This window comes from Brachybacterium subflavum (assembly GCF_009299795.1).
Lineage (GTDB): Bacteria > Actinomycetota > Actinomycetes > Actinomycetales > Dermabacteraceae > Brachybacterium > Brachybacterium subflavum.
Map to the genome: position 1 here is coordinate 54,833 of NZ_VIGP01000004.1, position 50,137 is coordinate 104,969.

General features: G+C 67.8%; 86 protein-coding genes and 1 tRNA gene (2 of these 87 cut by a window edge). 71 read left to right on the forward strand and 16 right to left on the reverse strand.

Annotated features, from left to right (window positions below; all coding sequences use genetic code 11):
* The 3 genes in view from FHG10_RS10410 to FHG10_RS18245 are tightly spaced (at most 32 nt apart) and all read right to left on the reverse strand, a layout consistent with a single transcriptional unit that may run on beyond the window.
* A protein-coding gene (locus FHG10_RS10410; RefSeq protein WP_152353275.1) for a hypothetical protein crosses the window boundary here: on the reverse strand, nt 1–262 show its 5' portion. It extends 359 nt beyond the left edge of the window; 262 of the gene's 621 nt are visible here — the first part of the coding sequence; it begins with the start codon at nt 260–262; its stop codon lies beyond the left edge, outside the window.
* 32 nt (nt 263–294) lie between these two features.
* Nucleotides 295–558 (reverse strand): hypothetical protein, encoded by a 264-nt coding sequence (locus FHG10_RS10415; protein WP_152353276.1) that lies wholly within the window; start codon nt 556–558, stop codon nt 295–297.
* The gene (locus FHG10_RS18245) at nt 555–1,103 is read right to left on the reverse strand and encodes a helix-turn-helix transcriptional regulator (RefSeq protein WP_227488183.1); all 549 of its coding nucleotides are present in this window, start codon (nt 1,101–1,103) and stop codon (nt 555–557) included. The genes FHG10_RS10415 and FHG10_RS18245 overlap by 4 nt, the downstream gene beginning before the upstream one ends.
* A 179-nt stretch (nt 1,104–1,282) precedes the next feature.
* Between FHG10_RS18245 and FHG10_RS10425 the strand changes: the two genes are divergently transcribed.
* The 26 genes from FHG10_RS10425 to FHG10_RS10530 all read left to right on the forward strand — a co-directional run bounded on the left by FHG10_RS10425 (nt 1,283) and on the right by FHG10_RS10530 (nt 11,051).
* Nucleotides 1,283–1,510: a helix-turn-helix domain-containing protein gene (locus tag FHG10_RS10425; RefSeq protein WP_152353277.1), complete on the forward strand. Its 228-nt coding sequence runs from the start codon at nt 1,283–1,285 to the stop codon at nt 1,508–1,510.
* 85 nt (nt 1,511–1,595) lie between these two features.
* Nucleotides 1,596–1,793, forward strand: coding sequence for a hypothetical protein (locus FHG10_RS10430; protein ID WP_152353278.1), 198 nt, complete (start codon nt 1,596–1,598; stop codon nt 1,791–1,793).
* A gap of 160 nt (nt 1,794–1,953) precedes the next feature.
* Nucleotides 1,954–2,271: a hypothetical protein gene (locus FHG10_RS10435; protein ID WP_152353279.1), complete on the forward strand. Its 318-nt coding sequence runs from the start codon at nt 1,954–1,956 to the stop codon at nt 2,269–2,271.
* Entirely contained in the window at nt 2,268–2,453 is a 186-nt protein-coding gene (locus FHG10_RS17945) for a hypothetical protein (protein ID WP_193636266.1), read from the forward strand. Before FHG10_RS10435 ends, FHG10_RS17945 begins: the two co-directional genes overlap by 4 nt.
* Nucleotides 2,453–2,641: a helix-turn-helix domain-containing protein gene (locus tag FHG10_RS17950; RefSeq protein WP_193636267.1), complete on the forward strand. Its 189-nt coding sequence runs from the start codon at nt 2,453–2,455 to the stop codon at nt 2,639–2,641. The genes FHG10_RS17945 and FHG10_RS17950 overlap by 1 nt, the downstream gene beginning before the upstream one ends.
* A gap of 102 nt (nt 2,642–2,743) precedes the next feature.
* Entirely contained in the window at nt 2,744–2,929 is a 186-nt protein-coding gene (locus FHG10_RS10445) for a hypothetical protein (protein WP_152353281.1), read from the forward strand.
* Nucleotides 2,926–3,102 (forward strand): hypothetical protein, encoded by a 177-nt coding sequence (locus FHG10_RS17955; protein WP_193636268.1) that lies wholly within the window; start codon nt 2,926–2,928, stop codon nt 3,100–3,102. The genes FHG10_RS10445 and FHG10_RS17955 overlap by 4 nt, the downstream gene beginning before the upstream one ends.
* Nucleotides 3,099–3,272, forward strand: a complete 174-nt coding sequence (locus tag FHG10_RS17960) for a hypothetical protein (RefSeq protein ID WP_193636269.1) — start codon at nt 3,099–3,101, stop codon at nt 3,270–3,272. Before FHG10_RS17955 ends, FHG10_RS17960 begins: the two co-directional genes overlap by 4 nt.
* Entirely contained in the window at nt 3,269–4,051 is a 783-nt protein-coding gene (locus tag FHG10_RS10450; protein ID WP_152353282.1) for a hypothetical protein, read from the forward strand. The genes FHG10_RS17960 and FHG10_RS10450 overlap by 4 nt, the downstream gene beginning before the upstream one ends.
* Nucleotides 4,048–4,905 carry a recombinase RecT gene (locus FHG10_RS10455; protein WP_152353283.1) on the forward strand — a complete coding sequence of 286 codons (858 nt, stop codon included), beginning with the start codon at nt 4,048–4,050 and terminating at the stop codon, nt 4,903–4,905. Before FHG10_RS10450 ends, FHG10_RS10455 begins: the two co-directional genes overlap by 4 nt.
* A 1-nt stretch (nt 4,906) precedes the next feature.
* Nucleotides 4,907–5,395: a single-stranded DNA-binding protein gene (locus tag FHG10_RS10460; protein ID WP_152353284.1), complete on the forward strand. Its 489-nt coding sequence runs from the start codon at nt 4,907–4,909 to the stop codon at nt 5,393–5,395.
* Nucleotides 5,396–5,466: 71 nt separating this feature from the next.
* On the forward strand, nt 5,467–5,892 hold the full coding sequence (locus tag FHG10_RS10465; protein WP_152353285.1) for a hypothetical protein: 426 nt from the start codon (nt 5,467–5,469) through the stop codon (nt 5,890–5,892).
* Nucleotides 5,893–6,019: 127 nt separating this feature from the next.
* Nucleotides 6,020–6,418 (forward strand): hypothetical protein, encoded by a 399-nt coding sequence (locus FHG10_RS10470; protein WP_152353286.1) that lies wholly within the window; start codon nt 6,020–6,022, stop codon nt 6,416–6,418.
* Nucleotides 6,415–6,762 carry a hypothetical protein gene (locus FHG10_RS10475; RefSeq protein WP_152353287.1) on the forward strand — a complete coding sequence of 116 codons (348 nt, stop codon included), beginning with the start codon at nt 6,415–6,417 and terminating at the stop codon, nt 6,760–6,762. Before FHG10_RS10470 ends, FHG10_RS10475 begins: the two co-directional genes overlap by 4 nt.
* Nucleotides 6,759–6,941: a hypothetical protein gene (locus FHG10_RS10480; protein WP_152353288.1), complete on the forward strand. Its 183-nt coding sequence runs from the start codon at nt 6,759–6,761 to the stop codon at nt 6,939–6,941. Before FHG10_RS10475 ends, FHG10_RS10480 begins: the two co-directional genes overlap by 4 nt.
* The gene (locus tag FHG10_RS10485) at nt 6,935–7,396 is read left to right on the forward strand and encodes a hypothetical protein (protein ID WP_152353289.1); all 462 of its coding nucleotides are present in this window, start codon (nt 6,935–6,937) and stop codon (nt 7,394–7,396) included. The genes FHG10_RS10480 and FHG10_RS10485 overlap by 7 nt, the downstream gene beginning before the upstream one ends.
* Nucleotides 7,397–7,697: 301 nt before the next feature.
* Complete coding sequence (locus FHG10_RS10490) at nt 7,698–8,567, forward strand: THO complex subunit 7 family protein (RefSeq protein WP_152353290.1); 870 nt, start codon at nt 7,698–7,700, stop codon at nt 8,565–8,567.
* Nucleotides 8,564–8,737, forward strand: coding sequence for a hypothetical protein (locus tag FHG10_RS17965; protein WP_193636270.1), 174 nt, complete (start codon nt 8,564–8,566; stop codon nt 8,735–8,737). Before FHG10_RS10490 ends, FHG10_RS17965 begins: the two co-directional genes overlap by 4 nt.
* Nucleotides 8,734–8,925 (forward strand): hypothetical protein, encoded by a 192-nt coding sequence (locus tag FHG10_RS10495; protein ID WP_152353291.1) that lies wholly within the window; start codon nt 8,734–8,736, stop codon nt 8,923–8,925. Before FHG10_RS17965 ends, FHG10_RS10495 begins: the two co-directional genes overlap by 4 nt.
* Nucleotides 8,922–9,104 (forward strand): hypothetical protein, encoded by a 183-nt coding sequence (locus FHG10_RS10500; protein ID WP_152353292.1) that lies wholly within the window; start codon nt 8,922–8,924, stop codon nt 9,102–9,104. Before FHG10_RS10495 ends, FHG10_RS10500 begins: the two co-directional genes overlap by 4 nt.
* A gap of 35 nt (nt 9,105–9,139) precedes the next feature.
* Entirely contained in the window at nt 9,140–9,466 is a 327-nt protein-coding gene (locus FHG10_RS10505) for a hypothetical protein (protein WP_152353293.1), read from the forward strand.
* The gene (locus FHG10_RS10510) at nt 9,463–9,726 is read left to right on the forward strand and encodes a hypothetical protein (protein ID WP_152353294.1); all 264 of its coding nucleotides are present in this window, start codon (nt 9,463–9,465) and stop codon (nt 9,724–9,726) included. The genes FHG10_RS10505 and FHG10_RS10510 overlap by 4 nt, the downstream gene beginning before the upstream one ends.
* Entirely contained in the window at nt 9,723–9,959 is a 237-nt protein-coding gene (locus tag FHG10_RS10515) for a hypothetical protein (protein WP_152353295.1), read from the forward strand. The genes FHG10_RS10510 and FHG10_RS10515 overlap by 4 nt, the downstream gene beginning before the upstream one ends.
* Nucleotides 9,956–10,213, forward strand: a complete 258-nt coding sequence (locus tag FHG10_RS10520) for a hypothetical protein (RefSeq protein WP_152353296.1) — start codon at nt 9,956–9,958, stop codon at nt 10,211–10,213. Before FHG10_RS10515 ends, FHG10_RS10520 begins: the two co-directional genes overlap by 4 nt.
* Nucleotides 10,210–10,455 (forward strand): hypothetical protein, encoded by a 246-nt coding sequence (locus tag FHG10_RS10525; RefSeq protein ID WP_152353297.1) that lies wholly within the window; start codon nt 10,210–10,212, stop codon nt 10,453–10,455. The genes FHG10_RS10520 and FHG10_RS10525 overlap by 4 nt, the downstream gene beginning before the upstream one ends.
* 14 nt (nt 10,456–10,469) lie before the next feature.
* Nucleotides 10,470–11,051, forward strand: coding sequence for a hypothetical protein (locus FHG10_RS10530; protein WP_152353298.1), 582 nt, complete (start codon nt 10,470–10,472; stop codon nt 11,049–11,051).
* A 3-nt stretch (nt 11,052–11,054) separates the two neighbouring features.
* On the opposite strand, the gene FHG10_RS17970 is transcribed toward FHG10_RS10530, so the two are convergent.
* The gene (locus FHG10_RS17970) at nt 11,055–11,228 is read right to left on the reverse strand and encodes a hypothetical protein (protein WP_193636271.1); all 174 of its coding nucleotides are present in this window, start codon (nt 11,226–11,228) and stop codon (nt 11,055–11,057) included.
* A gap of 65 nt (nt 11,229–11,293) precedes the next feature.
* Between FHG10_RS17970 and FHG10_RS10535 the strand changes: the two genes are divergently transcribed.
* From FHG10_RS10535 to FHG10_RS10590, 13 genes are all read left to right on the forward strand, one after another.
* Nucleotides 11,294–11,671 (forward strand): hypothetical protein, encoded by a 378-nt coding sequence (locus tag FHG10_RS10535; protein ID WP_152353299.1) that lies wholly within the window; start codon nt 11,294–11,296, stop codon nt 11,669–11,671.
* Between the two features lie 11 nt (nt 11,672–11,682).
* Entirely contained in the window at nt 11,683–12,477 is a 795-nt protein-coding gene (locus tag FHG10_RS10540) for a hypothetical protein (protein WP_152353300.1), read from the forward strand.
* Complete coding sequence (locus tag FHG10_RS10545; protein WP_152353301.1) at nt 12,470–13,681, forward strand: AAA family ATPase; 1,212 nt, start codon at nt 12,470–12,472, stop codon at nt 13,679–13,681. Before FHG10_RS10540 ends, FHG10_RS10545 begins: the two co-directional genes overlap by 8 nt.
* Nucleotides 13,681–13,887 (forward strand): hypothetical protein, encoded by a 207-nt coding sequence (locus FHG10_RS10550; RefSeq protein ID WP_152353302.1) that lies wholly within the window; start codon nt 13,681–13,683, stop codon nt 13,885–13,887. The genes FHG10_RS10545 and FHG10_RS10550 overlap by 1 nt, the downstream gene beginning before the upstream one ends.
* 161 nt (nt 13,888–14,048) lie before the next feature.
* On the forward strand, nt 14,049–14,408 hold the full coding sequence (locus FHG10_RS10555; protein ID WP_152353303.1) for a hypothetical protein: 360 nt from the start codon (nt 14,049–14,051) through the stop codon (nt 14,406–14,408).
* The gene (locus tag FHG10_RS10560; RefSeq protein ID WP_152353304.1) at nt 14,405–14,674 is read left to right on the forward strand and encodes a hypothetical protein; all 270 of its coding nucleotides are present in this window, start codon (nt 14,405–14,407) and stop codon (nt 14,672–14,674) included. Before FHG10_RS10555 ends, FHG10_RS10560 begins: the two co-directional genes overlap by 4 nt.
* Complete coding sequence (locus FHG10_RS17975; protein WP_193636272.1) at nt 14,671–14,823, forward strand: hypothetical protein; 153 nt, start codon at nt 14,671–14,673, stop codon at nt 14,821–14,823. Before FHG10_RS10560 ends, FHG10_RS17975 begins: the two co-directional genes overlap by 4 nt.
* Nucleotides 14,823–15,053, forward strand: a complete 231-nt coding sequence (locus tag FHG10_RS10565; protein ID WP_152353305.1) for a hypothetical protein — start codon at nt 14,823–14,825, stop codon at nt 15,051–15,053. Before FHG10_RS17975 ends, FHG10_RS10565 begins: the two co-directional genes overlap by 1 nt.
* A complete protein-coding gene (locus FHG10_RS10570) occupies nt 15,050–15,466 on the forward strand; it encodes a hypothetical protein (RefSeq protein WP_152353306.1) in 417 nt (138 codons plus the stop codon). The genes FHG10_RS10565 and FHG10_RS10570 overlap by 4 nt, the downstream gene beginning before the upstream one ends.
* Complete coding sequence (locus FHG10_RS10575) at nt 15,463–15,909, forward strand: hypothetical protein (RefSeq protein ID WP_152353307.1); 447 nt, start codon at nt 15,463–15,465, stop codon at nt 15,907–15,909. Before FHG10_RS10570 ends, FHG10_RS10575 begins: the two co-directional genes overlap by 4 nt.
* The gene (locus FHG10_RS10580; protein ID WP_152353308.1) at nt 15,906–16,271 is read left to right on the forward strand and encodes a hypothetical protein; all 366 of its coding nucleotides are present in this window, start codon (nt 15,906–15,908) and stop codon (nt 16,269–16,271) included. Before FHG10_RS10575 ends, FHG10_RS10580 begins: the two co-directional genes overlap by 4 nt.
* Nucleotides 16,268–16,492, forward strand: coding sequence for a hypothetical protein (locus FHG10_RS10585; protein ID WP_152353309.1), 225 nt, complete (start codon nt 16,268–16,270; stop codon nt 16,490–16,492). Before FHG10_RS10580 ends, FHG10_RS10585 begins: the two co-directional genes overlap by 4 nt.
* Complete coding sequence (locus FHG10_RS10590; RefSeq protein WP_152353310.1) at nt 16,489–17,145, forward strand: helix-turn-helix domain-containing protein; 657 nt, start codon at nt 16,489–16,491, stop codon at nt 17,143–17,145. Before FHG10_RS10585 ends, FHG10_RS10590 begins: the two co-directional genes overlap by 4 nt.
* 237 nt (nt 17,146–17,382) lie before the next feature.
* On the opposite strand, the gene FHG10_RS17980 is transcribed toward FHG10_RS10590, so the two are convergent.
* Nucleotides 17,383–17,910 carry a hypothetical protein gene (locus FHG10_RS17980; protein WP_193636273.1) on the reverse strand — a complete coding sequence of 176 codons (528 nt, stop codon included), beginning with the start codon at nt 17,908–17,910 and terminating at the stop codon, nt 17,383–17,385.
* 15 nt (nt 17,911–17,925) lie between these two features.
* On the opposite strand from FHG10_RS17980, the gene FHG10_RS10595 reads away from it, so the two are divergent.
* Nucleotides 17,926–18,219, forward strand: coding sequence for an HNH endonuclease (locus FHG10_RS10595; protein ID WP_193636274.1), 294 nt, complete (start codon nt 17,926–17,928; stop codon nt 18,217–18,219).
* A gap of 158 nt (nt 18,220–18,377) precedes the next feature.
* Here FHG10_RS10595 and FHG10_RS17985 read toward each other — a convergent pair whose 3' ends face one another.
* Nucleotides 18,378–18,545, reverse strand: coding sequence for a hypothetical protein (locus FHG10_RS17985; protein ID WP_193636275.1), 168 nt, complete (start codon nt 18,543–18,545; stop codon nt 18,378–18,380).
* 210 nt (nt 18,546–18,755) lie between these two features.
* Between FHG10_RS17985 and FHG10_RS10600 the strand changes: the two genes are divergently transcribed.
* From FHG10_RS10600 to FHG10_RS17995, 30 genes are all read left to right on the forward strand, one after another.
* Nucleotides 18,756–19,475, forward strand: coding sequence for an adenine nucleotide alpha hydrolase family protein (locus FHG10_RS10600; protein ID WP_152353312.1), 720 nt, complete (start codon nt 18,756–18,758; stop codon nt 19,473–19,475).
* Nucleotides 19,465–19,818, forward strand: a complete 354-nt coding sequence (locus tag FHG10_RS10605) for a hypothetical protein (RefSeq protein ID WP_152353313.1) — start codon at nt 19,465–19,467, stop codon at nt 19,816–19,818. Before FHG10_RS10600 ends, FHG10_RS10605 begins: the two co-directional genes overlap by 11 nt.
* The gene (locus FHG10_RS10610) at nt 19,811–20,011 is read left to right on the forward strand and encodes a hypothetical protein (RefSeq protein WP_152353314.1); all 201 of its coding nucleotides are present in this window, start codon (nt 19,811–19,813) and stop codon (nt 20,009–20,011) included. The genes FHG10_RS10605 and FHG10_RS10610 overlap by 8 nt, the downstream gene beginning before the upstream one ends.
* Before the next feature lie 16 nt (nt 20,012–20,027).
* Entirely contained in the window at nt 20,028–20,480 is a 453-nt protein-coding gene (locus FHG10_RS10615) for a phage terminase small subunit (protein WP_152353315.1), read from the forward strand.
* Nucleotides 20,481–20,500: 20 nt separating this feature from the next.
* Nucleotides 20,501–22,165 carry a terminase gene (locus FHG10_RS10620; protein ID WP_152353316.1) on the forward strand — a complete coding sequence of 555 codons (1,665 nt, stop codon included), beginning with the start codon at nt 20,501–20,503 and terminating at the stop codon, nt 22,163–22,165.
* Nucleotides 22,162–23,661: a hypothetical protein gene (locus tag FHG10_RS10625; RefSeq protein WP_152353317.1), complete on the forward strand. Its 1,500-nt coding sequence runs from the start codon at nt 22,162–22,164 to the stop codon at nt 23,659–23,661. Before FHG10_RS10620 ends, FHG10_RS10625 begins: the two co-directional genes overlap by 4 nt.
* A complete protein-coding gene (locus FHG10_RS10630) occupies nt 23,658–24,578 on the forward strand; it encodes a VG15 protein (RefSeq protein WP_454614418.1) in 921 nt (306 codons plus the stop codon). Before FHG10_RS10625 ends, FHG10_RS10630 begins: the two co-directional genes overlap by 4 nt.
* A gap of 76 nt (nt 24,579–24,654) precedes the next feature.
* Nucleotides 24,655–25,221 (forward strand): capsid assembly scaffolding protein Gp46 family protein, encoded by a 567-nt coding sequence (locus tag FHG10_RS10635; protein ID WP_152353319.1) that lies wholly within the window; start codon nt 24,655–24,657, stop codon nt 25,219–25,221.
* 29 nt (nt 25,222–25,250) lie between these two features.
* A complete protein-coding gene (locus tag FHG10_RS10640) occupies nt 25,251–25,631 on the forward strand; it encodes a hypothetical protein (protein WP_152353320.1) in 381 nt (126 codons plus the stop codon).
* Nucleotide 25,632: 1 nt separating this feature from the next.
* Nucleotides 25,633–26,637: a major capsid protein gene (locus FHG10_RS10645; protein WP_152353321.1), complete on the forward strand. Its 1,005-nt coding sequence runs from the start codon at nt 25,633–25,635 to the stop codon at nt 26,635–26,637.
* Nucleotides 26,637–26,795 (forward strand): hypothetical protein, encoded by a 159-nt coding sequence (locus tag FHG10_RS17990; RefSeq protein ID WP_193636276.1) that lies wholly within the window; start codon nt 26,637–26,639, stop codon nt 26,793–26,795. Before FHG10_RS10645 ends, FHG10_RS17990 begins: the two co-directional genes overlap by 1 nt.
* A gap of 10 nt (nt 26,796–26,805) precedes the next feature.
* Nucleotides 26,806–27,204, forward strand: coding sequence for a hypothetical protein (locus FHG10_RS10650; protein ID WP_152353322.1), 399 nt, complete (start codon nt 26,806–26,808; stop codon nt 27,202–27,204).
* On the forward strand, nt 27,195–27,572 hold the full coding sequence (locus FHG10_RS10655) for a hypothetical protein (protein ID WP_152353323.1): 378 nt from the start codon (nt 27,195–27,197) through the stop codon (nt 27,570–27,572). The genes FHG10_RS10650 and FHG10_RS10655 overlap by 10 nt, the downstream gene beginning before the upstream one ends.
* The gene (locus FHG10_RS10660) at nt 27,565–27,813 is read left to right on the forward strand and encodes a hypothetical protein (RefSeq protein ID WP_152353324.1); all 249 of its coding nucleotides are present in this window, start codon (nt 27,565–27,567) and stop codon (nt 27,811–27,813) included. Before FHG10_RS10655 ends, FHG10_RS10660 begins: the two co-directional genes overlap by 8 nt.
* 3 nt (nt 27,814–27,816) lie before the next feature.
* Nucleotides 27,817–28,212, forward strand: coding sequence for a hypothetical protein (locus tag FHG10_RS10665; protein WP_152353325.1), 396 nt, complete (start codon nt 27,817–27,819; stop codon nt 28,210–28,212).
* Nucleotides 28,212–28,406 carry a DUF7210 family protein gene (locus FHG10_RS10670; protein WP_152353326.1) on the forward strand — a complete coding sequence of 65 codons (195 nt, stop codon included), beginning with the start codon at nt 28,212–28,214 and terminating at the stop codon, nt 28,404–28,406. The genes FHG10_RS10665 and FHG10_RS10670 overlap by 1 nt, the downstream gene beginning before the upstream one ends.
* Nucleotides 28,403–29,011: a hypothetical protein gene (locus tag FHG10_RS10675; protein WP_152353327.1), complete on the forward strand. Its 609-nt coding sequence runs from the start codon at nt 28,403–28,405 to the stop codon at nt 29,009–29,011. Before FHG10_RS10670 ends, FHG10_RS10675 begins: the two co-directional genes overlap by 4 nt.
* A 195-nt stretch (nt 29,012–29,206) precedes the next feature.
* Complete coding sequence (locus FHG10_RS10680) at nt 29,207–29,584, forward strand: hypothetical protein (RefSeq protein ID WP_152353328.1); 378 nt, start codon at nt 29,207–29,209, stop codon at nt 29,582–29,584.
* A gap of 206 nt (nt 29,585–29,790) precedes the next feature.
* Entirely contained in the window at nt 29,791–29,985 is a 195-nt protein-coding gene (locus FHG10_RS10685; protein WP_152353329.1) for a DUF5361 domain-containing protein, read from the forward strand.
* A 68-nt stretch (nt 29,986–30,053) separates the two neighbouring features.
* A complete protein-coding gene (locus FHG10_RS10690; protein WP_152353330.1) occupies nt 30,054–35,909 on the forward strand; it encodes a tape measure protein in 5,856 nt (1,951 codons plus the stop codon).
* 140 nt (nt 35,910–36,049) lie between these two features.
* On the forward strand, nt 36,050–37,426 hold the full coding sequence (locus FHG10_RS10695; RefSeq protein WP_193636277.1) for a phage distal tail protein: 1,377 nt from the start codon (nt 36,050–36,052) through the stop codon (nt 37,424–37,426).
* A 50-nt stretch (nt 37,427–37,476) separates the two neighbouring features.
* Entirely contained in the window at nt 37,477–38,532 is a 1,056-nt protein-coding gene (locus FHG10_RS10700) for a siphovirus ReqiPepy6 Gp37-like family protein (RefSeq protein WP_193636278.1), read from the forward strand.
* A complete protein-coding gene (locus FHG10_RS10705) occupies nt 38,529–39,512 on the forward strand; it encodes a hypothetical protein (protein ID WP_152353333.1) in 984 nt (327 codons plus the stop codon). The genes FHG10_RS10700 and FHG10_RS10705 overlap by 4 nt, the downstream gene beginning before the upstream one ends.
* An 11-nt stretch (nt 39,513–39,523) precedes the next feature.
* Nucleotides 39,524–39,904, forward strand: coding sequence for a hypothetical protein (locus tag FHG10_RS10710; RefSeq protein ID WP_152353334.1), 381 nt, complete (start codon nt 39,524–39,526; stop codon nt 39,902–39,904).
* Nucleotides 39,880–40,200 carry a hypothetical protein gene (locus FHG10_RS10715; protein WP_152353335.1) on the forward strand — a complete coding sequence of 107 codons (321 nt, stop codon included), beginning with the start codon at nt 39,880–39,882 and terminating at the stop codon, nt 40,198–40,200. The genes FHG10_RS10710 and FHG10_RS10715 overlap by 25 nt, the downstream gene beginning before the upstream one ends.
* A 67-nt stretch (nt 40,201–40,267) precedes the next feature.
* On the forward strand, nt 40,268–41,974 hold the full coding sequence (locus FHG10_RS10720; RefSeq protein ID WP_193636279.1) for a peptidoglycan-binding protein: 1,707 nt from the start codon (nt 40,268–40,270) through the stop codon (nt 41,972–41,974).
* A 47-nt stretch (nt 41,975–42,021) separates the two neighbouring features.
* Entirely contained in the window at nt 42,022–42,453 is a 432-nt protein-coding gene (locus FHG10_RS10725) for a hypothetical protein (RefSeq protein WP_152353337.1), read from the forward strand.
* Complete coding sequence (locus FHG10_RS10730; RefSeq protein ID WP_152353338.1) at nt 42,446–42,877, forward strand: hypothetical protein; 432 nt, start codon at nt 42,446–42,448, stop codon at nt 42,875–42,877. The genes FHG10_RS10725 and FHG10_RS10730 overlap by 8 nt, the downstream gene beginning before the upstream one ends.
* On the forward strand, nt 42,870–43,223 hold the full coding sequence (locus tag FHG10_RS10735) for a hypothetical protein (protein ID WP_152353339.1): 354 nt from the start codon (nt 42,870–42,872) through the stop codon (nt 43,221–43,223). Before FHG10_RS10730 ends, FHG10_RS10735 begins: the two co-directional genes overlap by 8 nt.
* Nucleotides 43,224–43,509: 286 nt before the next feature.
* Nucleotides 43,510–43,668 (forward strand): hypothetical protein, encoded by a 159-nt coding sequence (locus tag FHG10_RS17995; protein WP_193636280.1) that lies wholly within the window; start codon nt 43,510–43,512, stop codon nt 43,666–43,668.
* 130 nt (nt 43,669–43,798) lie between these two features.
* Here the strand turns inward: FHG10_RS17995 and FHG10_RS10740 are convergent, their stop codons facing one another.
* From FHG10_RS10740 to FHG10_RS10785, 10 genes are all read right to left on the reverse strand, one after another.
* Nucleotides 43,799–44,281 (reverse strand): hypothetical protein, encoded by a 483-nt coding sequence (locus tag FHG10_RS10740; RefSeq protein ID WP_193636281.1) that lies wholly within the window; start codon nt 44,279–44,281, stop codon nt 43,799–43,801.
* The gene (locus FHG10_RS10745) at nt 44,278–44,718 is read right to left on the reverse strand and encodes a helix-turn-helix domain-containing protein (RefSeq protein ID WP_193636282.1); all 441 of its coding nucleotides are present in this window, start codon (nt 44,716–44,718) and stop codon (nt 44,278–44,280) included. The genes FHG10_RS10740 and FHG10_RS10745 overlap by 4 nt, the downstream gene beginning before the upstream one ends.
* Before the next feature lie 57 nt (nt 44,719–44,775).
* Nucleotides 44,776–45,132 (reverse strand): F0F1 ATP synthase subunit delta, encoded by a 357-nt coding sequence (locus FHG10_RS10750; protein WP_152353342.1) that lies wholly within the window; start codon nt 45,130–45,132, stop codon nt 44,776–44,778.
* Between the two features lie 221 nt (nt 45,133–45,353).
* Nucleotides 45,354–45,626 (reverse strand): hypothetical protein, encoded by a 273-nt coding sequence (locus tag FHG10_RS10755; RefSeq protein WP_152353343.1) that lies wholly within the window; start codon nt 45,624–45,626, stop codon nt 45,354–45,356.
* A 133-nt stretch (nt 45,627–45,759) separates the two neighbouring features.
* The gene (locus FHG10_RS10760; protein WP_152353344.1) at nt 45,760–46,119 is read right to left on the reverse strand and encodes a hypothetical protein; all 360 of its coding nucleotides are present in this window, start codon (nt 46,117–46,119) and stop codon (nt 45,760–45,762) included.
* An 8-nt stretch (nt 46,120–46,127) separates the two neighbouring features.
* On the reverse strand, nt 46,128–46,532 hold the full coding sequence (locus tag FHG10_RS10765; protein WP_152353345.1) for a hypothetical protein: 405 nt from the start codon (nt 46,530–46,532) through the stop codon (nt 46,128–46,130).
* Nucleotides 46,533–46,877: 345 nt separating this feature from the next.
* A tRNA-Ala gene (locus FHG10_RS10770) sits at nt 46,878–46,950 on the reverse strand.
* 133 nt (nt 46,951–47,083) lie between these two features.
* Complete coding sequence (locus tag FHG10_RS10775) at nt 47,084–47,938, reverse strand: inositol monophosphatase family protein (RefSeq protein ID WP_227488184.1); 855 nt, start codon at nt 47,936–47,938, stop codon at nt 47,084–47,086.
* A 43-nt stretch (nt 47,939–47,981) separates the two neighbouring features.
* Nucleotides 47,982–48,926: a hypothetical protein gene (locus FHG10_RS10780; RefSeq protein ID WP_152353347.1), complete on the reverse strand. Its 945-nt coding sequence runs from the start codon at nt 48,924–48,926 to the stop codon at nt 47,982–47,984.
* Between the two features lie 37 nt (nt 48,927–48,963).
* A complete protein-coding gene (locus tag FHG10_RS10785; RefSeq protein WP_152353348.1) occupies nt 48,964–49,590 on the reverse strand; it encodes a GNAT family N-acetyltransferase in 627 nt (208 codons plus the stop codon).
* Between the two features lie 52 nt (nt 49,591–49,642).
* Between FHG10_RS10785 and FHG10_RS10790 the strand changes: the two genes are divergently transcribed.
* On the forward strand, nt 49,643–50,137 hold the 5' portion of the coding sequence (locus FHG10_RS10790) for a 5-formyltetrahydrofolate cyclo-ligase (protein ID WP_227488185.1). Its footprint extends 120 nt past the window's final position; only the first 495 of its 615 coding nucleotides appear in the window; it begins with the start codon at nt 49,643–49,645; its stop codon lies off the right edge, out of view.

A 50,137-nucleotide genomic window follows, 5' to 3' on the forward strand; every position in this document is an offset into this window, starting at 1 on the left:
CTCGGCGCGCTATCTCGCTGCGGGTCACGAGCTCGGGGACGTAGCGACGGACTCGGATGCCAGCCTGCCCCATCGCACGGCGAGCGATTTGGAAGGCGTCCTGGGCTCCGTCCGCCTCGACGAAGGCGGTGATTGTCGGGGCTCCGTGCCCCTCGGCGGCGATCACATCGAACTGCGCATCGAGCTGATCAAGCTGGTCATCGGTGGCTGATGCAACCTCAAAGGTCAGGGCGTACAGCATGTGCGTCATCTTCTCCCCCATGCCGAGTGTTGTCTAGTCGAAACAGTACTACGTCACTGAATCAGGTCGTGCTTCAACGGGCAGTGCCTGGCTGAGCGCTCGACCTGCTGAGCGTGGACATCCGGGACGCGCGGCGTGCCATTCACCTTGATGGAACGCTGGTCGTGCTCGCACGGACAGAGGAGCCTGAACTTGTGACCTGCACGCACGACTGTCCACCCCTCCCCCATCAGCGCAATGACGATTGCCGCGACCGGCGGCTTGCACTCCTTGCGCACTACTTTCGCGGAGAGATGATCCCTGCTGGCCAGATTCACGCCCCGCCGTCCTCGGCGTCGCGGTCCTGCTGCTCCCGGGCCTCGCGGCCGCGGTTCCTGCCGTGCTTCGCGGCGAGGTCGAAGTCGCCGAGGTCGAAGTCGGCCGGCGGCCGCTGAGCGAGGTTCCCCTCACTCTCCTCGTCGCGGCCCCCCTGGGCTGGGCGCACGGACTCCGGCATCCACATCGCGTCGGCGGGCGGGGTTGTTGCGCCATCCTGCTGAGCGTCACGCGCCACAGGGTCCGCGGAGTCGGCGGTTCTGGGGCTAGATGCTGATCGGTCACGGCTGCTCCTGGTGCGGTCGAAGCGCCGTGCGATCTCCGCCAAGAGGGCGGCGTCGCTGTAGTCCTCGATCGAGGGGGTTTCGGCGCTCTGGATCAGACCATCGAGGACGGATGCGAGCCGCGCGGCGTATCGCTCAGAGAGGGTCTCGCCGCGTTCCCAGTTGCCGACGGTCCGCATCGTGACGCCGACGCGTTCGGCTAGCTGCTGCTGCGTGAGGCCTGCCCGCTGTCGCGCGGCACGGATCTCGTCTCCAGTGGTCATGGCAGGAGCCTCCGAGGCAAGTCGAGGAAAAGTCCAGCAAGCCGATTCGGCAGCCGGGTGCCGAGTCTAGGAAAACCACGGCTGTAATTCGACCCCGTGTGTGCAGGTCAGCGCCAATGTTCCACTCCTTTCCTTTCCCTGCTTGACATACTTTCCTGCTGTTGCCTATCGTGGTCTGCATGACACAGCGACTAGTCCTCGGCCCCGCGGTCAAGGCGCTCCGAGTGGCCTACGGGATCAAGCAGAGCGACCTCGCCGTCTCGTGCGACATCACTCCCGGATTCCTCTCCAACCTCGAAGCCGGCCGCAAGCAGCCCTCACCGACGAAGGCCCGCGAGATCGCCGAACGACTCGGCGTCCCACTCGACGCCATCACCTACGTGATCCCCAGCGAAGCCGCCGCGTGACATAGCGCGGCACACATCCCAGTAGCACCCAAGCCCGCGGGTTACCGCGGCCGCCTCTCAGGAGGCGACCTCGAAGGAGACACCCATGTCCATCTCCGAGGCGAAGGCCATCGTTGCCGCCGCCATCCCCGACATCAGCAACAAGCAGCTCAAGATCGCCGCCGCCGTCTACCTCAACTGGTGGAACGGCCATAGCGCCTCCATCGGGTACAGCGACCCCACCGGAGAGAAGGCCGTGCGCCGCATCCTCGGCTACTTCGACATCGAACCTGCCGCCGCCTGACCCCACACCCACCGAGCCCCTCGCCATCCGGCGGGGGGCTTCTTCGTACCCAAGGAGCCCCCGTGCATCGAGGCACACCTATCCCCCGCTACCAGGAACTGATCCGCGAGTACATGCGCACCGGCCTCCGCCGTCGCCCCACCCACAGGAAGGACCAACGATGACTGCCACATTCGCCCGCACCGCCGACCCGGTCACCTCGCACGAGGCCGTCCCTACCGCCAGCAAGCGCGCACTGCTCCGGCTGCGGATCCTCGACATCCTCGGCGAGCACGGCCCTCTGACGCACGACCAAATCTACGAGCGCTACATCGCCCGTCACGAGCCGCGCGCCGCCAGTCACACGACGCGGCAGAACGTCAGGTCTCGCACCTCCGAGCTCGAGCAGGCGTACATGATCCGCGCCGTCGACCGCGACGGCACGTCACCCACCGGCCGGCGTGCGACCCGCTGGGACGTCTGGAGGGATGAGAAGTGACCACCATCCCCCTGCCCACACCGAAGGAGGCGGCACCGCCGCGCGCTTGGGGACTCAACGACCACGACGCCGAAGCGCGCCGCCGAGTCGTCCTCGCGATCCTCCCCTACCAACGCGACCCCGACTCCGTCATCGAACTGGCCGACTACATCCTCGAGGGCCCCGAAGAGGAGGACGACTGATGCCCACCAAGCTCGCCGTCACTATCGACGAAGCCGCCGACCTCGTGCCCTTCTCCGCGGACTACCTGCGCAAGGCGATCCGCCGCACCGACGGGAACCCGCTGCCCGCGCGCCTCGCGGGTCGCAAGTACGTCATCCGGGTCGCGGACCTCGAGGAGTGGCTCACGCACGAGGGAGTCGCGGCATGACCGACTTTCTCCTCGCTGCAGGCCTGCTCGTCGCCTACGGGGCCGCATTCATCGCCGTGCCGCTGATGATCACCGCCGGCCTCTACCGGCTGGGGGTGCTCCGTGGCCGATGAGATCCGCCAGATCTGGGACGCCCTCGAGCACCGGCAGACCGAGCCGGAGCTGCCGCGCCGCCAGAACAACCCGTGGCTCCCGGAGTACCAGCGCGCCCCGCGCGCGAACGCCCACCGTGACCCCGTCGGCAACCGGGCCGCCGGGAACGTCGACAGGGAGAGGAAGTCCCGATGAGCACCGAACTCGAGCAACAGATCCGTGACGCCACGGACGCGGACCGGGCCAGGCCGCGCTCCCTCTACGACAGCCCGTTCGCGCCCACGTTCTACCCGCCCGTGCACTTCGTGCGGAAGATGACGATGGTCCGCCTCGACGAGGACGGCATCCCGGAGGTGATCCCGACATGACCACCCTCACCGAACACGAACACATCGCCGACTACTCGCGGGACGGCATGAACTCGCGAGAGCTGCTGCGGGACGTGAGCATCCCCGACGACGTCGCCGATGCCGCGTGGTCGACGCTCAAGAGGTACGGGGCGCTGGATCTCGCACCGATGCTGGGGGTGTCGCAGTGACCCTCACCTTCAAGGAGTCCTCCCACCGGTACCGCCTGGACGGAAAGGCCGTGACGGGTGCGACGACGATCATCGGCGGGGGCGTGCCAAAGCCGGCACTCACCTACTGGGCGGCGAACCAGGCCGCCGAGGCTGCCGCCGACTGGGCCGCTTCCTTCAAGGATCTGCCGCCGTCGGAGGCCGCCTGGAACCTCGCCAGTATTGACCGCGACTCTCTCTACGAGGAGTGGCGCAAGGCCCCGTGGAAGAAGCGTGACGAGGCCGCCGTGCGCGGCACCGCTGTCCATGCGCTAGCCGAGCGGGTCATCCATGGCGAGGACGTGGACGTGCACGACGAGCTCGTGCCGTACGTCGAGGGGTACGTGGACTTCCTCGACACCTGGGACGTGACACCGATCCTCACCGAGAAGTCGGTCGCCTCCCGCGAGCACTGGTACGCCGGCCGCTTCGACCTGATCGCCACCGTGCCCACCCTGCACGGCGGCGAGCCAATCGAGATCGACCTCAAGACCAGCCGAGGCGTCTACGCGGACACGGCCATCCAGACCGCCGCGTACGCCCGCGCCGAGTTCTACGTCGAGGACGACGACCCCGACACCGAGCACGCGATCCCCGACGTCGCCGCGACCTACGTCGCCCACGTCACCGCCGAGGGCACCACCCTCTACGAGCTGTCTCCCGACCGGGAGCACATCGACCAATCGTTCCGGACGTTCCTCGCCGCGCTCGCGGTGAAGGGCCGCTGGAACCCGAAGACCCTCCAGGAGGTCACCCGATGAGTGAAGTCGTCGTCCATCAACCCCAGCAGGCGCTGGACCTCGAGCAGCAGATGAACTACTCGAAGGCCCTCGCCGCGGCGTCCATCATCCCGAAGGACTACCGCAACTCCCCCGCGAACATCCTCGTCGCCATCGGCTACGCCCAGGCACTCGGCGAAGCCCCCATCGCGGCACTGACCGACGTGTACGTCGTCAACGGCCGACCCTCCATGTCGGCGAGCATGATGCACCGACGCGCGCTCGAGGCCGGGCATCGCGTCCGTGTCGTCGCCGACGACCAGCAGGCAACCGCCTCGATCTGGCGGCGCGACGATCCGCAGTACGAGCACAAGGTCACCTGGACCATGGATGCCGCGCAGAAGGCCGGGCTCACGAAGAACCCGACATGGAAGAGCTTCCCCGCGGCGATGCTCCGCTCTCGCGCGATCTCCGAGGCCTGCCGACTCGCATGCCCGGAGGTGCTCGGCCCCGCCAAGTACACCCCGGACGAGATCGGCGGCACGTTCGCTGACGCCCCGGAGGGCGCGCCGGCGGCTGCCCCGCAGTCGACCACCAAGGTCTCCCGCCGGAAGCGCGAGGAACCGAAGCAGGAGCCGGAGCCCACCCCCGCCGCCGATACCCACGGCCAGGACGATCTGCGCGCCGCGATCGCTGGAACCGGTGAGGTGATCACGGCGGACCAGATGAAGAAGCTCTGTGTCCTGCTCGGCGAGAACGACATCGACGAGAAGAACTACGAGGCCATGTCCCGCGTGATCGGACGCGAGATCTCCAGCAAGAAGGACCTCAGCAAGGACGAAGCGTCCCGGCTGATCGACTCCCTCGAGACCCGCATGCAGAACAGGAGCAACTGACATGGCGAACGACACGATCATCACGGTGGTCGGGAACCTGACGGCCGATCCCGAGCTGCGCTTCACGCAGTCCGGCGTCGCCGTGGCCTCCTTCACCATCGCCTCCACCCCCCGCACGTTCAACCGCCAGTCGAACCAGTGGGAGGACGGCGAGGCCCTGTTCCTGCGCTGCTCGCTGTGGCGCGACGCCGCCGAGAACGCGGCGGAGTCCCTCGAGAAGGGCACCCGCGTGGTCGCGCAGGGCCGCCTCAAGCAGCGCTCCTTCACCGACCGCGAGGGCAACAACCGCACCTCGATCGAGCTGGACGTCGACGAGATCGGCCCGTCCCTGCGCTACGCCACCGCGAAGGCCAACAAGGTCCAGCGCGGCGGATCGAGGGGCGGTAGCAACGAGTCCCAGGCCCCGCAGGGTGGGGGCTTCTCAGGCCAGCCCGCCGGCGACCCGTGGGCCGGCGGCAACCAGGGCGGGTACGACGACCCGTCGTTCTGACCCCCACCAGTAGCAGTACCCAAGGCTCCGTCATCCGGCGGGGCCTTTCGCATCTCACCAAGGAGAACCCCATGCAGACCAAGACCCTCGTCGAGGCTTCGGCCGACATCATCACGATCACCTCGCTCAAGGCGGGCGACGTCTACAAGCGCCTCGAGAAGTCCTACTCCGGCTACTCGGTCCTCTACGGCGTCGTCACCAGCGTCCTGCACAACGGCACCGACGCGGCGATCCTCACGATCGAGTGGAAGAGCAAGTTCGAGGGAGTCGAGTCTGAGGCCAAGGTCTTCGGCACCGACGACGACATCAAGATCTTCGCCGCCACCCCGGACGAGGTCACCGAGCACCTCGAGGACATCAAGCGCGCCGGTGAGCGGGCGATCCGCGAGGCCGAGAAGAAGAAGCAGAAGGCCGAGGAGGCCCTGGCCCGCGCGACCGAGGCCTACGAGATCGCCGCCCGCGACGGCCTCACCTCGCCGGCGTCCGTGAACGCCTGACCCTTCCCCGCATCCCCAAGCCCTCGCCGATCACGGCGGGGGCTTTCTCTATGGCCGCCCGGCGCTGGCAACGCGACGTTCGAGACGTCGGCCGGGCACTCCCAACCACAACACGAAGGAGCCCACCATGGCCTTCCGGAAGCTGCAGAAGCCTGCCCGTAGCGGTGGCTCGCCCCTCCCCCAGATCACGATCGGCGCGACCGGCTCGAACCGGCAATCGTTCCTCGCCCTCAACGCGGCCGCCCGCAAGGCACTCGGCCATCCCGCCGCGGTCTACCTCGAGTGGGACCCCGACGAATACCTGCTGCGGATCGTCGCCTCATCCCCGGAGGACCCGGCGGCGTACACGCTCACGAAGTCGACGGGCCGGATCTCCGTCACGGGGATCATGCGCGAGCTCGGCATCGACACCCGCACCACGCGGACCGTGCCCGTGAAGCCGCAGGGCCGCGTCGCCGTGATCGCCGACCTGTCCGAGCTGCCCGCCGCTGGCGCGGTGCGGCCCATTCGGGGGACGGCGGCGTGAGCGCCCTGGCCCGCATCCCGCTGCCGTTCAAACGGTTCGACCTGACCGTCCGCGAGCACAGCGAGCAGTTCCCGGTGTCTCCGACGTGGGCTCCCGGGATCGTGCACGTCGAGATCGACGGACACAGGCTCATCACGCGCATGACCGTGCAGTGCTCGGTGTGCCTCCGGACAGCGACCGGCAGATCTGCGACGGCCTGCGTGATCCTCGGCGGCTGGGACTTCCACCCCGACCCCGGCGAGCTCGGACACACCAATCACCGCCGCTGCCCCGACTGCCGGTCCGCGAGCCGCCACCCCGCCGAGCAGCTCGACCTGCTCGACCACCTCGAGGAGACCTCATGACTCCGATCCCTGACGTCGCCGACTACGTCGCTCTGGGCCTCATGGCACCCGACCCGCCGGCGGACGCGTGCCCGTACTGCGACCGCACCGGGGGCCACGAGCCCGACTGCTCCGAGTCCGGAGACTTCACCCCCTCCAGGTACACCCCGACCCGCTGGAAAGAGGAGCACCCGTGGTGACCGCCCTGGTCTACGCGTTCGGGATCTTCCCGATCGTCGGGGCCGTGATCGCGATGGCCATCGTGGCCGCTGTCGAGTTGCGTTCACTCGTGGTCCGCCGGTTGCGGGCACGAAGAAAGGGTGTTCACCCCGCCGACTGGGGGTCGAACCGCAGGAGACGAGCCGGCGGGGTGAACGAACGAGGCCCCGGGAGGGGCTCAGCTAGCCGCCAGGAGAGGGAGGGTGTCCGGCCCTCGACCTGTCTGCTGGGTGGGCGTAATGAACACGACGTCCACGAGGTGCTTTCGGCCGAACTCGATGCAGGTCGAGTCGATCTCGGCACGCAGTCGGCCGAGCGCTCTCGGGTCGATCTCGGCTGCGCGCGTGAGGTCGACGCGAACGGGTGCGCCGGGATCGAACGTCCTGGCTCGCTGGATGTGCTTGGCGAGGACGGGCGCGGTATCGGAATTGAGTGAGCCGGTAACGGACAGCTCAATAGCGTCCTTGCCGACGTCTGCCTTGACTAGCACAGAGATCTTTCCGGGCATTGCTGAGGTCTCCAATCAAGTCGCCGTAACGAGTTCCTGGATGGCACGGAGAATACACCTGGGTTCGGAGAGGTGCAACCCCCGTCACCAGGCACTTTGCTGACCCCTCTGCTCTGCGTGCATCCGAAACGGCCGATCCGTGGCACACCTCGCGCTACCTCCCAGATCAAGAATCCACCTTTAATGCAGTCAGTTATTTCGAATAGGAAGCGAAGAAATGAAAACTCGAATGGAAGCATTTGCCACTGCCCGCTTCGCCACGCACCCGGACGGGAGGATCGCCGCACGCGTCAGCCCGGAGAACATCGCCCCGTGGGCAGTGCCTTTCGAGCTCGGAGAGAAGCCCCTGTTCCACTCCGATTCGGTCATGTCCCTGGAAGGCTGGTCCCCGCTGGACGAGACCCGCCTCCCGCGCGTCGTGACCGACGAGTTCGTGGACTTCGTGCACGAGGATTACTTCTGGTCCACGAGTGACCGCGTGCGCCTGGAGAAGCCTGCGTTGCGCCACGCCCTCAACGATGCAGTGAAGCGCTCTACCGCCCCGACGACCGACGACACCTCGGTGGACTACCACGCGATGTGGCGGAAGGCCGAGCGTGAGCGCGAGCAGGCCGAGGCGACCGCCGAGCGTTATGGCCGGACCATCGACAAGCTCCAGGCCCGGATCAAAGAGCTGGAGGTCCGCGCGGAGAGGGCCGAGCAGGAGCGGGACTCCTGGCGCTCCCAGGTCCCGCTCGCGGAATGGGAGAAGGACCTGATCGAGAACCGGCCCCTGACCGCCCGCGAGCATCGCGACGCGATGTGGGCGCGCGGCCACCGCCCCGTGAACGGTGCCATCCCGGCGGGCACGCCCTACATGTTCCGCGACCCCGACGGCTTCATCGGCGTGGACCTCGCGGACCACGACGTGCCCGCGATCGACGGCCCGGAGTTCGTCGAGCGCCGCCTGATCGACCCGCCGACCCCGACCCGCCCCGAGGGAGCCGAGGCGCTGTCCCGTCTCATCGCGGACGCCGACGTGGACGAGTGGAACTGCGGAGACCTCGCCGACTACCTGGCCAAGCACGGCGTGCGTGTGACCGAGGACGGCACCCCATGAGGGCCGCCCGCGTCCGCGTCTGGCGCTCCGAGGTGTTCACCCACCACTGGTGGATCGACTACTACGACACCCACGGCTACCTCATCGACTCCCGCCACCGACCCACCCACGCCGCTGCTCTGGCGCACGCCCTGTCCGCTGTGGAACTCGCACCTGAGGAGGAGCGATGAGCGCTCCCGTCCGCATCGCGGAGACCTGCTCGTGCGGGGCTTCGATCGAGATCGTGGGCGGGAGTCTGCACCGCCGCGACGAGAACCCCGCGAACCCCCGCAGCGCCGAGGAGGTCGTGGAGCGCTGGCGCACCGACCACCATCACGCCCTGGCCGCTGTGGGACTCGCACCCGAGGGGGAGCGATGAGCGTCGATCCACCCCGCTACGGGCCCTGGCACCTCTGGTTCGCCTGGCATCCCGTCCGCACCGACCAGCACGGCTGGCGCTGGCTCCGCACCGTCGAACGCCAGCAGTGGGTCGGCGGGCGTTCCTGGCGCGGCTGGGACTACCGCCCCACCCCCGACAACCGCAAGGAGATCCGATGAGCATCACCGACCGCGCCCGAGAAGGAGAACGACCGATGAGTACCAAGCCCAACTACCATCACCTGACCGTCACGATCGCCCCGCTGGGCGACGTGCACTGGTCCATCGACTGCACCGCACCCGAGGGCGCATGGTGCCGCACCTGGTGTGACGAGGGATGCGAGAACTTCTCTGATCCCGAGCACGAGGGACACGCCATGAAGGACCAGGGCACGTGCGGTATCGCCCCGTGGTTCGACGACAGCTCCATGATCCCGGAGATGTACGAGGGCATCGAGCAGCCGCTCCGCTCCGGCCCCGTGTCCCTGCACGTCTCGGACGACGAGACGTCGTGGGAGTACGTCGAGGACGCGGCCCGATGAACATCACCGACCGAGCCCGAGCCGAAGCCGAGCGGCGACACTTCCCAATCGACCGCCCGCCCATGACCACCGAGCGATGCGCCGTGCAGGGCTTCATCGACGGGGCAGAGTGGCAGGCGTCCCTCCCGCCGACCGACGAGGAGGTGCTCGCCGCCCTCAACGCCTACACGGGCGAGGACGATTTGGGCATCGAGTCGTGGGGCAGCTACGCCGACGACATGCGTGCCGCCTTGGTCGCCGCGAGGGAGGTCCAGCGATGACCATCATGTTCGGCCCCACCGGCGGCGACCCGGCCGACTTCCAGCCCCTCGGATGGATCGACAGCCTCACGGAGCCGGTCGAGGATCCCGAGGCGCACGTGATGCCGGAGCCGACCGCGGCCACGTTCACCGCGCGCCTCAAGGGCCCGAAGGCGCGGCAGCCATGGCGGCTGTTCGCGGATCACTACACGCACCCACGGCAGGCGCTCCACAACGGGAGGAAGCCGCGATGACCACCGACCCGACCGACCTGCGCGAGAGGATCGCGCGGGCAATCTGCGATGCCGACGACGCGGGCGGGGACAACTGGACCGAGGACCGCGACTGGTATCTCGCACAGGCCGATGCTGTCCTGCCCATCGTGCGGGAGGCGCAGGCCGAGGCGTGGGAACGAGGTCGCCGGGCCGCATACGCGGAGGGGGTTGACCGCCGTTACCCGATCTGGGAGCGATCCCCCAACCCCTACCGGCAGGAGACCCAGCGATGACCCCGGCGGAGCGTGAGCGGCTGCGCGGCCTTGCCTCCGAGCACGCCGCCCTCGGCGACTACGCGGGCATGGACGCGGCCATCGCCGCCGCGGGCCACATCGCCCAGCTCGAGGCCCAGGTGCAGCGCATCCGCGCCCTCCATGAGCACCGCGCCCCCGAACCCCCGTACGTCGAGTACTGCGAGCACTGCGGGGCCGACTGGCCGTGTCAGACCGTGCGGGTGCTCGACGGCACCGAGTAGGAGAGGATGCAGGCATGAACGACCGGATCCGCATATCAAGCCCCGACGGGGATGATCGTCAGCACCTCGAGAAGCAGCTCGACGACGGTTCCTGGCAGAGGATCGAACCTGCGCCCGATCTGCAGCTGCAACTGGGGCAGATCCGGAACCTCCACCGCGACGCTCTCGAGGGGATCGCTGACGACTACGAACATCACCAGAGGGCTCTAGCGCAGGACGCCCTGGATACAGCCGACGCCTTCATCCAGGGCGCGATGAACCCAGGCAACGCGGCGGCCGAAGCCCTTAGCAAGCGGTTCCGTGGGCCAGTGGAGAAGGCTTCCGGGATCACGGCCGCCGGGAAGGAACAAGCCGAGGCCCTCGCGAACCGAACCGCACGCCCGTCGATCAAGACGCCGACCATCGAGCAGGAGCTCGCCGAGAACCCCGTCTATCAGGTCGTCGAGAGGCTCGACGAACAGAATCAGATCCTCCAGGACCAGCGAGACCAGGCTCGAGGGGAAGCGAAAGCGTCGGCGCGGCACAGCAGATGGGCACTCATCGCTGCCTGGGCTGGCGTCGCCGCCGCGGTTATCGTCCCGATCATCTTCCGGTAGCCATCACCCGAAGTACCGCGCCACCGCAATCCGCGCATCGTCTGGGACGACCAGAACCTCGAACATGTCCCACGCGAGCGCCACGTAGTCGGACGCCAGCTGCTCCGAGTCCAGCCCCTGCGGTAGATCAGCCCGCATCTGCTGGACGATCGCCCGTTCCTGACCACGCGTCAACATGACGCGAACCTACCCCAAGCCCTCACCGACCGGTGGGGGCTTCTTCTATGCCCGAGGAGCAATACGTGGCCCAAGACCACATCACCATCGACATCCCCGAGGCGCTCTGGCTGTCCTCGAACATGCGCCCCCACTGGGCAGAGAAGGCACGCAAGACCGCCGCACTCCGGCAGCTCGCCCGCCTCCGCGCACGAACCCTCCGCACCTTCGAGGTCGCCCACTGCACCGCGTTCATCGCGTACTCGCGCGCCGGCCGCGCAGACCCCGCCAACGCCGCACCGACCGTGAAAGCCCTCATCGACGGCGTCGTCGACGCCCACCGGCTCCCCGACGACGACCACAAGCACCTCATCGGCCCCGACTACCGCCGCGACCCCAACACCGGCATCAAGGGCCTGCACCGGGTGCGGCTCGTGTTCACCGACCAGACCATCGACTTCTGAGAGGAGTCCTCATGCCCCGGAAGCTCGGTGGCGCATACTTCGCCCGCCTCGCTCTCGACTACTTCGATCACCCGAAGATCGCGTCGCTCTCGGCGGAGGCGATCGTGGCTCATCTTGAGATGATCGTCTACTCCCGGAGGTACCTGACCGATGGTCGAGTGCCCCAACGAGTCGTTCAACGATTCGATGAACGAGTCGTTGACGAGCTGTGCACGAACGATCCAACCTCGCCGTCCCTCGTCCTCAACGACGACGGAAGCGGTCAACTCCATGACTACGACGATGCGCAGGAGACCCGGGCCGACGTCGAGGCAAAACGCCTGGCAGGGAAGACGGCCGGGAAGGCGAGCGCCGAGAAGCGCAAGCAGCCGTCCAACGGATCGTCCAACAAGTCGTTCAACGGATCGTCGACGAAGCGTTCAACAGAGGAAGAGGAAGAGGAAGAGAACTCGTCCGAGGTCGCTGAAGCGACCCCGAGAGAGGACGTCAATTCCCTCTGCAACCGCCTCGCTGACCGGATCGAAGCGAACGGCTCCAAGCGTCCGACGATCACCAAGTCGTGGCGAGACGCAGCCCGACTCATGCTCGACCGCGACGGCCGAGACCAATCCGAAGCCGAGCGCCTCATCGACTGGTGCCAGAACGACGACTTCTGGCGCGGCAACGTCATGTCCATGCCGAAGTTCCGATCGCAGTTCGATCAGCTCCGACTCAAGGCGAAGACCGCGCCCACCGCGCGGCCCCTCGGATCCAACGACGACGCAAGGCAGTTCCTGTCCATGAACCCCCACCTGCTCAATGGATGACACCGACCAGCCCATCAACACCGCCGCCGCGGAGCGAGCCGTCATCGGCGCGTGCATCACGTCCCCCGACTCCTACCGGTGGGCGCAGCACCTCGAGCCCGACGACTTCTCGTCCGGACGGTTCGGCGTCGTCTGGGCCACCCTGCGTGATCGACGCACCGCCGGCGAGCCCACGGACATCGCCACCATGGACGGCGTCCTCGGCCGGACCGTCAAGGGCTACCAGCCCGGCGACGTGTTCGGCCTCGTCGACGGCATGCCCGCCGGCGGCACCACAGCCCACTGGGCCGACCAGATCGCGGAAGGGTCCAAGCGCCGGCAACTCATCGCCGCCGCCGCCAGGGCCCGCCAGAACGCGACCGACGCCGACCTCGCTGACGCCCTCGCGATCGTCAAGCGCGACCTCGAGGACATCGGCAAGGCCACCTCGAGCGACCTCCGAGCCAGGCCCCTGGCCCGGGTACTCGAGGAGTCCGACGCCTACGACTGGCTGATCCCAGACATCCTCGAACGCCAGGAGCGGGCGATCTTCACCGGCGGCGAGGGCGGCGGCAAGACCACGTTGGTCCGGCAGCTCGCGATCTGCTCCGCCGCCGGCATCCACCCGTTCACGTTCCAGCCCATCGACCCGGTGCGCGTCCTCATCATCGACGCGGAGAACACCGAACGGCAGTGGCGCAGGGCGACCCGTCGCCTCGTCGCAACCGCCAGCCAGCAGGCCGACCGAGACGTCGCCGAGATGATCCCGCTCGCCTGCACACCCCGCCTCGACATCACGAGAGAGCGGGACATGTCCGCCATCCACCGCCTCATCGACGACCACCAGCCCGACCTGCTATTCATCGGACCGCTGTACAAGCTCGTCCCGAGGGCCATCCAGTCCGACGACGACGCAGCCCCCGTGCTCGCCGCCCTCGACACCCTCCGCGACCGGGGCCTCGCCCTCGTCATGGAAGCCCACGCGGGGCACGGTCAATCCGCCCAAGGGCAACGGGATCTCCGTCCCCGCGGATCCTCCGCCCTGCTCGGCTGGCCCGAGTTCGGCATGGGGCTACGCCTCGACACCGACCACCCGCCGTACCAGGCGAACCCCGGCGACTTCCGCACTCGCAAGGTCGAGCTCGTCCGCTGGCGCGGCGACCGAGACCAACGCTCGTGGCCGTCATCGCTGTACGCCTCCGGCACGTACCCGTGGGAGCCGTGATGGACATCTTCGACCTCGAGGAGCTGATGCACGACGACCCGTCCGACGACCCCGACTGGACCGACAAGGTTCAGCGGGCTCGCGAACGGGTCGCCACCTTCAACGCGCTCGCGCCCGCCCAGCAGCTCGAGCGGCTGCGCAGGCCCTGCGACGGATCGTGCCTCCTGCCCGAGGTGCGCGCCGTCGCGCTTCGACCATTCGACTAGGAGAACCCAATGACCGACCCGCCTCGCCTCGAGGTCGCCCAACGGCTGGCCGCCACCGACCAGTACTGGCGCGCCTACCTCGACGGCCTCAACGACAAGCACCACGTACTCGAGCCCCCGGATACCCCGGGGGCTTCTTCATGCCCGGAGGGAACTCAGCCATGACCGCACCCCAGCGACCGCCCCGCGACGCGATCCGCATCCGCGTCACCCCTAGCAACTCCGACGCCCTCCTCGTATGGGTCGACGCCAACGGCTTCCCGTACTTCATGCCGGAAGACCCTGAGCTCTACCTGTCCCGCGACGGCCGTGTGCTCTACGGCGAGAAGTTTCTCGTGCGCCGCACACCCGGCGGCCCCCGGTGGACCGGGCAGACCCGCCCCGCCCGTCTCGACTACGCGGTCAATCGGGAGGGGACGGACCTCATCCGCAAGCCGTTCGCCTACCCCATCGTCCGGCCCCTCGAGGACTACGCCCCCGAGCTCGCCCAGAGGCTCGGACTCACGAAGGAGACCCGATGAAGCTCGTATCCACCCTCTGCCTCGCCGCAGCATCCGTCTGCGCCCTCGCCGCGATCTGGTCGCCCTGGCACTGGCAGTCAGCCGCCACCGCCGTGCTGCTCATCCTCATCGCCGCGGGCCTCGCGGGCCAGCGCAAGCCCGACGACATCGAAGTGCACCTCCACCAGATGCACGAAATAACCCCCGAAGAACTCGCCGAAGAACTCGGGGCTCACGACCCCTCTGCCGGCAACCCCCGCGAGTTCGGGAAGAAGGCCGACCAATGATCTCCCTCCACCGCAAGACCCCGAAGCCCCACCCGAAGCCCCGCGCCCAATGGCTCGAGCTCGACGACAACGGCGAAGCCTGGTTCGTCGAACGAGCCAACGGCCTCGAGACCAGAACCCGACTCATCCCCGCCGACGAGGAGGACTGATGTTCCACCGGCTCTCCGCACGCGCACGCGACCTCTACCGCGACCTCATGGCCGAAGCGCTCCACACCTTCGCCGACACCATCCGCGACAACATCCCCGACCCCAACACCACCGGCGACCCCGTCGCCGACTCGTACCAGTGGGGCCAGATCGACGGCATTACCCGCGCAGCAACAGGCATCGACGCATGGGCCGACGCCATCACCGCAGACAAGGAGACAACGCGATGAGCAACGAGCGACTCAAGTCCTCGGCCGACGAGAAGATCCGGGACGCCTACGCGCGCGGCGATGAGCGCGCGAAGGGTCTCGCCATTACCCTCGCCAACCTCAAGGACGCACTCGAGGTACAGGAGGGCATGGTCGCCGGCCTCAAGGCCGGCATCACCAGGGACGCCCACCTGACCATCGGAGCACTCAGCAGCTGGGACATCGGCCGAACGGTCGCCTTCGAGTGGAAGGGGACCTACATGCGTGCACGGCTCGATTCGGTCCACGGTCACTACGACAGGATCATCGCCCGCAACCGCGAGCAGGGCATGGACTTCCGAGGTGGCCCCGCGAAGACGAGCGTCGACCTGGTCATCGGCGGGCACCACGTCGACCTCGTCGACCCCACGACGCCGTGCGAGGTGATCGCGTGATCCGCGGAATGATCCACGAGATCGTCTGGCGGCTCCAGCATCCCCTCTGGGACTGGTACGCCGACCGGAAGCTGCGAGCTCTTGGCTACGGCGACCACGACCGCGAGACGTACCTCGCCGCGGCCGCCGACGAGTTCCATGTCGAGCAGGCCCGGCACTACCGCGCCGACGCCGGGCAGGCCGTGTGCATGCTCGCCGCCGCCGGCGTGGAGCCACGGGAGGCCCGCCGCTACCTCCGGGCGATCCGGGGACTCAGCCCCTGGAACGTGCGCGCAGCAACCGAGCTCATCGTCCGCTGTGTCGCACAGGGGCGCGCGACCTACGACGACTACGTGCGCCTCGTGGTCCTGTCCCCCGTCAACCGCGAGATCCCGAACGACGTCGACGACGTGCGCGCTGGGAAGGTCACGGGCGACGACCTCGTCTGGAGGCTCACGACATGACCGCCCTCTACCCCTGGCGCATCCCCGAGGACCATCCCGCCGTCCCGTTCGTCAGGCCCGGCGAGATCGCCTACTCGAGGACCCGGAAGACCCGCATCTACCGGTTCGACGGCACCTGGTGGTCCATCCAGCCAGACCCATCCGGCGGGGAGATCCGCACCCGGTACCCGGATGGGCGGGCCGCGATGGTGGCGCTCGACGGGAGGAACCGGGAGAAGGCCCCGTTGCCTCCGACGATGACTGGCTTCCTCGCGGCCCTGCAGGAGCTCAACCACGACATGGCGAGCTTCGGCATCCGGGACATCCGGCACCTGCCCGGCCAGTGCCCACCCAGCACCCCCACGACGAAGGACTGCGAATGACCCCGCTCGAGAAGCTCCACGAAGCCGTCCAGGAGTACATCCGCGCCGAGTTCGACGAACAGCTGATCGTCAACCACTTCGCACTCGCCGTGCACTCCATCAACATGCACACCGTCGAAGACGAAGACCACATCGCCACCGTCGGACGAGGCCCCGCACACGCCGTGCTCGGCCTCGCCCACATGCTCGTCGCCGACTGCACCGAAGGGATCGAGGAATGACCGACGCCCAATCCGTGATCCGTGCTGTGAACCGGGCGGAGGAGGTGCACTTCATCCTCGAGGGGATGAAGCGGGTCAAACTCTCCCACCACGGCCCGACCGTCGACACCTCGGGGCCACCGAGCGCGCCCGTCAACCTCGGCATGCTCGACCTCGCCGAAGACATCCGCGCATCCCTGCAGGGCTGGTCCCAGCTCGTCAACGAAGAGCAGGGAGACCCCTACCCGAGAGACGAGACCACTGCACTCGCGCTGTTCCTGCGGCAGCACGCCATCTGGATCGCCGACGGGACATGGGCAACCGACATGGTCGAAGAGCTCGAGGGGATGAACCAGCGCGCCATCGGCATGCTCGGCATGCTCCCACGGCGCACCAAGATCCCCGAGCACTGCGAATGCGGGGCCGAGCAGTGGGTCTACCACGAGAGCGTGGCGTTCGTGCGATGCGCCGACGGGCACGTGGCATCACTGGCTGACCACGCGTACGCCGCCGACACTGAGGGGTTCAGCGTCACCCAGGTAGCCCGCATCCTCGGCGTCTCCCGATCCACCATCGGGCGCATGATCGACCGAGGAGACCTCCACGCCGAAGGGAGGCCACCCGTTGTCCCGCGACACGCCCTACAGCAATTCCGGGATGCACTTGCGTCATGACCAGGGCGGGCGGTACCTTGGGGTTACCTGGAATCAGTGCCTCCAGGTGACCGAACACCGAAGCCCCTGAGCCAACCGGCCGGGGGCTTCTTGCATGCCCCGGGTAGAGCACCCCATCCCCCGATGCCGCTCCCCGGGCGCACCCCGGCCTGGGGCAGGCCCAGGGGTGCCAGCCACCCCACCCCCACTCGAGAGACAACGAGCCCGGGGGTGGGGCCAGGCCCAGCCCCTACCGAATCACGAGTGCTCGAGCGCCCAACGCGCAGACCGCAACAGTGCTCGCTCGTGCAGCGGCACTGGCTGACCATCTGCCTCGTACTTCGCGACACGCTCCTCGACCCGAATCAGGTTCACCCAAGCCATGTACGGATCCGGGCGCGACTGACCAGAAGCATCCACGCTTCCATCGGCCGCCAGATCCACAGCGGCAACCGCGCGCACCACGGACGAGCCAGGCAGGACCGAAGTCGCAGCCGTCATCCCGTTCGCCACGCGCTCAAGACCGCGAGCCTCATGCGGAGTAGGAAGACCAAGACCAACACGCTTCGCACGCTCAACCATCTCGTCATGGTCGACATGCAGAGCATCAGCGCGCTCGAGCATCCATGAGCGCAGCGCCGCCTCCGCATCCGCCTCGCGTCGCTCAGCGATCTCAGCCTTCGCGCGATCCTGCTTCGCCTGCGCAGCCTCAGCACGCGCGTCAGCACGCTCAGCCATCGCATCAGTGCGCTCGAGCAAACGCGCCCGCCACTCCCTGTAGCCCATGCCCGGAGGATAGCCGTGAACTGGACGGAACACCCGACCAACCGGCGAACCACACGAGCACAACAGACCGCATGGCGCAGACAGATCCTCACGCGCGACCCGCAATGCCAGATCCGCGGACCACGCTGCGAAGGTCGAGCCGTCGAAGCCGACCACATCATCCCCGTCACCGAAGGCGGCGATGAGCTCGACCTCCGGAACGGCCAAGGCGCATGCCACCCCTGCCACAACGACAAGACCCAGGCCGAAGCACGCAGAGGCCAGGCCCGATGGAAGCGCAAGACGGAGCGCCACCCCGGCTTGAAGTAAACGCGCAGGCGGGGGGCACATTCCCCTCCCCTCCCCCGTCCGAACGCGCGCCGGGGTCGCTAGTCCCTCGGATCCTGTACGGGTCTGGGCGGGTCTGGCGAGGGCTAGTGGCACAGCGAAACGCCCTCCACGTCGAGCGTGAAGGGCGTCTCTGGTGCCTACTTGGCGGTGTTCTGCTGGTGGATCCTCGCGGCCATGGCTCGGCTGAGTCCTGATGCTTCGGTGATCTCGTCCCAGGTGTGGCCGGCGGCGCGGGCCTCAGCGATCGCGTTGGCGCGGTCGCTGTTGAGTTCGCGCCACATGGCGAGTCGTATGAGTGGGTCCATTCATCGCTCCTTGATCTTGCGGGCTGCGGTGTCGATCCCCCACATGATGATGGTGGTGAGGGCGGCGCGCACCTCTGCGGGGATGGGGTCGGTGGTCTGGGTGATGGCCTTGGTGGTCATTGTTCGCTCCTGGACTTGCTCTGTACTGCTGTCTACATAGTAGACTCTCTGTCACGAGTGCACAAGCACTTTGGCGAGAGAGGATGTCTAGTGACTACCACCATCAAGGGCCAGCCGACCTCTGAGGAAGTCCGTGCGCGCCTGAGGGCTGAGGGCCGCACGGTCCTCGTTGCCTACTCGGGCGGCAAGGACGCAATCGCCGCCACTCTGGCACTGCTCGAGGCCGACATCGACTTCGAGCTCGCGCACCTCTACTTGGTGCCTGGGCGAGAGCCGGGGAAGGCGCTCGACTTCGTCGAAGAGGGTCTCGAGTACGCCGAGCGGCGGCTGGGGAAGCGAGTGCACCGGTATCCGCACCCTTCGTTCTACCGGATGCTGCACGCCCGGGTGTTTCAGCCGTTCGATCGCCTCGAGGCCCTGGCGGCGATGGCTCTCCCCCGCCCGTCGCACCAGCAGGCGTGGGCGATGATCCGGGAGGATCTGGATCTGCCGACGGACACGTGGTGCGCTGATGGAGTGCGCGCCGCGGACTCTCCGTACAGGCGTGCGTCGATGGTCACTCACGGCGTGATGAAGCCGAGCACGCTCAAGGTCTCCCCGATCGCCGACTGGGTGAAGGCGGACTGGTCGGCGTGTCTCGATCGGCACTCGTGGGAGTTGCCGGCGGACTACGAGATGTTCGGCCGGTCGTTCGATGGCATCGACTACCGGTTCCTCGAGCCGATGTCGCGGCTGAGGCCCGATGAGTACGAGCGAGTCCTCGACTGGTTCCCGCTCGCGGACTTGGAGCTGTTCCGTCATGGCCTTTGAGATGAAGAACAGCGAGTTCCAAGTCGGCGGGGCCGGTTTCATCGCGGGACATCGCCCCGTGGATACTCTCGCTGGTGTCGAGCCCTCCGACAGTCTCGAGGCAGCAGCGGCTTCTGAGGTTGCTGCGATCGAGTCGGCATACGTCACCCGCCGCCGGGACGAGGATCGTCGCAAGCGGGACGCGACCGATTCGGAGTACTGGTTCGCGGTGGCGTTCTCATCTCGCGCCGAGAAGGAGTCGTTCCTTCGTGCGATCGGCGCTGACCCTGACGTGTACGGCGACAAATACTTGAGCGGGCCTGCTCTGGCGGCCCTTCTCGGCGTGGAGGTGGACGGTGGCTAAGAAGAAGGCGTTCAAGGGATTCAACCTGATGAGCAAGCCGATCACGGCCGAGAGTACGCGCAAGACTGCCGCACACAGTGCAGGCATGGAAGCCACCTACAAGGTCATGGCTCGCGGCGGCAGCGGCACCGCACAGAATGCCGCATACACCAGGGCCTACAACGCCGCCATGTCCAGTTCCAGCGGTTCCTAGAGTTCGGAGGTGAGTCATGGCGGGACGAGGACCTGCACCGAAGGATCCGTCGAAGCGGGCGCGGCGCAATGCCGACCCATCGCCGACGACAATCCTCCGGTTCGAGGAGTCAGAGCAACCGGATCTGCCGGAGGCGCTGTCGTGGCCGGATGAGACTCGCGAGTGGTGGGCGATGTGGCGGGATTCGCCGCAGGCTGAGCACTTCGGATCGACCGACTGGTCGTTCCTGCTCGACACGGCGATTCTCCACGCTCAGCTGTGGGGGAACGGCGATACGTCGGCGCTCGGCGAGCTCCGTATCCGCGTCGCGAAGTTCGGGGCGACCCCCGAAGACCGCGCGCGACTCCGCATGCAGTTCGCGGACGCGGATGCCGCGGATTCGAAGCGCAAGCCCGCAGGTGAGTCTGCCCGCGAGCGCCGGGGCCAGATCAAGGTGCTGCGGCCGGATCAGAGGGCCTCTGGGGAGTGACTGATCGGGGGTGACCGCGGATGTCGTGGAAGCCCCTCGATGGCGATGAGCACCCCACGCTCGGATGGCAGGTCATCGACTGGATCTCGGAGAACTTGGCGCAGCCGGACTCTGGTGCGGATCCGCGTTCCTTCGTGCTCTACCCGGAGCAGGAGGACTTCATCTTGAACTTCTATCGCCTGGACCCGGCGACGGGCCGGCGGAAGTTCCGGCGTGGCGTCCTGTCGCGTCCTCGAGGCTGGGGCAAGTCACCGTTCGCGGCGGCGCTCATGGCAGCCGAGGGACTGGGGCCGGTCATCTTCGATGGCTGGGATGCCGCGGGGCAGCCGGTTGGGAAGCCGTGGTCGGAGATTCGCACGCCGCTGGTGCAGGTCGCGGCGACGTCGGAGACCCAAACCCGGAACACGTTCTCGGCGCTCCAGGAGATGATGGAGGGCCCTGTCGTCGACAACTATGTCGGCGTCGAGATCCTCGGTGATCGGATCAACCTGCCGTCGGGTCGCCTCGAGATGGTGACGACGTCGGCGCGGACGATCAAGGGCGCTCGCGCTGACTTCGTGGTCTGTGACCAGACCGAGGAGTGGGTGTCGTCGAACGGTGGCTCTCGTCTGCACCAGGTGATCGACGCGAACACCGCGAAGCGTGGCGGCGCGTACCTCGAGACCCCGAATGCATTCCTTCCTGGCGAGGACAGTGTCGCGGAGAAGTCGGCGAACTACTGGGCGATGATCCAGGAGGGCAAGGCTGTCGCGGACGGCCTGTTCTACGACCACCGTGAGGCCCCTGGGGAGACGGACACGACGGATCGCGAGTCGCTGACTCTCGGCCTGCGGATCGCCTATGGCGACTCGTCCGCGCACCCCGACGGGTGCCTGATCCACGAGCCTGCCTGCCCACCGGGGCACGCGGACCTCGAGCCGCGTATCCAGTCGTTCTGGGATCTCACGAAGGATCCTGAGATCGCCCGGGCCGACTACCTGAACCAGGTCGTCGCGGCCTCTGATTCGTGGCTCTCTCGCCCCGAGCTGACGGCTGTCACGGATGTCGAGAAGATCGTGCGGCCGGATGAGCCGATCACGGTCGGCTTCGACGGTTCACGTGGTCGTGCTCGCGGGGTTGCGGATGCGACGGCGCTCATTGGGTGCCGCGTCTCGGACGGGCACCTGTTCGTCCTGGACGTGTGGGAGCAGCCTCGGAACACGAAGGACTGGAACGTCCCTGTGGCCGAGGTCGACGCCCGCGTCCGCGAGGTCTTCGATCAGCACAACGTGGTCGGCTTCTATGCGGATCCGAACGGGTGGACGTCGCAGATCTCTGAGTGGGAAGCGAAGTACGCGAAGACCCTCAAGATCACGGCGAAGCGGGAAGCCCCGATGTCGTACTGGCCGAAGGGCAAGGACGCGAACGTGCCGCGCCTCCTTGAGGAGCTGCACGACGCGATCGTCAACGGCGACTGCAGTCTCGACGGGTCGACCGTGCTGATGCGTCACATGCTGAACGCGCGTCGCCGGCGCACCCGCTCCGGGTACCTGCTCTACAAGTCCTACCCCGATTCGCCCGACAAGATCGATGCCGCGTATGCGGCGGTCATGGCCTGGAAGGCGCGCCTGGACGCAGTCTCGAAGGGCGCTGGCGCACGCACTCGCAGGAAGCTCGCACCGCAGAGGGGGGTGGCTATCAAGTGACCCTTGGAATCGGCCCCGGCCCTTCGGTGGATGTCTCCCATGAGCCTGAGCGGCTCCTGAACATCCCGTCGCTGCGTGACCTGTCCGAGAGCGTGAACGCGGACATCGCGCAGATGTGCGAGCAGATTCGTCTCGTCGCCGCACGGAACCGTGAGCGGTTCGTGTACTACAACGCCGAGCAGGCGTTCGTGAACATGGGCGTCGCGATCCCCCAGGAGTTCGAGGAGTACGCCTCCGTGCTGGGCTGGAACCGCACGTCGGTGGACACGCTTGCCCGCCGGATCCAGCTCGACGGCTTCGTTCGACCTGGCTCCACGGAGCGCTACGCGGACCTCGACGCCACGCTGCGCCGCACCCGATTTGCCGGCCAGATCAAGATGGCCGTGCAGTCGATGCTGATCTACGGGCCCGCCTTCCTCGCGTCGCTCCGTTCCGGCGGCATGACGAAGGTGCAGGCGTTCTCGGCACGGGACGCGACGGGCCTGTGGGATGACGTGCAGCCGGGACAGCTGCGGTGCGGTCTCGCCGTGCAGGAGTGGGCGCACTTCGGTGTGAAGCGCGTCCTCGTGTTCTATCCGGGCGCGGTCATCCAGCTGTCGCGGGTGTCGTTCGGCGCGGACTTCGAGGTCCAGCGGTTCCGCACAGGGCTCCCTGGGCGCGTGTCGCTCCGGCCGCTGACGTTCCTCCCCCAGCTGGACAAGCCGTGGGGCCAGTCGCGGCTCTCGCGCCCAATGCTCTCCCTCACGCGTTCCGCGGCGCGTTCGTTCCTGCGCGCGGAGATGAACGGCGAGATCTACGGGTACCCGCAGCTGTACGGCACGAACATGGACCCGGAGCTCGCTGAGCAGTTCCGCTCTGGCATGGGCCGGTTCTACGCGATCGACCTGCACCGTGACGAGGAGGGTGCGCCGATCCCCGCGGCCGAGGCTCCGGAGACGCGCATTGGGCAGGTCCAGATCGGCTCCCAGCAGCCGCACCTCGAGCAGTTGCGCATGACGGCGATGCTGTACGCCGCCGAGTCGCAGCTCTCCCCGGACAAGCTCGGTGTCATCCACGACAACCCCTCGAGCGCGGACGCGATCGACCGGGCCGACGGCGAACTGAACGATCTCGCCGACGAGACGGGCCGCGACCTCGCCGACCCCGTGCTCGACGTGCTGCACGACGTGTACATGCTCGAGAACGGCACTCCGGTGGTCCCCGACGACATCGTGGCTCTCGAGTGCGACTTCCACGATCCGGGGCAGACGACGCGCTACTCCTCGCGGATGGCGCTCGCATCGCTCGTCACCGCGGGTGCGGTCGCGCCCGGGGAGACGGTCACCTACGAGGCGGCCGGCTTCTCGAAGGCGACGGCACTGCGGCTCGCGGAGTCGTGGCAGGACTCGGAGCGCCGGAAGGCGAACACGGCGATCGCGGAGCAGGCTCTCTCGGCCCGTTCCAACCCGACGTCGGCGGCGCTGGTGGCGCAGCGGGAGTCCGGTGAGCAGCTGTGAGTGGTTGGGATGCATACCGAGGGTGGCGCAAGGAGTCAGCCAACATCGCTGACGCTACGTCGTACGGCATGACAATCCTGATGGAGAAGGCTCCGGACGGGCCTGATGTCTTCCAGTACCTCGCGACTGCGGCCCCGGTGGTGGCGACCTCCTACGCGCAGACCTCCCAGGACAACGCCCTCGGGTACCTCAAGACGGCGCAGCGAGCTGGTGGCCTCGCCCCGGTGCTGTACCGGCCGACAGCTGCTGCGCTCACGTGGGCGATCCTGCAGCCGATCGTGAAGTGGGCGCTGACGGACATCGTCTTCCCGTACGCGGTCGAGCAGGTGCTCCCCCGGCTCTCGCAGGGCGTCGTGCGCCTGGTATCGAACGTCGGTCGTGACACTGTCATCGGTGGCGCGGAGCGCTCTGGTCAGCAGGTGACGTGGCGGCGTGTCCCGCAGGCTGACGCGTGCGCATACTGCCGACTGATGTCGCAGTGGACGTACGAGAACCAGCAGGACGCCGAACGCACTGTGACCCGTTTCGGGTACTCGTGGCGCGATCGCAAGGGGCGGCGGCGTTGGCACGCCTACGACACCCCGAGCGCCGCGAAGAGCTCGAAGCAGGGCGCGGGGTCACCGTTCCACGGGCACTGCCGCTGCGAGCCCGTCGCGATCTACGGCGACTGGGACGACGCTGGCGTCCCCGATGAGATCGAGGACCGCTGGGACCTGTTCCACAGCCAGTGGGAAGACGCATACACGTGGGCCGGCACCGACCAGGGACGTCAACGCGACGAGCTCTGGGCCGACATCCAGGCCCGCCCCCTCTCGTCCACCGCGATGCTCTCCACCTGGAAGCAGGAGCGGCGAGACCTCCCCAACCTCGAGCAGATCGCCCTCGGGCGGATGCGCTCAACGCTCGGCATCCGCTGAGCACTCCACCCTGCAGCCCCACGCCCGTGGGGCCGTCCACCATGCCCGCACGACGCGGGCGAGGAAGGAGCCCGCGATGGGTATCAACCGCATGAACCTCCTGAACCAGACCGGCGCGGTCCGCTTCGTTGAGGAGCCCGGCCAGGATGGCGGCTCCTCGGAGCCGAAGTCCGCCGAGGGGGCCGACAGCAACGGCAACCCGAAGCCGGCCGACGAACAGGACGACGAGAAGCTCGGCGAGGGTGGCATCAAGGCCCTCCGCGCGGAGCGGAAGAACGCCGCCGACGCCAAGAAGCGCGTCGAGGAGCTCGAGGCTCGCCTCAAGGAGATCGACGATGCCGACAAGTCCGAGCTGCAGAAGGCTCAGGAGCGCATCGCAGAGCTCGAGAAGACCACCCAGGCGTACGAGACCGAGAAGAAGCACGCCGATATGCGCGCCTCGGTCCTCGCCACCAAGAACGTGCCCAGCGAGTGGGCAGATTTCGTCACGGGCGACACCGAGGACGAGATGACGAAGTCGGCCGACAGGATCCTCGCGAACCTGGTCCGCGCCGACGAGGGCCCCGACCTCCACGGCACCCGCGGCAACCCCGGCGGGTCGCTTGAGGCCGGGCGTGAAGCCGCGAAGAACTTCCGTCCCTGACACTCCCCTACCTACAGAAAGGCCATCTCATGGCTATCAAGGATGAGGACCTGACCGGGGTCTCGAGCCGTCGCGCGCTCGCCTCCCTCTACGGTCTCAACACCGCCACCACCCAGAAGGCCACCGCGGACGTGAAGGGCGGGAACATCCCCGCGCTCTCCCCCGTGGTGATCGCTGCGGACGGCACCGCCAAGGTGTACGCCGCCGAGGACGCTACGCCGACCGTCGGTGAGACCGACAAGCTCGGCTTCACCGTCTCGGATCGCGTTTCCGACGCCGACGGCAACCTGAACGTCGCCGTCCAGCGCCAGGCCCACGTGCGCCGCCCGCTTCTGTCCGCTGCGGCCAAGGCCGCCCTCACCGCAGCCCCCGAGGCCGCGGTGAGCCAGATCATCGTCGAGGAGGCCTGACATGGCGCTCAACACCAAGTACCTGACCCCGGCGGAGACCACCGGCTTCGTCCGTGGGCGGATCGAGCAGTACGCGCAGGGCGACGTGCTCGCGCAGGTTCTGCCCGACCAGACCGTCGACAACATCGCAGTCCGATTCGCCATCGGCGACGCCGGCATCACCCCCGAGGCCGAGGCTCGCGACTGGGACGCCCAGCCCGGGTCCGTCGAGCTTCCCAAGTCGAAGCGTCGCACGATCGACCTCGTCGCGTTCTCGAGCCGCATCACCGTCTCCGAGTCGGACGCTCTCATGTCCCGTCTCGCGGGCGGCGAGGGCTACGCGAACCTGATCAAGCGCGCCGGCGACACCGTCGCGCAGTCGATCTTCAACCGCGCGAAGCGTCTGCGCGGCACGGTCCTCGCCTCCGGCAAGGCCACGATCGACCAGGAGAACTTCGGGATCGACGAAGACTTCGGTCGCGACGCCGCCCTCACTGCGGCGCTCGCGCAGCTCGTGTCCGCGTCCGGCTCGGACGCCCTCGCGCAGCTCGGCGACTTCGTCGATATCTACGAGGAGAAGTCGGGCGGCACCCGCCCGGCGTACGCGCTCGCCTCCACCAAGGCGATCAACGCGTTCCTCCGCCACGCCCAGTTCGCCTCGAAGGTCAACGACGTCACCCGTCCCGCGACCCTCGAGCAGGTCAACCAGGTGCTCCTGGCCGCCGACCTCCCGCAGCTGGTCCGCTACAACGACAAGATCGGCCAGGACCGCGTCCTCCCCGAGGACCGACTGATCCTCGTGCCGGACTACGTCAACGGCGGCGGCGACCTCGGCGCGACCATCTGGGGCCTCACCGAGTCGTCCTTCAAGCCCGAGTTCTCCAGCGTCGGCGGGGCACTCCCCGGCGCGGTCGCGGCCGTGTGGGACACCGAGGGCACCGCCGGCAAGACCGTGGTGGACGCCGACTCGACGTTCCTCCCGATCCTGAAGAACGCGAACCTGTCCGCGTCGCTGAAGGTGATCTGATGCCGAAGCTCATCGAGAACGTGCTGATCGGTGGGCAGGTCCGGCTGGCGGGCGAGGAGATCTCGGACGCGGACGCCAAGGGTGTCCGCTCCGAGGTCTTCGAGCCTGCCGCCGAGGCGAAGCGCCCGCCGCGCGGGAAGCAGCCCTCCGACAAGTAAGGAGGCGCTCATGGCCGCGATCGAATGGGCCAGCCCGGACACGCTCGAGCAAGCCGACCTTGAGGGCGTCACCGATGCCTTCACGGAGCAGCAGATCACCTACTGGCTCGGCCGCGCGATGCGGACGATCCTCGACGAGGTGCCGCTCTCGACGCTGACGGAGCGGATCGAGTCCGGCAAGATCTCCGAGACCGTCCCTGCTGATGTGCAGGTCGACCTCGTCCTCTCGAAGTTCGGCAACCCGGGCGGGATCCGCACCATCCAGGAGACGAACGGACCCTCGTCGGGGTCTGTCACCTATGGCGGCGACTCCCCTGGACAGCTCACGCTCACCGCTGAGCACCGCCGGAAGCTGGGCATCCCCTCGTATGGGCGGCGGACAGCGGGGACGGTGCCGACATGGCGCTGACCGTGACCATCTATCCCGCCGCCACGACTGGTGAGGACGCGAACGGCGACGACATCGACATCCCCGGTGAGCCGTACGAGCTCGAGGTCGTGTCGATCTATCCGACGACGTCGGAGGAGCCTGACGATCCGAACAGGTCCCTGGTGGTCTCGGGGATGACGATCCTTGTTCCGGAGGGGACGCGACTGTCCCCGTACGACGAGGTCGAGATCCCCGAGTACGCCGGCCGATGGTCGATCGAGGGCGCGATCGCGATCTGGGATGCCCGTTCGAACCCCGTGCGCCGTCGCGGCTTCCGCCGCGGAGGGCGTGGCCCGGGACTGAATCTCGGGTGCGTGCAGATCAACGTGAGGAAAGCCGATGGGTAAGCCCAGCGTGCAGCTGAACTCCCGCGAGATCGACAAGCTGCTCAAGTCCCCCGAGGTCCAGAAGGATCTGCGCCGCCGCACCAACGCTGCCGCGAGGGCGGCCGGTGACGGTTACGAGGCTGATGTGACGGTCGGATCGACACGAGCGCTGGGGATGGTCCGTGCGGCCACTCCGAAGGCGAGGGCGTCGAACGCGAAGCACCACACCCTCATGCAGGTCATCGACCAGATGAGGGGGTAACTCGTGAAGTTCGCGAACCCGCAGACGCTCGTCAACGAGTACGTCCGGGACGCGACGGGCATTCCGAAGGTCGTCACGACGATCCCGAAGGAGAGGCCGCCTCGATTCGTGCGGGTGATCCGCACGGGCGGGTACATGCGCGATGTCGTCACAGATGTAGCGCGGCTGACCGTCGAGTGCTGGAACAGCGCCGGGAAGGTCGAGGCCGAGCAGGACGCACAGACGGTCCGCGAAGCACTACTGGCTCTCCCCGGACGGCTGCTCGGCGACGGCATCAAAATCCACCGCGTCAACGAGGTCGCCGGCCCCTCCGACTCCCCCGACCCCGACACCACCACTCCCCGCTACGTGTTCACCCACGAGGTCCACGTCCGCGGCCCCTACAGAAAGGCCCTCTGATGGCAGAGAAGGTCAAGGCCACCATCTCCCACAACCAGGAGATCGACGGCAAGCGCTACAAGCCGGGTGACTCGGTCACCCTCGACCCGGAGCTCGCCCGGGTCATCGCCGCACGCGGCGGCATCCAGGTCCGCGAGGACACCCCGAAGGCCCCGGCGAAGCCGGAGCCCGCGAAGAAGGAGGTCGCCAAGTGAGCGACAACATCAACCTCAACTCGAACAACGTCCGCATCGGCGGCGGCGACTTCGACGCCGTCTGGGTCGGCAAGCTCGGCGCGATCATGCCGACCGGCATCGACGACCCCACCGAGCACGACCACGCCGGCCTGCTGTCCGACGATGGCATGGAGCTGTCGTTCGACGACAACACCGAGACGTTCAACGGCCACCAGGGAGGCCGCGTCATGCGCAAGAAGGTGACCTCGTCGGAGGCGACCTTCACGTTCACCATGGCTGAGACGAAGATGCTCTCCCTCGGCCTGGCGCACAACATCACCGAGGCCACCAAGACCGGTGGCGTCGCCCGCATGAAGGCTTCGGTGTCCAAGCGCTCCAACGACCGCCGCTCCTGGGTCGTCGACGTCTGGGACGGCAACCCCGGCCAGGACGGCTCCATCTGGTACCGGTACCTGTTCCCGTCCGGCGAGACCGGCGAGCGCCCCACCCTGGCGTTCAAGAACAACGAGATCACCATGTACGAGACGCAGGTGACCGTGTACGACGACTACGAGTTCCTCACCAACGACCCCGCCGTCGTGGACAGCGAGGACGTCACCGAGGGTGCTCCGTCGGGAGCGTGACCCGCTGCCGCTCCACAGGCGCATAGCCGCGAGCGGCACAGAGGGCGGCACCCTCGCAGAAACCTGAGCCACTCCGACCTTCGGGGTGGCTCTACTCATGCCGGCGCTCGGCCCGTACGTGACGGTCCGGGCCGAGCGCCACCTCTGCACATTCGACCGTCACAGCCACTCGACCGTCACGAAAGGACCGTCACCATGCCTGAGACCAAGACCGCCGCCGAGCAGGCTCGAGCCGCTGGCGCGAAGACCCCCGCAGACCGTAAGAAGGCCGCCTCCGCGAAGGTGAAGGCGCTGCAGGCCGAAGCCGCCGACGGCGATGTCGTCGTCGAGCTCGAGGGCGAGACCTACACGGTGCACCTCAAGGAGTTCCAGGAGCGCTCCACCCAGGACTACGAGTTCATGGAGATGGCGACCAAGGGCATCATCCCCGTCCTGTTCGATGTCCTGCTCGACAGCTCCGATGTCGACAAGCTCAAGGACTCCGCGCGCGACGAGGAGACCGGCCGGGTCTCCTTCGACAAGATGACGGAGAGCTTCAACGCGCTGCTCGAGGCGGCTGGCGCGGGAAACTGACCGTCTTCCTCGAGCTCCTCCTGAACTTCCCGGAGGAGATCGAGGGAGACCTCGCGCACTACTACCAGATCGACCTCGCCGACCTCTGGCGCGGCAACGTGAGTCTGCGCCGCATCGCAAACCTGACCGTGCAGATCCCGGATGGTTCGCGGCTCTGGAAGGCCACTGGCGGCCCGCGGGCTTGGTCCGACGAGTACGCGGGCCTGATGGCGAACCGCCACGGTCTTGAAGTCCTCGCCTGGCAGCAAACCGAGGACGGGTCGAACGGGAAGAACTCCCCGTCCGCTCCCGAGCCCCCGCTGTGGTTCCAGGACGCTGACGCGCACGAGTCGAAGCTCGAGCGCAAGGCGCGGGCGCTACTCCGCCAGGAGCGCGCGCAGATCGAGTCTCACCACAACTGAACACGTCGCAAGGGGGAGTCGGGTAGCCGGCTCCCCCTTCTGCATGCCCGCAGGCGAGGAGGCACCTCATGGCCGTTGGAGGCTCCCCCACGATCGCAACAGCCGCGATCGGTCTGATCCCCGTCATCCAGGGCGTGCGCGGCAACATCGCCTCACAGCTCGCGGGCTCGGGCGTGATGTCGTCTGCGAACAGTGCCGGCAAGAGCGTCGGTCAGAACTTCGCGACCTCTGCCATGAGCGCAGCGAAGACGGGGCTGAAGTTCGGCGGGATCGTCGCGGGTGCCATCGGGGCCGTGACCATCAAGGGCGGCTTCGATCGCGCCCTCGGCATCGAGGATGCCCAGGCCAAGATGAAGGGCCTCGGCTACGACACGAAGAGCGTCTCCAAGATCATGGACAACGCTCTCGCGTCGGTTGAGGGCACGTCCTACGGCCTCGACGAAGCGGCCACGACCGCGTCGGGCGCGGTCGCCGCCGGCATCAAGCCGGGCCAGCAGCTCGAGGGCGTCCTCAAGACCGTCGCGAACACGGCCGCCGCGACCGGTTCGACGATGGACGAAGTCGGGTCGATCTTCAACACCGTGAAGGCCGTCGGATCGGCCTACACGGGCGACATCAACATGCTCGCGCAGCGCGGCATCCCGATCTGGCAGTCCTTGTCGAAGACCCTCGGCAAGTCACAGGACCAGGTCCGCAAGATGGCCACGAAGGGCGAGATCGACTTCGCGACCTTCGAGAAGGCCGCGAAGGACGCCTCCGGTGGCGTCGCGACCGCCATGGGCGACACCACCCGCGGGTCGTTCGCGAACATGTACGCCGCCGTGAAGAAGCTCGGCGCGATGTTCGTGACCGGCGTCCTCCCCCTCGCGAAGACCACATTCCAGGGAATCCAGGGCCTCCTGAGCGCCGTGAAGAACAAGCTCGACCCGTTGGTGCAGGGCTTCTTCGACAAGTTCGGTGGCAAGGCCCAGGCCGGCATCAAGTCGTTCTTCGACACCCTCATCGCGGGCGTCAACGGTTTTGACCCGACCCCGCTGATCAACTTCTTCGGGAAGGTCGGCAAGGTCGGCGGTGGCGTCTTCAAGGAGCTCACCGGCGGCATCAAGGCGTTCGGTGCCGCCTGGAAGTACAACGACGGCGACATCACCTCGTCCGGGTTCCCCGGGTTCATGGAGGGGGCCGCCTACCAGATCCACCAGTTCTGGGACGCCCTCAAGGGCATGGACTTCTCCGGCGTCTCGAGCATGTTCTCCTCGCTCGGCAAGTCCATCCAGGGCATCAAGGTGCCCACTGGGGCTGGCGGAGGGATCGCCGGATTCGGTGAGTCCCTGCAGGCGATCGGCCAGGCTGCACCAGGCGTGCTCGCCCTCGGTCTCAACGTCCTCGCGAAGGCCCTCGAGTTCCTGTCGAAGAACGCGGGCACCATCGCGAAGCTGATGCCGTTGATCGTGGCGGGCTTCATCGCCTGGAAGGTCCACGCGACCGCCACGAACGATGCACTGATCGCGCAGCGTGCCGCAACGGCGGCGATGGCACCAGTGATGCTGTCGAACAACGCGCTGATCCTCCTGAACAACATCCTCGAAGGGAAACGGGCGCGCGCGAAGGTCGTCTCGACCGCCGCAGAGAACGTGCAGACCGGGGCGATCAACAGGGCCACCCTTGCTGAGAAGGGGCGAGCGCTCGCGACGAAGATCGGCACCGCAGTGTCGAAGGGCGCGGCCCTCGCGGCGCGCGGTCTTGGCCTCGCGATCCGGTTCATGACCGGCCCCATTGGTCTGGTCATCACCGGTATCACCCTGCTGGTGGCGGGCCTAGTCTGGTTCTTCACGCAGACGAAGACCGGCAAGGCGATCATCGCGACCGTCTGGGCAGGCATCAAGGCCGCGATGGCGGCAGTCGTCTCCTGGTTCCAGGGGACGGCTCTGCCCATCATCAAGGCTGTCTGGGACGGCATCGCCACCGGCGCGCTCTGGCTCTACAACAACGCGATCCTCCCCGCATGGAATGGCATCAAGGCTGCTGTGGGGGCCGTCGCGAACTGGGCGCAGACCTCGCTTGTGCCGTTCTTCCAGTCGGCCTGGAACCTCATCGCGGCTGGGGCGCAGTGGCTGTACCGGAGCGTCATCCTTCCCGTCTGGCAGGGCATCAAGGTCGCGTTCGCGATCGTGGTCGCTGCCGTCACGGTCTACGTGAAGGCCTGGGTCGCGATCTTCAAGTACGTCGTCGCGCCCGTCTTCATCTGGCTCTACAACTCGGTCATCAAGCCGGTGTGGGCCGCGATCAAGAAGGCGATCACTGCAGTGGTCGCCTGGTTCCGCGATACGGCGTGGCCGATCCTCAAGGTCGTCGTCTCCGCCGTCGGTTCGTTCTTCAAGTGGCTGTACGCGTCGGTGATCAAGCCCGTATGGGGTGCGATCAAGACGGCGATCTCCGCGGTCGTCGGGTGGTTCCGTGACACGGCGTGGCCGGTCCTCAAGTCGGTCATCGGCTACATCCACGGGCGCTTCCTTGTCCTCCGACTCAAGCTCCTCGAGATCTGGGGAGCGATCAAGAAGAACATCATCGCGCCCGTCGTCTCGTGGTTCCGGGACACTGTCGCCCCGCTGTTCGAGAAGGTCATCGGCTACATCAAGGGCCGGTTCATCATCTTCCACCGGAAGCTCCTCGAGCTCTGGGGGGCTATCAAGAACAAGGTGATCAAGCCGGTCGTCGACTGGTTCAAGAACTCCGTGGTCGGCACCTTCTCGAACGCGGTCGGCTCGGTGCGCTCGAAGTTCCAGGGCCTGAAGGACAAGCTGTCCGAGGTCTGGTCGGCGATCAAGAACAAGGCCGTGAAGCCGGTCGCGGACTGGTTCACCTCGACGGTGAAGCCGAAGATCGACACGTTCGTCGACGGCCTGAAGACCGGGTTCAAGGGGCTGAAGGACTCCGTCCTGAAGGCGTGGGACGGCATCAAGTCCGGAATGAAGAAGCCGATCAACGGCATCATCAACATCTACCGGGACCACATCAAGACCCCGTTCAACTCGGTGATCAACAAGATCCTCGGGGGCAAGGCGGGCAAGAAGTGGAACCTGCCGGACATGCAGCCGTTCGCCACGGGCGGCTGGACCGGCCCGGGTGCCCGACTGCAGCCCGCCGGCGTCGTGCACGCCGACGAGTTCGTGGTGAAGAAGTCCTCGCGTCGCGGCATCGAGAGGCAGGCTCCGGGCTTCCTGGACCAGCTGAACACGCACGGTGCACGCGCCCTGACCCGCATGGGCATGGGTTACGCGTCCGGTGGCCGTGTGCTGCACGGATACAAGGACATCGAGTCGATCCCCCACACGGGCGTCTCGGTCACGTCGACGGTCCGCAAGGGTGCCCGCACCGCGGGAACCGGCTCCGTGTCGAAGCACGCCAAGGGGTACGCGGTCGACTTCGCCGGCACCGCGCAGGCGATGAAGGAGTTCTTCAACTACGTCCGCTCGAACTACAAGGTGTCGGAGCTGATCCACACCCCCATGGGTGGGAAGCAGCTGTCCCGTGGCGGTATCCCGAAGGCCCACTTCCCGGCGAAGACCGCGCAGATGCACTACAACCACGTGCACGTCGGCGGCTACGAGCCCGGGGAGAAGCAGGGCGCGGGCACCAGCGGTGCCGGTGGCGGCCTGTTCGACAACCCGTTCACGGGCCTGTGGAAGAAAATCTCGAGCAAGGTCTCCTCGACTGCCGGCGAGGGTGCGCTGGGTGGTCTCCTGACCGGGGTCACAAAGAAGGTCGTCGGCTCGGCGAAGGACTTCGTCGGGAAGAAGATCTCCGAGGCGTTCGACTTCGTCGGCGACACGTGGGACTCGGCGAAGGCCGGGGCGAAGGGTGTCCTGTCGAAGGCCAAGGCGTCCTGGTGGGCGACGAAGGCGCTGGTCCACACCGGCGCCTTCAACGGCACGAACCTGTCGTCGCTCCTGCGGCGCATGAATCAGGAGTCCGGGTTCCAGGTCGGAGCTCAGAACAACTGGGACAGCAACGCCGCGAAGGGCCAGGCGTCGCGTGGCCTGATGCAGGTCATCCCGTCGACGTTCGCCGCGTATAGGGACAAGTCCCTGCCGAACGACATCTTCGACCCGCTGGCGAACATCGTCGCTTCGATCAACTACACGAAGTCGCGCTACGGCTCCCTGACTCGTGGATGGGATCGCAAGGGCGGTTACGCGGCCGGTGGCTACACCGGTCCCGGGCCGAGACTCGCACCGGCGGGCATCGTCCACGCGGACGAGTTCGTGCTCCGCTCGGAGGCGCAGCGCTCCATCAGCAAGGTCGCTCCGGGGTTCCTGGATCGGCTGAACCGGATGGGCGCGGGTGCGATCGGGTATGCCAAGGGCGGCCTCGTCGGGTACGCCTCGGGCGGGAAGGTCTCGCCGACGGCGAAGATCGGCTCGTCGAAGGTGACCGTTCTGCTCGAGGGTCTCAGTGGCACCGAGAAGCAGGTGACGTCGGCCGCGGGGAAGCTCGCGGACGGCATCGTGAAGACGTTCAACGACCGGATGAAGGCGGCGAAGACCACCACGGTCAACAAGCTGTCGGACTCGCTGTCCTCCCTGAAGAAGGAGGCGTCGGCGCTCAAGAAGTCGATCTCGGCGACCACGTCGAAGTCGAAGAAGAACACCGTCAACCGTCTGGTCGATGACCTGGCGGCGCTGAGGAAGCAGCAGTCGACCCTGAAGGCGACGGCCCGGGAGGTCTCGAAGGTCACCAAGGTGACCGGGAAGACCAAGACCGGGAAGCTGATCACGAAGACGGTGACGTCGTCGACGGCTGCGGCGAAGAAGGCTGCGAAGGACCTCAAGGGTGTCCAGAAGCAGATCGATTCGACGCAGTCGGCGCTGACGCGGGCGCGCCGGGGTGATTACTCGGGTGCGGCTGCGGCGGCGACGAAGCGGCTGAAGTCGGTGCAGGCGGAGATCGACAAGACGGACAAGGCCCTCAAGGCGGCCCGTCGTGGCGACTACCAGAACGCTGCCCTGCTCAAGGGCACGAAGGCGTACAACAAGTACGCCGCCGGCGCGGTGTCGAAGCTCGAGTCGTACGCGGCACGGACGGACACGCTCACCGCGAAGCTGAAGACCGCCAACACCAAGCTCTCCGATGCGCAGAAGCTGTGGACCGACTACCGCTCGTCGATGGTCGAGAAGTTCCAGGGCACCTACGCACTGTCGGAGGAGTCGGCGACCACGGGGATCGAGACGATCATCCGCGGGTTCAAGAACGGCGCGGCGACGGTGAAGACCTTCGCGTCTCAGCTGAACCAGCTGAAGGCGAAGGGTCTCTCGGGTGGGCTGGTCGACCAGATTGCCCAGATGGGCGCGGAGTCGGGGTCGAAGGTCGCGAAGAACCTCCTCACGGGGAGCAGCTCGCAGATCAAGGAGATCACGAAGCAGTACAACGCGCTGAACACGGCATCGACGACGTCGGGCACGAGCCTGGCGGATCAGATGTACCGCAACGGCGTGAACTCCGCGAAGGGTCTCGTCAAGGGCCTCGAGTCGCAGCTCGCGAACGTCGAGAAGGCGTCCGAGACGCTGGCGAACACCGTCCTTGCGACGGTCCGCAAGAAGCTCGGCATCCACTCGCCCAGCCGCGAGCTGGACAGCGACGGCCAGAACAGCGCCATCGGCTACGGCAACGGCGTCTACAAGCAGATCCCGTATGCCCAGAAGGCGCTGGCCGAGATGGTCGCGACGCCGGACATGTCGGGGCTGCGGGACGTGGGCCGGGCGGAGATGCGCCCCGCGGCGCAGATCCGCGCGTACACACCGGTCGCGGGCGGCAGCGAGCCGTCGGTGGTCTACCAGTTCGGCGACATCCACGGCCACACGGCCGAGGACGTCGTCGCGGAGTTCAAGAAGGACCGTCGTCGGCAGCTGGCGCTGCGCGGTGCGTGAGAGGAGACCTGGTGAGCAGCTGGACCGACTCTCCTATCGTCAGCTTCGGCCGTGACGGCGACATGGTCATTCTCGGGCGAGGTCCCCAGGACTACCCGACCCTGCATCTGCATGGGTCGGAGGGCCTGGGGATCCCGCCCGTGGACATCTCGAAGACGGACCGGCTCACCTCGCACGGGTCGATCGTCCGCGGTGTCCGGTACACGGATCGGGAGGTGTTCCTGCCGATCTTCGTGGACTGCGCGGACATGTTCGAGCTGAATGCCCTGCGGCAGCAGTGGTACGACCTGGTCGCTCCGGACAAGGGCCCGGTGGAGATCCGCGTAGAGATCCCCCAGGGTGACGACACGGACCCGATCACGCGATCGATCTTCGGCTACTACAAGTCGGGGCTCGAGGGTGACTTCGGAGACGACTACTACGGGGACGCGCAGAAGATCGGCCTGACCTTCGACTGCCCAGACCCGCTCTGGCTTGGCCCGGAGCGTCTGCGCACGTTGCAGATCAACCCTGGTAGCAAGCCGTTCCTGTCGGACTACCAGTTCACGCGGAAGAACCTCGCGGTGAACCCGTCGTTCGAGTCCGGCCTGGCGCAGGGGGCGTCCCCGACGGGCTGGGCAGTGAACGCCACGGGCGGGGTGGACACGGCATGGGCGGGCGCGGGCACGCAGTCCGTGCGTGCCGAAGCGGTCTCGGGGGGAACCAACAACACGGCGTTCTACCCGTGGGGCACCCCCGACAAGTCCGACATGGCAGCGGTCTATGGCATGACTTCAGGGAAGACGTTCACGGTCGGCGCGACGATCCATCTGGGCGCTGCGCAGACCGGGACCATCATTGATCACGCGCGACGCATCGGCATCAACACGTACGCGAACGGCTCAGCCTCGTACAACGTGTTCCAGTCCGATGCAGCACCGAACGCGGCTGGCACGTACCGCCTGAAGGTGACGTTCACCGTCCCGGCCGGTAACCCTCTCGTCTCGGTGCGTCTCTCGAACGGGTCCAACACGGTCCCGGTCTGGTGGGACCAGATCACCGTCGAAGAAGGCACCACGGATGGCACCTACTTCGATGGGGACTCCACGGGCGGTGCCTGGACTGGAACTCCGCACGCCTCGGTGTCAGGCCTCGTTGTCCCCGGCACCGGCGTCCCGTTCTTCCCCGTCGTGCTCGCCGAATCCTTCGCTCAGGGCAAGTGGACGGTCGCGATCGACGGCGACTCCGATGTCTGGCCGACCTGGGAAATCACCGGCCCGGGGTCGGACCTCATCATCCAGCGCGGAAGTGAGCGCATCTTCATCCAGGGCCAGTTCACCGCGGGCAGCGTCACGCGGATCCAGACGGCACCCGATCGGATGCGGATTACCCCCGACCGCTGGAATGACCTGTCACTCGACTCCGACCAGTTCCCCCTCAAGCCCGGGAGCAACGACATAGCGGTGTCCCTCGCCAACGCGACGACCGACACGACCATCCGCCTCGTCTGGCGAGAGACCTACCGGGGGGCGATCTGATGCTGACCGTGTGGGCTCTAGACCCTCAGCGGGTAAGGCGCGGGCACCTCGTGCCACTTGCCTGCACGGCCATCCTCAAGGACGCCGACGTCGGCACGTTCCAGATCACCACTCTCGCCGGCGAGGACCCCGCGCCGAGGATCGTGCGGGGGTGGCGTGTCCTGCTCCAGGACGACGGTGTCACGATGTCCGGCACCATCCTCCACACCGAGCTGTCCCCGGGCGGCATGGAGCTGACGCTCACGGGCGAGTCGGACCTGCGGAAGCTGAACATCCGCATCACCTACCCGACCCCGACGCAGGCGGCGACGTCGCAGACCGCGGAGGCGAAGTACTCACGTAGCGGGCCCGCAGAGACGGTCATCCGGGACATGGTCCACGCGAACGTCGGCACCGGCGCGATCATCGCCCGACAGGAGCCGGGGTTCACCGTCACCACGTCGCAGGGGCGCGGGGCAACGGTAAAGATCGCGACCCGCTTCGAGCTGATGCTCGAGCAGGCACGCAAGCTCGCCCGCTCCGGCGGCGTCACGTTCGACGCCGTCCAGGAGGAGGACTCGCGAATCGTCCTGCGGTTCCGAGTCCCCACGGACCGGTCCCGCAAGGTCCGGTTCACCGAACGCAACGGCGGCAAGGGCGACGACGCGTTCTCGCTGGACGCCCCGACCGTCACGACGGTCATCGCCGGCGGACAGGGCCTCGGCACGTACCGCAACATCCGCGAGTACAACCGCGCTGGCTGGGTCGAGCGGATCGAGCAGTTCCTCGACCAGTCCTCCACGGACGACGACGCCGAGATCAAGCAGGCCGCCGACGAGGTCCTCGACCAGGGCCGCGAAGGCGCGTCCGCGACATTCAGCGCCCAGGAGACGCCGGACCTGAAGTTCGGCAAGGACTACTTCCTCGGCGACACCGTCGCCGTCCTCATCGGGGGCGTCACCGTCACAGAACCCATCCGTCAGGCGGAGATCGAGTGGGACGGCTTCGGTCGCACCGTGAAGCTCTCCCTCGGCGACCAGGACACCACCGACGATCCCGACCTCAAGCTCATCGAGCGGGTCAAGAAACTCGAAGCGCTCGTGCGCAGACAGGGGGCACAGAAGTGACCGAGTACAGCTATCCCGTGGTGAACCAGCCGCTCCCTGCAAACCAGTGGACCTCCGTCACAAAGGGCATCGGCAACGGCATCATCGACGAGGGCAGTGGCCCGTACCAGTTGTCGAACTGGTCCAACGCCGACAACACGGCGGTAATGAAGTGCCCCACGGCGGTCAACAAGCAGTACGGGCACGCGATCCTCGAGGGCTTCTACCACCGGTACGACGCGGATATCACGCTGTCGTTCCCGGCAGTCACGTCTACGCGGCGCTACATGGTCGTCCTGCAGTACGACCCCAGCAACGAGACGAAGCCCGTCGCGCTGAAGGTGCTCACGTCTCTCGACTACACGCAGGGCAAGAACTACATCCACCTGTACAACGTGGACAGGGAGCCCAACCAGCTCCTCACCGACGCCACGGTGCGCTCGCTTCGGCCCCGGGTTTCCCCCGTGCAGGTGTACGGGGCGTACGACCGTCTGCCGCTGGCGTGGAAGGTTCTGTGGGGCACCGTCGCTGTCGTCCACAACGACGTGACCACGAACAGCGTCCAGATGTACATCTCCGTGAGTAGCGGTTCGTCCGCAGCCGATGAGGACCGCTACTGGAAGCTGATCTACGACCAGGCGGAACCGTCGTGGCTGAGCGTGAACGACTACGAGAACTCTGTGGGCGGAACGGAAAGCGGGTATCCAAAGGAGATCCTGCGGGACGGCTCCACGCGCAAGATGCACGGGCGGATCAGAAGGCAGGACGGCTCGCAGTACTCGGCGGCATCCGGGGCGGGATACCTCGTCGCAACTCTCGGTGCGTCCGATACGCCGCGCCTGGCAATCTCGTACCCCGTCCGCTGTGGGGGCGGCACTGACGGTGTGCTCGCGCGAGGAAACGTCGTAATCCGTCGCAGTTCAAGCGAGGTCCGCCTCTACATCGACCAGGGTTCGTGTGCCTGGGTCGATCTGGGCACGCTGGAGTGGGACGTTCGATGAGCTACGACGACATGAGCACGAACGAGCTGCGGGCGGCTGCGGCGGCGATGCTCGAAGAGGTGGGGCGGCGCGAGGCCGAGCAGTCCGCGCGCGCCGCCGTGGACGATGCCGTGCAGGCCTACGCCGACAGTCAGGGCATCACGCCCCTGCAAGCCTGGCGTGCGCTCGCACCAGGGGGTGTCAACATCCCCGACGACCCCGAGCCAGAGCCGACCCCTGATGCACCCGAGTTCGTGCAGCCGAGCGGTGCCCACGACACGTACCAGGCGGGTGACCTCGTCTCCTTCCAAGGCCGCATCTACCGTTCCCGGATCGCCAACAACGCGTACAGCCCGATCGCATACCCCCAAGGCTGGGAGGCCATCGCATGTGTAAGAACCCCTGGGAGATGACCGACGCCGAGCTCGCCGAATACATCGAGCAGATGAAGAACGAACTCGCGCGCCGGCAGTCACTCGAAGCCGTCCGCGTCCAGATCGGTGACGCGATCAAGGACGCGCGCGGATCCGGCGTCCTCGAGACCCCGGAAGCGGGGGCGGACTACGTCGAGCCGGACGACGCGACGAAGCTCTGCGTCAAGGGCGACGTGCGCACCCACAACGGCGAGACCTGGGTGCTCGAGCACGGCGCGTGCGTCGGCCCGCCCTCCGTCGAGAACGGCTGGGTCAAGGCCGACCCCGCCGACTGACCGACCACCACCTCGAGGCCCTGCACCGTGCCGGTGCAGGGCCTTCCTCATGCCCAGGAGGCAACCCATGGCACTCGCTCTCGTGAAGCTCCCGAAGGCGTGGTCGAACCATGACCGCGTGGACCAGCTGACGGGTCCGGCGTACGCGTCGGCGACCCGGATGCTCTCGCGCGCGGTCGCGGAGACCGGCGTGAACTTCAACATCAACAGCGCGTACCGGAGCAAGGCGGAGCAGATCGCCCTGTTCAGGGCGAACTACACGAACCGGGGCACCCGGTCGAAGGTCGCCTCGACGGACCGCATGTACGCCGGCACCGCGTGGAAGCACACGGGGTCGGTCGCGGTCGCCTCCCCGGACCTGTACGGCACCGGCACCGGCGCGAATCACACCCTCGGGATCGCGATCGACATCGTGCCCGCCGCGATCCAGACCTGGATCCAGCGCAACGGCCCCCGGTTCGGGTGGTCGTGGGCTGAGGGCAAGCGCAACAACGAGGCGTGGCACTTCGTGTACTCGGCGGCCGGCGACCAGTACCGGTCGGAGGGCACCCTCGACCACGCCTGGGTGCAGCGCGTCGTCGGCGCGTCCCCGGTCGACGGGAAGATCGGCACCGGCACGGTCGCGAAGATCAAGGCGTGGCAGAAGGCGCACGGCCTCGAGGCCGACGGCAAGGTCGGCCCGGCGACGAAGGCTGCCATGGCGAAGGGCGGCACCTCGGGAAAAGGTGACGCCCCGGCTGCCGGGGCGACCCCGGAGAAGCCCGCGGCCCCGTCGAAGGAACCGGCCGCGACGCCCGGCTGGATGACCGGCGCAGATCAGTCGCAGACCTGGGGCGGGAACCCGCACAAGGCGACCGTCACGAAGCTCGTCCTGCACACCACCGAGGGCTCGGGGTACACGGACTACGGCAACGGCGGCTCGGCCCCGCACTTCACGGTGAAGCCCGGCCCCGCTGACGGCGACCACATCCGCCAGCACATCCCGACCACGGAGGCGTCGAAGGCCCTGGAGAACCGCTCCGGCGGCGTCGAGACGAACAACGCCGGCGTGGTCCAGGTGGAGATCGTCGGCTCCTGCGACCGGGCGTACGCGGAGAAGAACGGTCTGCGCTGCACAGAGGACTACGGCGACGACGACCTGGCATCGGTCGCCGCGGTCGTCGCCTGGGTCTGCGAGGCCCACGGCATCCCGCTCTCGGCGGCCGGACTTGCGTGGCCGACGACGAACGCCGCGTACCTCGACGCGCCGCAGCGCATGTCCGGCGAGGAGTGGACTGAGTACGCCGGCATCTGTGGTCACACGCATGTCCCGGAGAACGTCCACTGGGACCCCGGTGCGTTCCCCGTCGCCCGGCTCCTGGAGCTCGCCGGCGGCGCTCCCACCACTGCTGACCCCTCTACTCCCACCACGGACGGCGGAATGCCGAACGGGAAGGACCTCCTCATGGCACTGATCGCAGCCCCCGACTTCCCGCTGCTCCGCACCGACGGGCACCTCTGCTACTTCGGCCCGAAGACCGGGCCGAAGGAGTCCGTCTCCGGGCACCAGGCGAACACCCTGAACCCCGGCGACGTCGGCTCGAACGGCTCGACGGGCCTCAAGGCGTGGCAGAAGCGGATGAACGCCCGCGGGTACTCGCTGACCGTGGACGGGAAGTACGGGGACGCGTGCGCGAAGGCCGCGAAGAACCTGCAGAAGCTCGCCGGGATCACCCAGGACGGGCTCATTGGCCCCGACTGCTGGTATGCGGCCTGGCTGCTGCCGGTGAAGTGATGCTGTCCGCGTCGCACGGCCGTATCTCCCGCGACCCTCGCACGTGGATGCCGGGGTCGTGGGAGCCGGGCCGCATCCGCCTGGAGGACACCCTCGTCATCAAGGCCGTCCTGATCATGACGGCGACCGTGCGGGGCCTGGACTACCTCGCCCCGAAGCCGCCCCTGTCCACGCCGGCGGTCGAGTCCATGCGCGTCGCGTTCCCCCTCGCCGTGTGGGGGCTGCTGTTCGTGATCCCCGCGGCCGTGCTGCTGCTCGGCCTGCTCGGACGGATCCACGTCGCCGTCTGGCTGGGGCACGGCCTGCTCGCGGTCGTCTACCTCGCGCTCGCGGTCGCTCTCGGCAGCGAGTACGTCACCCACCCGTGGTGGAACGGGATCCGCTCCGCGACGGGCCTGCTGCTTCCCGTCGGCCTGCACGCGATGATCTGCCTCCGCACCGGGTGGCGGCCGATCACATGGAGGGCAGCCGATGAGTGACAGCCCCGTCGTCGTCTACGTGACCATCGCCGTCGGCGTCCTCCTCGTCATCGCCCAGGCCGTCCCGAAGATCCTCGGCCCCCTCGGCACCGGCGTGCAGGCCTGGTCCCGCAGTCGGCGTGAGAAGCGGATCGCCGACGAGGCCGCGGACATGGCCGACGTGCAGCGGCAGGTCACCTACCTCACCGAGCAGCGCGAGAAGGACCAGGCGCGCCACGACGAGGAGATGGCCAAGCAGCGCGCGGAGTTCGCCGACTACCGGCGGAAGCAGGCCGCGCGCGAGGAGCGCTGGCGGCGCGAGTGGCAGCACCACCGGCAGTGGGACTACCGCGCACAGGAGGCCCTCATCGGCCGCGAGCCCCCATTCGACATCTCCCCACCGTTCATGACCCCCGATCCTCCGAAGGAGAACACCCATGAGTGAAGCACTGGCCAGCCTGGCCGACATGTCCCCCATCGGCGCAGTCGTCGTCATCCTCGGCGTCGTCGCGTCCGTTCTTGTGCAGGTCGCGAAGCGCGCGCACTGGTCCAAGAGCACCACGCAGCTCGTCGCCGTCGGCATCGCCACGGTGCTCGGCATCGTCGCCGTGATCGTCTCCGGCGTCGTCGTCGGCATTCCCGGCGGCCTCACCGACAAGGTGTCCGTAGCGGTCGTGATCGTGGCCGCCGTCGCGGTCGCCTCCCGCGCCGCGTACGCCATCATCGGCCAGGCCATCCCTGATGGCACCGACGGCGACGATCACGATGAGACGCACCGGGCCGATGGCTGACCACGAGTGCCCCGAGTGCGGGGCCCGCTACGGCTCCGAGGCTGCCCGCGACCAGTGTGCGTTCCGAGACGCGGAAGCGGACCGAACCGAACGCGCCCGCCAGCGACACCGCTGACGTAGCGTGGAAGACGGCGGCAAGGGGAGTCCTCGGTGCTTGGACTGTCCGCCTCGAGCGGGGTCGTCGCTCCGCTCGACCAGCGCCCCATCCCCTGCCCGGGGGTGGGGCGCTTCCTTGTTATCCACATCTCATCCACATCGCCGGGTGTCGCGGGTAGGGTCGCCACTCATGTGGACCGAGAACGAACAGCGCACCGTCGCCGGCATGCTGCACGTCGGACCCGCAGAGGACATGGCGTCCGAGTACGTCGCCCTCGCGTGGGATCGGCATGGGGCGCTGGTGAGTCCGGACGAGGCGCGGCTCGCCGTCGCGCGGTGGCGGTCGTAGCGCGAGCGCGCATGAGAACGCCCCCATCCTGACCTCACGGTCGGGGTGGGGGCGCTTTCGTGCGTCCGGGGTCAAACGCTCAGTCCAACATTGCTGGTGCCAACGGTCCTTGCAGATGAGGCGTCCAACGCTACTCGTCCGCCGTGAATCTGAACTCGGGTGTCTGATGCGGAACGACGGATGGATCCTGCTCAACACCCGCTAGAGCCTTGCGGGCTTCGCGAGCTGCCGTGTCGTACAGGGCATGGTTCACCCAGGGCGCGAGCACTTTACCGCGTTCGTTGGCCTCTTTCTCGGAGAGGGGGCCCTGGTTGTCTCTCAAGACGATCGCCGCCGACACCGTCACTCCGGCGACCATCTCTCCGCTCGTCACGAAGAGGTCGCCAAGTAGCACCATAGGAGGATGCTCGGCACTGGTCGAGATCGCGCCGATCGTCCACGACACTGCAGGCACAGGCTCGGGCGCGCCGTCAAGATCCACCACATCATCCGGTGCAACCATCAACCGGAGAACGCTGAGTGACCCAAGTGCCACGTCCGGAGCGCCGTCAGGAAACATTTGGGCGAGCGTCTCGGGATCTGGGCCTTGAGGCCCGCCTTCGACACCCGTCACGCCTGGGCCTCCGCCATCGCGACACCGCGGAGGCGCGTAGCTCGGATCGCGTCTCGAGAGTTCCAGCGCGCCTTAGGCTGCTGGGCGATCGCAGCGGCAGTCTTCGTGCTCCAGACACCGGAGGACGCGAAGTGCGAGAGATCCTCGGACCCCTCGGCTACTCCTCCGGCGTCGACCTGGTGGCGAATCATCGCGCCGAGAGCTCGCGCGTAGCGGCGGATTGTAGAGAGCTTCGGATCGCTGCCGAGTCGCTCGAACTCACTGATGGTGGGCTGCGATACCCCGATCTGCTGGGCGAGCGCCTCCTGCGAGACTTGGAGATGCTTGCGCAGCGCGACCAGGTCAGACAGCATCTTCCGGTCCTCGCGCGCCAGCTCGAGGGCAAGATTCGCGCTCTCGTCCTTGAAGTACTCGGTGAACGGGTCGACGGGGCTCATAGGTTCCATCCTATATGCGGCGGGTCAGGCAACTATAGGGCCATGCCAGATCTCACGCTAGACGACGCCCCAGAGAGAGTCGTAGCCCGCCACCCACCGATCCGAGGCAACATCGATCTCGGCGTTCTGCCTCGCTTCGATCTCGTGCTGGGGGACGTCAACGATCTTGCGGTGGGAGCGCAACGCTACGAGGTCCCAGGGAAGCCGAGGATCTTCGGTCTCGTAGATCCGGAGCAGGACCGACCATGCGACAAGGCTGATCTTCAGCTCAAACAACGCCCCGTCACGAGCCACGGGCTCCACCTGACTTGGCTCGAGTGCTGTGCAAGTTTCGATGGCTTCGAGCGTGACCCGAATCTCGGCGAGGACTTCGGGCTGCACCTTCGGGTCGACGTCGCTCTTCACTGCGTCCACCAGTTCTCGCTGCACGATGTAGGGGTCGCTATCGACTTCGGCCCAACGGAGCGCCTGAGGTGCGTTGGTCGCATCGGTGCATCTCGATCGTCGAAACATCCCCATTGGTCGATCCTAGTGTCGTCGAGGGCCAAGGCGGCCCGCTTCACCACCGCCCCGGGTTCGCCACACGCAGCGCGCCCCTTCCGGTGCCAGCCCGGACAGGCCGGCGCGGCAGTCCCTTAGGCGCGGAGCGCGCGGCGAGCCTCAGTGAGCTCGGCGAGAGCTGCCGCATCGGTCGACTCGTCCGTGTCGGAATGCTTCACCGTGTCCTCGATGATCGGCTCGAAGTCGTCCACGAGCTCGAGCATCGCGCGGGCCGCACGCGCCGGATCCTCGTGAGCCAGGCCCAGGAGGATCTTCGTGCTGTACTCCTCGAGCGGGTCACCATCCCCGACGAGCCTCGCGGCGGCTGCGGCATGGCGGAACGCGCGCAGGACGTCGGCGGTCTGCACGCCATTGAGTTCAGTAGAGCTGGTCATTGGTGCCGCTTCCCCCTCGGAGCTGGTACGAAAGTCCCACGCTACGGGCGGAGGCCCTCGGCTACACGAGATTCGAGCCGGGTCCGGGGCGATCGTTGTGGATTCGTCATGTTCGCCCCGGGTTCGCCTCCCGCAGAGCGTCCTTCCAGTACGGGTCCGGCCGCCCCCGCGAGGTCGTGAGCCGAGCGCCCGCCAGGTGCACCCGGGCGCTCACCCACGCGAGGACGTACGGCTCCGCGGCGTCCAACTGCCCGATCCACGCGTCCACGGTGAGGTCCAGGTACTCCCCGTCCACGCTCACGCGCACCGTCTCGGCGGGGAGGCCGGCGTCCCGGTGGCTGTGCGAGAACTCGACGGGAGTGCCGCCGTCCACGGTCCGCCGGTAGCCGGAGACGACGCGCTCCGCGGCGGACAGCAGATCCTCATACGCGAAGTAGCGGGGGTAGCGGGTGCGGAGGTCGTTCATGCCGCCGGCTAACTCGAGGGAAGAATCAGGGAGAGCAGGCTAGCGAGGCACCCGAGTGCAACGCCCAACCCGACTGCGACTAGCCCCGCCCTGCGGCTACGCTCAGCTTCGGCAGCCTTCGAACCGATCGATCCGCCACCAAACAGCGACGTCGACACCAACTGTTCGAGTGTCTCCGGGCCGCCCTCGAACTTCTTGTCCTTGAGCTCGTTGTACTCCTGCTCAATCTGCCGCGATTCATCATGGTGCCCGCTCGCATACAGGTTCGCTCTGCGCGACTCCATGTCCTGGTGGATCTCCTGCGCCAATCTCCAGCGTCGTGCCAGCTTCCGATCCTTCGCCCACGGTCCGATGGAGCCAGCCAGGGACAGTGCCGCTGCGGCAACGTATAGAGCCACGACCACGTAAATCATGGTGCCTCCTGAGCAACCGTGACTTGCAAGACACCATCCGGGTGCGCCCATTGACTGAGAGCCGCCAGTTTAAGCGGCCCGAAGAACGGGTGCACCCGCTGCTCGATCCTCATCCGCACCTGGTGCGCCCACTCGGCGTCCCGCTCTCGCATGCTCGTCATGAGGGAAGTCTGCGCCAGGGGTGGGACGGTCGAAGCTGTAGGCAGCAGAACAGCGCCGAACAGGTGTGGGAGCAGATGTGTGTCCTGATGTGTATTTCCGGCCGCGCGGCTCTCCCGGCTGCGCCGCTTCGTCCCAACGCGGAAGGCCCCTCACCGTCCTGGTGAGGGGCCTTCTGTCGTGCCGTGGAGCTTAGGGGAATCGAACCCCTGACCTTTTCATTGCGAACGAAACGCTCTACCAACTGAGCTAAAGCCCCGTGCCGCGTGGCGACCTGGCAAGCCTAGCATCGCGAAGCCGGTGCTCACGACCGCTCGGAGCCGTCTTGACGAGGATCACAGCGACCTGTCACGGAGCCGGAGCGGAGCCTCCGCAGCTGCCGTCGCCCGCTCTCACGCGACCCGCTCGTCGCGGGCCGCCTGCACCTCGTCCATGAGCTCGTCGAGCACTGCGAGGCGCTCGGGACCGGTGCACGCGACGTATGCGGGCTGCTCCTGCACGGGCCGCCCCTGCCCCGTGGTCCCGGGCCAGGTGCGCAGGCTGCCGCCCGCGCTCTGGACGAGGTGGAATCCGGCGGCGACGTCCCAGGCGTTGATCGAAGGAAGCAGGGTCGCATCGGCACGGCCCAGCGCCACGTACGCGAGCTCGAGCGCGGCCGAGCCCAGGTGGCGGACCGCCGAGACCCCGTCGGACAGGCGCCGTCCGTGCGCCGCGGACAGCTCGGCAAGCTCGCTGTAGGCGCGGTACCCCGGGTAGCCGGTGAGGACGAGCGCGTCCTTCGCGGCGAGGGTCGGGCGCCCGGCGACCTCGACCCCGTTCAGCCGCACCGGTCCGTCGGCCGCGCTGATCACCTCGCCGAGCACGGGCGCGTCGACCACTCCCGCGACCAGCTCTCCGCCGACGGCGACCCCGATCGAGACGCAGAACAGCGGCAGCCCGGCCGCGAAGTTGCTGGTCCCGTCGATCGGGTCGACGTAGAAGGTGATCTCGGAGTCGGAGGACCCGCCGTCGGCCCCGGCACCGGGCCGCTCGCCGCCCTCCTCGCCGATCACGCGGGCGCCCGGCACGCGGCGCGCGAGCTCGCGCACGATGATCTCCTCGCACGCGCGGTCGTGGGCGGTCACGATGTCGTGGCTGTCGTTCTTGTACTCCCGCTGCAGGGCGGTGCGATCCAGGCCGCGCACGTAGTCGGCGGCGAGGGACGCGGCGGCCTCGGCCGCCTCCAGAAGCTCCTCGGGTGCGGTCACTGTGCCTCCTGTGGCTGGCGCGGGCTGTGGTCGGCTCAGGGTCTCAGGCGCGGCGGCGCGCGAGGATCTCGTCGAGGCCGAGATCCGAGGCGGGCGTGCGCTGCGGCTCCTCGTGCAGGGCCTCGTCGGCCACGTCGTCGGTCTCGACCTCGAGTGCGACATGCTGAGGGGCGACGCTGCTGCGGTGGGCCGCGTGGCGGGTGGCGAGATCCTCGACCTCGCCGCGCAGGGCGTAGGACGGGCGCGGCACGGGGCGCGGGATCCACTCGCCGGGCGCGGCGAGGGCGGCGCTCGCGGACTCGATCTCCTCACCCAGCTCCACGTGCTCCTCCGTCTGCGCGGTCGCATCGACCTGGGTGCGCGCGGTCGTCGCGCTGGTGGAGCGCTCGTCCGACCGAGCGATCGGTGCTGCGACCTGCGGGGCATCTTCGGCCGAAGCGCTCTTCCCGGCGGGGCTCGATGCGGTGGCCGACGCCGTCGTACCGGCGTCTCGCAGCTCGGCGGCGCGGCGCAGACGGGACCGGCGGTCCAGCTCGGCGCGACGCAGGCCCACCACGTAGGCGGCGAGGACCGCGAGCGGAAGCAGCACGCTCCACACCGGCAGGATCGAAACGCCGGCGAGCACGCCGACCCCGATCGTCACCAGCGCGAGGGCGAGCAGGACCACGCGCAGGGTGCGGCGCTGGCGCCCGGCCTCCTCATAGGGGTCGACACGGGTGCCCGGGGACGCGTCGAAGCGCGGGCGGGCGGTCGGATCGGCGGGACGCAGCAGCAGACGGTCGTCATTCATGACGTGCACCTCACGGGCTCTCGGGCGGGAGTGGGCGGCCTCGGAGAGATCCCGCGCGGTGCGGGAGTCCCGGGAGCGCATCGCGTCACGCGCTCTCGAGATCAGCTCCCGGCGCTCCGCGCTGCGCGGGACGGCATAGCCGACCCAGACGAGCAGCAGGAGGGCGAAAAGGACAGCCCCGAGGTTGAAGGTCTCCACCTCGCCCACCCTAATGACACGGCTGTGATTCAGCTGGTCACGACGCGCCCGTGGCGCCCATGTGTTCGCGCCGATACCGCGCGAGCACTCCCCTGCCGCGCTCGTCGGTCTCGACCTCGTCCGCCGTGAGGGCGAAGCTCAGGTGGTCGCGGAAGGCGCCGTCGACGTGGATGAACCGCTCGCGCAGCCCCTCCTCGCGCAGGTGGAGCTTGCGGGCGACCCGCAGGCTGGCCTCGTTCTCGGGGCGGATGTTGATCTCCACCCGGTGCAGCCCGACCTCGGCGAAGAGATGGTCGATGAGCAGGGCGACGCCGCGCGGCGCATACCCGCGGCCGGCGCGGGCGTGGTCGATCCAGTAGCCGATCGTCGCCGAGGACTGCGCGCCGTACAGGATCGGTCCCGCGCTCACCTGGCCCGCGGGTCGGCCGTCCGCGCACAGCAGCAGGCTCAGGTGACGGCCGGCGCGTCCCTCCCGCTCCGCCCAGCGCAGCAGCTCCGCGTGGGTGGGCCGGGGCCGACGGCGCTCGGGGTCCGTCGCGTCCCAGGGCGCGAGCCATTTGCGGTTGCGCACCAGCAGCGTCTCGAAGGCACGGCGGTCGCGACGGCGCAGCGGACGCAGGGTGAGCTCCGCATCCGAGAGCACGAGCGGCCAGACAGGGGGCATCCGGGCATCGTAGCCATCGCAGGGGCGGCGTCCCCGGTGCCATGCTGGGGCCGTGGAGGAGAACTCACGGCAGTCCCCCGCCGTGCGCAAGCGGGCCCTGCGCACGGGACTGCGCACCGAGCGCGCCGCGACCGCCCACCGCTCACCCGACGAGGACGCACGCCTCGCGGGCCGGGCCGATGAGGTGCTCGCCCTCCTGCCCCGGGCGACGGGCCCGCTGCGGATCGCCGCCTTCGACCCGACACCCACCGAACCCGACGTGCGGAGGCTGCTGCGCGTGCTCGCCGACCGCGGCCACCGCATCCTGCTGCCGGTGCACGCGGGCGAGGGGATCGACTGGGCCGCGTGGGACGGGGCCTCCCCGCTCGCGCCGCCTCCCGCGCGGGGCTTCGGCGGGGAGCCGTCGGGCCCGCGCGAGGGCGCCGACGCCCTGGCCCGGACGGACCTCGTGCTCGCCCCGGCCCTCGCCGTGGACCGCTCCGGCACGCGGCTGGGGCACGGCGGCGGCTACTACGACAGAGCGCTCGATCACGCGCGCACGGCCGTG

Coding starts and splice junctions, on each gene's coding strand:
- FHG10_RS10555 (WP_152353303.1), top strand. CDS start 14,049: ATGACCGCACCCCAGCGACCGCCCCGCGACGCGATCCGCATCCGCGTC.
- FHG10_RS10670 (WP_152353326.1), top strand. CDS start 28,212: ATGGCAGAGAAGGTCAAGGCCACCATCTCCCACAACCAGGAGATCGAC.
- FHG10_RS10655 (WP_152353323.1), top strand. CDS start 27,195: ATGGCGCTGACCGTGACCATCTATCCCGCCGCCACGACTGGTGAGGAC.
- FHG10_RS10565 (WP_152353305.1), top strand. CDS start 14,823: ATGTTCCACCGGCTCTCCGCACGCGCACGCGACCTCTACCGCGACCTC.
- FHG10_RS10605 (WP_152353313.1), top strand. CDS start 19,465: ATGGCCTTTGAGATGAAGAACAGCGAGTTCCAAGTCGGCGGGGCCGGT.
- FHG10_RS10745 (WP_193636282.1), bottom strand. CDS start 44,718: ATGAGCCCCGTCGACCCGTTCACCGAGTACTTCAAGGACGAGAGCGCG.
- FHG10_RS10725 (WP_152353337.1), top strand. CDS start 42,022: ATGCCGGGGTCGTGGGAGCCGGGCCGCATCCGCCTGGAGGACACCCTC.
- FHG10_RS17955 (WP_193636268.1), top strand. CDS start 2,926: ATGAGCACCGAACTCGAGCAACAGATCCGTGACGCCACGGACGCGGAC.
- FHG10_RS10500 (WP_152353292.1), top strand. CDS start 8,922: ATGAGCGTCGATCCACCCCGCTACGGGCCCTGGCACCTCTGGTTCGCC.
- FHG10_RS10635 (WP_152353319.1), top strand. CDS start 24,655: ATGGGTATCAACCGCATGAACCTCCTGAACCAGACCGGCGCGGTCCGC.
- FHG10_RS10545 (WP_152353301.1), top strand. CDS start 12,470: ATGGATGACACCGACCAGCCCATCAACACCGCCGCCGCGGAGCGAGCC.
- FHG10_RS10455 (WP_152353283.1), top strand. CDS start 4,048: ATGAGTGAAGTCGTCGTCCATCAACCCCAGCAGGCGCTGGACCTCGAG.
- FHG10_RS17960 (WP_193636269.1), top strand. CDS start 3,099: ATGACCACCCTCACCGAACACGAACACATCGCCGACTACTCGCGGGAC.
- FHG10_RS10645 (WP_152353321.1), top strand. CDS start 25,633: ATGGCGCTCAACACCAAGTACCTGACCCCGGCGGAGACCACCGGCTTC.
- FHG10_RS10505 (WP_152353293.1), top strand. CDS start 9,140: ATGAGTACCAAGCCCAACTACCATCACCTGACCGTCACGATCGCCCCG.
- FHG10_RS10525 (WP_152353297.1), top strand. CDS start 10,210: ATGACCCCGGCGGAGCGTGAGCGGCTGCGCGGCCTTGCCTCCGAGCAC.
- FHG10_RS10685 (WP_152353329.1), top strand. CDS start 29,791: ATGGCGAACCGCCACGGTCTTGAAGTCCTCGCCTGGCAGCAAACCGAG.
- FHG10_RS10470 (WP_152353286.1), top strand. CDS start 6,020: ATGGCCTTCCGGAAGCTGCAGAAGCCTGCCCGTAGCGGTGGCTCGCCC.
- FHG10_RS17975 (WP_193636272.1), top strand. CDS start 14,671: ATGATCTCCCTCCACCGCAAGACCCCGAAGCCCCACCCGAAGCCCCGC.
- FHG10_RS10550 (WP_152353302.1), top strand. CDS start 13,681: ATGGACATCTTCGACCTCGAGGAGCTGATGCACGACGACCCGTCCGAC.
- FHG10_RS10530 (WP_152353298.1), top strand. CDS start 10,470: ATGAACGACCGGATCCGCATATCAAGCCCCGACGGGGATGATCGTCAG.
- FHG10_RS10585 (WP_152353309.1), top strand. CDS start 16,268: ATGACCCCGCTCGAGAAGCTCCACGAAGCCGTCCAGGAGTACATCCGC.
- FHG10_RS10735 (WP_152353339.1), top strand. CDS start 42,870: ATGAGTGAAGCACTGGCCAGCCTGGCCGACATGTCCCCCATCGGCGCA.
- FHG10_RS10435 (WP_152353279.1), top strand. CDS start 1,954: ATGACTGCCACATTCGCCCGCACCGCCGACCCGGTCACCTCGCACGAG.
- FHG10_RS10580 (WP_152353308.1), top strand. CDS start 15,906: ATGACCGCCCTCTACCCCTGGCGCATCCCCGAGGACCATCCCGCCGTC.
- FHG10_RS10785 (WP_152353348.1), bottom strand. CDS start 49,590: ATGCCCCCTGTCTGGCCGCTCGTGCTCTCGGATGCGGAGCTCACCCTG.
- FHG10_RS17995 (WP_193636280.1), top strand. CDS start 43,510: ATGTGGACCGAGAACGAACAGCGCACCGTCGCCGGCATGCTGCACGTC.
- FHG10_RS10520 (WP_152353296.1), top strand. CDS start 9,956: ATGACCACCGACCCGACCGACCTGCGCGAGAGGATCGCGCGGGCAATC.
- FHG10_RS17990 (WP_193636276.1), top strand. CDS start 26,637: ATGCCGAAGCTCATCGAGAACGTGCTGATCGGTGGGCAGGTCCGGCTG.
- FHG10_RS10560 (WP_152353304.1), top strand. CDS start 14,405: ATGAAGCTCGTATCCACCCTCTGCCTCGCCGCAGCATCCGTCTGCGCC.
- FHG10_RS18245 (WP_227488183.1), bottom strand. CDS start 1,103: ATGACCACTGGAGACGAGATCCGTGCCGCGCGACAGCGGGCAGGCCTC.
- FHG10_RS10710 (WP_152353334.1), top strand. CDS start 39,524: ATGAGCACGAACGAGCTGCGGGCGGCTGCGGCGGCGATGCTCGAAGAG.
- FHG10_RS10515 (WP_152353295.1), top strand. CDS start 9,723: ATGACCATCATGTTCGGCCCCACCGGCGGCGACCCGGCCGACTTCCAG.
- FHG10_RS17985 (WP_193636275.1), bottom strand. CDS start 18,545: ATGGACCCACTCATACGACTCGCCATGTGGCGCGAACTCAACAGCGAC.
- FHG10_RS17980 (WP_193636273.1), bottom strand. CDS start 17,910: ATGGGCTACAGGGAGTGGCGGGCGCGTTTGCTCGAGCGCACTGATGCG.
- FHG10_RS10680 (WP_152353328.1), top strand. CDS start 29,207: ATGCCTGAGACCAAGACCGCCGCCGAGCAGGCTCGAGCCGCTGGCGCG.
- FHG10_RS10615 (WP_152353315.1), top strand. CDS start 20,028: ATGGCGGGACGAGGACCTGCACCGAAGGATCCGTCGAAGCGGGCGCGG.
- FHG10_RS10480 (WP_152353288.1), top strand. CDS start 6,759: ATGACTCCGATCCCTGACGTCGCCGACTACGTCGCTCTGGGCCTCATG.
- FHG10_RS10660 (WP_152353324.1), top strand. CDS start 27,565: ATGGGTAAGCCCAGCGTGCAGCTGAACTCCCGCGAGATCGACAAGCTG.
- FHG10_RS10650 (WP_152353322.1), top strand. CDS start 26,806: ATGGCCGCGATCGAATGGGCCAGCCCGGACACGCTCGAGCAAGCCGAC.
- FHG10_RS10570 (WP_152353306.1), top strand. CDS start 15,050: ATGAGCAACGAGCGACTCAAGTCCTCGGCCGACGAGAAGATCCGGGAC.
- FHG10_RS10765 (WP_152353345.1), bottom strand. CDS start 46,532: ATGATTTACGTGGTCGTGGCTCTATACGTTGCCGCAGCGGCACTGTCC.
- FHG10_RS10730 (WP_152353338.1), top strand. CDS start 42,446: ATGAGTGACAGCCCCGTCGTCGTCTACGTGACCATCGCCGTCGGCGTC.
- FHG10_RS10715 (WP_152353335.1), top strand. CDS start 39,880: ATGTGTAAGAACCCCTGGGAGATGACCGACGCCGAGCTCGCCGAATAC.
- FHG10_RS10460 (WP_152353284.1), top strand. CDS start 4,907: ATGGCGAACGACACGATCATCACGGTGGTCGGGAACCTGACGGCCGAT.
- FHG10_RS10425 (WP_152353277.1), top strand. CDS start 1,283: ATGACACAGCGACTAGTCCTCGGCCCCGCGGTCAAGGCGCTCCGAGTG.
- FHG10_RS10430 (WP_152353278.1), top strand. CDS start 1,596: ATGTCCATCTCCGAGGCGAAGGCCATCGTTGCCGCCGCCATCCCCGAC.
- FHG10_RS10495 (WP_152353291.1), top strand. CDS start 8,734: ATGAGCGCTCCCGTCCGCATCGCGGAGACCTGCTCGTGCGGGGCTTCG.
- FHG10_RS17965 (WP_193636270.1), top strand. CDS start 8,564: ATGAGGGCCGCCCGCGTCCGCGTCTGGCGCTCCGAGGTGTTCACCCAC.
- FHG10_RS10590 (WP_152353310.1), top strand. CDS start 16,489: ATGACCGACGCCCAATCCGTGATCCGTGCTGTGAACCGGGCGGAGGAG.
- FHG10_RS10690 (WP_152353330.1), top strand. CDS start 30,054: ATGGCCGTTGGAGGCTCCCCCACGATCGCAACAGCCGCGATCGGTCTG.
- FHG10_RS10720 (WP_193636279.1), top strand. CDS start 40,268: ATGGCACTCGCTCTCGTGAAGCTCCCGAAGGCGTGGTCGAACCATGAC.
- FHG10_RS17970 (WP_193636271.1), bottom strand. CDS start 11,228: ATGTTGACGCGTGGTCAGGAACGGGCGATCGTCCAGCAGATGCGGGCT.
- FHG10_RS10510 (WP_152353294.1), top strand. CDS start 9,463: ATGAACATCACCGACCGAGCCCGAGCCGAAGCCGAGCGGCGACACTTC.
- FHG10_RS10490 (WP_152353290.1), top strand. CDS start 7,698: ATGGAAGCATTTGCCACTGCCCGCTTCGCCACGCACCCGGACGGGAGG.
- FHG10_RS10540 (WP_152353300.1), top strand. CDS start 11,683: ATGCCCCGGAAGCTCGGTGGCGCATACTTCGCCCGCCTCGCTCTCGAC.
- FHG10_RS10760 (WP_152353344.1), bottom strand. CDS start 46,119: ATGAACGACCTCCGCACCCGCTACCCCCGCTACTTCGCGTATGAGGAT.
- FHG10_RS10640 (WP_152353320.1), top strand. CDS start 25,251: ATGGCTATCAAGGATGAGGACCTGACCGGGGTCTCGAGCCGTCGCGCG.
- FHG10_RS17950 (WP_193636267.1), top strand. CDS start 2,453: ATGCCCACCAAGCTCGCCGTCACTATCGACGAAGCCGCCGACCTCGTG.
- FHG10_RS10620 (WP_152353316.1), top strand. CDS start 20,501: ATGTCGTGGAAGCCCCTCGATGGCGATGAGCACCCCACGCTCGGATGG.
- FHG10_RS10465 (WP_152353285.1), top strand. CDS start 5,467: ATGCAGACCAAGACCCTCGTCGAGGCTTCGGCCGACATCATCACGATC.